The sequence below is a fragment of the Luteibaculum oceani genome (assembly GCF_007995015.1).
Taxonomy (GTDB): domain Bacteria; phylum Bacteroidota; class Bacteroidia; order Flavobacteriales_D; family Luteibaculaceae; genus Luteibaculum; species Luteibaculum oceani.
On the sequence record NZ_VORB01000005.1, the window covers coordinates 1 to 57,671 of the forward strand.

A 57,671-nucleotide genomic window follows, 5' to 3' on the forward strand; every position below is an offset into this window, starting at 1 on the left:
TTTAAGGAAAATAGAGGTAAAATCTATGCATTTACAAGGTTGGCTCGTTGGCACGAAGAAGTGGCTCAGTCAGGATTTAAGTCCTTCAACACCATATCTAGAACCATCCAAAATCACTACCAGACCATCATCAATTACTTCGATAACCGAAGCACCAATGCCGCTGCCGAATCCTTTAATGCCAAAATCAAGGCCTTTAGAGCTCAATTTAGAGGGGTTAGAAAAATCGAATTCTTCCTTTTTAGATTAACCCAGATTTATGCTTAAAAATCTTCAAGTCCACAGATTTATGACTTGATCCGAAATTAGCACCTCCCTCGTTTAAATATGAATTATTAACGCACAAAAAAAGGGACTCAGTTATCTGAATCCCTCTTATAATTTTGTGTGGGAAATACTGGATTCGAACCAGTGACCCCCTGCTTGTAAGGCAGGTGTATTTTTTCTTTAAACTCAAACATATATTTATAAAGGCACTGAAATACAGTTAAATAACGATAATTATTTTCTGATACTTCTGATTAAATGGTGCTGATTTGAATAAAAACCTTGACCTTTAGCTTGACCTAAATTAGAAAAATGGCTTCGGTAAAAATTCTATTGCGTAACAAATCGCTTAAATCAGGAAAGTACCCCATAATACTAAAATTATACGCCAGAAATGGTAAAACCTCTGTCATTACTACGGGGATAAACCTGAATAAATCTGAGTGGGATGCAAACAAGCTTTCAGTTAGAAGATCTGTAAACAACTACAAGGCAATTAACCAAGCACTGTTTGAAAGAAAACAAAAAATTGAAGAGCTTATAAATACGTTGGAAGCAGAAAATGCTAATTATACACTACAGGATATCAAAATTGGATACCAAGAAATTTTCCACCCGAATATTGAACCTCATGCAATTTCAATATTTGAATTTGCAAAACATAGGGAGGAATACTTTAGAGAACATTCCAGACATTCTTCCGCAAAATCATGTTATGAGACTGCAAGAAGCTTTAAGTCATACATCAAAAAGTCAATAACCTTTGACGATATTACCCCAGAAATTCTTGATGGCTATGAGTTATTTTTGAAAAAAGCTGGTGGTACCGAGGGAGGAATTAGTTTTAAAATGAGAGAGATTAGAGCATGGTATAACTCTGCAATTGAAAAAGGAAATGCAAAAAAAGAAAACTATCCGTTCAACACCTATAAGATTTCAAAGTTAAAATCGGACTATACTCCCACAACCTTATCACCAGAGGAATTTGAGAAATTTAAAAACATCAACCTTTCTAATCGACCAGATTTAGAATTAACTCAATTAATTTTTCTTTTTAGCTTTTACTCGGGCGGGGTTAACTTAAAGGATTTAGCATTTCTAACGAAAAAAAAGAACCTTAAAGATGGGAGAGTTCATTTTACCCGTAGAAAAACAAAAAAGAAACTTTCATTCCCTTTAAACGAAACACTATATGACCTTCTTAAACGGATGGATAAATTTACCGAAAAGGACTCACCTTACTTGCTACCCATATTAAACAATCAGGCAAAAACAGACATACAAATGGAGGGGCGTTATAAACGTCAGCTTAAGCGTCATAACAAAAACCTAAAAATCATTGGGGAGCTAATCGGGATTGAGAACAAAAAAATCACATCTTACGTGGCTAGACATGCGTTTAGCACAACTACCAGAGACAAGGGTGTTGGAATTGAGAAATTAGGACAAATTCTTGGGCACAGTGATATAAAAACAACCAAGGGATATTTTGGTCAGTTTTCTAACGAAGCTACCGATGAAGTATTAAATGACTTACAATGATTTCTGAGATTCTAAAGCATATACCCGATTCGATTGATCAAATAAAGACATATCGAAACCCCGCATTTCGATCTTCAATTCATACAGGTTCTAAAGGAGGCACTTTCTCCAAACTTGCTGGCAATAGGTTAAAGGAATTAAATCCCGCTTTTAAAACTCAATGGCCAAAATTCTACAACCAAAACGATTTCTTTTTAACGCTAAAAAAAGATTTGAATTGTCTGGATGACAATGGAATCCCAACTTTTTTAAAACTTCTTATTAGGCATTTGGAAAACAATAATGTTCCTAATCCTATCACGAAGAAGCATATTGATGAAACCGAAAGTCGACTTAAAATTCTGGTTAGTCTTCTTGAATCATATAAGCCAAATGATTCAAAAGAATTAATATGGAAGAAAAAGAATTTAAAAATTGCGAAGAGTTGGTACACCCAATTTCATCAGTGTGATGAAACAAACGATTGGTTAAAGCTGTACAAAAGCAAATCACATAAAAAGCATAGTTCAATTTTCATTTGCGATGAAGTAGAAGAGACAGTTTACACATCTCTCTCGGAAAATGGCATTTATAAAGGTGAAAAGGAGGATTTCATTAAGCTTTTCTCTCTCGATTATTGTAAATGTGAAATTGAATTTATACTACACTTTAAAACCATAGCAGACCTATTCTCACTATTTGAGAAACTTAATTCCAATAGAGCCTTAAGACGCAAATTCCAGCCTTCCGATTTGAAAAATCTGGTTAAAAATTTAATAGTTGATAGAGTTACGGTCATAACTCCAAAATCAAAAATAAATAAGCCCTGGACATCAACAGAATACTCTAAAAAATGGAATGAGTACTATATAGAAGAGAAACAAGGGAATTTTAGACTGGATTTACCAACATTTGAGAATTAGTTTCTAACAAGTCAGATCACGGATCTGACCATGAAATAATTTTTGTAAAAATCGTTGGGTACAATTACACGCAGAATAAAAATTTCAACCAAGGATAATTTTAATCTATTCAATTTTCAAGTTTTTTAGATTTGTTAAATCAACTATGACAACCAAAGAATCAGCAAACTTTATTTGGTCTATAGCAGACCTTCTAAGAGGAGATTATAAACAATCGGACTACGGTAAGGTAATACTGCCGTTAACAGTTCTAAGACGCTTAGATTGCGTTTTAACCGACACCAAAGAGAAGGTGTTAAAGAAGCTGGATGCGGTTAAATCCATGAACATCCAAAACCTAGACCCAATACTTAACAAAGAAGCTGGCTACAACTTCCATAACAAGAGTAAATACGATTTTGACAAGCTCATTGCCGACCCCAACAACTTGGCTTCCAACCTTAGAAACTACATCAATGGTTTTTCGGAAGATGCACGAGAGGTAATAGAGCAATTTGAGTTTGATAACCAAATAAGCAAACTTGAGGACAATAACCTCTTGTTCATGGTATTTAAACGCTTTCAAGAAGTCGATTTGCATCCCGATAAAGTATCTAGTATGGAAATGGGTTACATGTTCGAGGAACTCATTCGAAAGTTTGCGGAATTATCGAACGAAACTGCTGGAGAACATTTTACCCCAAGGGAAGTCATCAAACTCATGGTAAATCTCCTCTTTATGTACGACAACGACATGTTACGTAAGAAGGGTGTGGTGAAAACCATTTTTGATTGCTGTGCCGGAACAGGTGGCATGTTATCAGTGGCAGATGAATACCTAAACGAACTAAACCCCGATGCACGATTAGAATTATTTGGACAAGAAACCAATAACGAGTCTTACGCCATCTGTAAATCAGATTTAATGATTAAGGGGCAAAACCCTGCAAACATTAAAAAAGCGAACAGCTTAAAGCGTAAGGAAAGCGAGAAGCAAAAGCCTGACCAATTCATAGGACATGAATTTGATTACCTGATAACAAACCCGCCATTTGGCGTGAAATGGAAGAAGGTAGAAAAGGAAGTAAAAGACGAACATAATGAGCTTGGCTTTGCCGGACGCTATGGAGCGGGTTTACCGTCAGTATCCGATGGTTCTTTCTTGTTTCTAATGAACCTAATAAAGAAAATGAAACCTAAGGAAAAAGGTGGTTCTCGTTTAGCAATAGTGTTAAATGGTTCTCCTCTATTTTCTGGTTCACCAAGCTCAAAGAAAAATGAAAGTAGCATACGCCAATGGATAATTGAAAATGACCTACTGGAAGCTATTGTTGCCTTACCTAATCAGTTATTTTACAATACAGGCATTAGCACATACATATGGATTCTATCCAACCATAAACCAAAAGAGAGGCAAGGAAAAGTACAGCTGATTAACGCTGTAGATTTCTACAAAAAAATGAGCAAGTCATTGGGTGACAAGCGCAATGAGTTATCTGATGAACACATTGCCGATATCACCAGAATTTATGGCGAATTCCTTGAAGGTGAATACTCTAAGATTTTTGATAATGAAGACTTCGGATATCATAAGGTGACTGTAGAACGACCGCTTGTTGAAAACGGAAAAGTGATAACGGATAAAAAAGGAAATCCCAAAGCCGATAGCAGCTTACGTGATACCGAGAACATACCACTGAAAGAGGATATTGACGCCTATATAAAACGAGAAGTGTTACCACATGTGCCAGATGCTTGGGTGGATAAAAGTAAGACGCTTACAGGCTACGAAATCAACTTTACCAAGTATTTCTACCAGTATAAGCCTTTGAGGTCGTTAGAAGAGATTAGAGCGGATATTTTGAAGCTGGAAGAGCAGACTGAAGGGTTGATTAAAGAAGTGATATCCTAATGAAGGGCTACGATAGTTATAAGGAATCTGGAATTGATGGTATTGGTTCTATTCCGAAAGGATGGCACAGGACTAAGTTGAAAAATTTAGTGTGTCAAAGAATAACGGATGGCCCTCATGAAACACCAGAGTGGACAGACAACGGAGTTCCTTTTATTTCTGCTGAAGCAATAAGGATTAATGTTATCGACCTTGCATACAAACGAGGCTACATTAGTGAGGAGCAACATGCGATATACTCAAAGAAATCAAAAGTTCAGAAGGGAGATATTCTCTTTTGTAAGTCTGGTTCAACAACAGGTAAGTCAGCGTACGTTGACATAGAGGAAGAGTTTGGAATTTGGTCACCATTAGCCATAATAAGGGCATCAAAGGAAAAAGCTGATGGTCGGTTTCTATTCAGTTTTATTCAGTCCTCTGTTTTTAAATATCAAGTAGAAACCAATTGGACATTTGGTACTCAACCTAATATTGGGATGGGTGCTTTAGAAAATTTATGGATTGCTTTTCCAGAGTCCATGCAAGAACAAACCCAAATAGCCAAATACCTAGACTATAAAACCCAGCAGATAGACGATTTAATCGCTAAAAAAGAGCAGCTTATTAAGCTCCTAGAAGAGGAACGCACCGCACTTATCAACGAGCTAGTTACAGGTAAAAAAGTTTGGGATGGCAAAGGCTTTAGCAAACCCACCAAAACCAAAGATTCGGGCATAGATTGGCTTGGGGAAATACCTGAGGATTGGGAGGTTAAGAAGTTGAAACGGGTGTTTAAATTCTCGACCGGCTTGTCAATAACAAGAGAAAATCTTTCAAATTCAGGTGTTCCTTGCATAAACTATGGTGAAATTCACTCCAAGTATGGTTTTGAAGTTAATCCGGAGAAAGACTATTTAAAATGTGTTAATGAGGGGTATTTAGAATCCTCAACTAAATCGTTACTAAAGAAAGGCGACTTTGTTTTTGCCGATACTTCAGAGGATATAGAGGGATGTGGAAACTTTTCACATGTAACCGGAGAAGCTCAAATTTTTGCAGGCTATCACACTGTTATTGCGCAACCGTTAGTGCAAATTAATGCCCGCTTTTTCGCATATATTTTCACTTCCCAACCATTTAGAAATCAGGTCAGAAGCTCAGTTAAAGGGATTAAGGTTTTTAGTGTGACTCAAAGTATTCTTAAAAACACAACGGTTTGGATGCCTACATTGGAAAATCAAAGAAGAATATCTGAAACCATAAAGCTGAAAGAGGGCAGGATAAAAAGTGCCGTTGATAAAATGGTGAGTGAAATAGATTTACTCAAGGAATACAAAAAATCCTTGATTTCAGAGGTGGTAACAGGTAAGGTGGATGTGAGGAACGAGGTGATACCTGAAGAAAATTAAAAATAATTATTGATGGAGTTTACCGAGCCACAGGAAAAGGTTTTAGCTGAGTTAAAGCAAATTGTCAAGGGTTATCCTATCGAAGGTCGATTGCCAGCTGATGTGGTAACAGATATTTCGCAACACAAAAAGGCCGGTAAAACGGAAAAGATTAAAGCTTTAGTATGTGCCGTTCCTGAGTTCACCATTTTTGACGGTGGTTTGCAACACGAATTTGAGGCATACAATCATGTTAGGATCGATGATTTTATCAGTACACTCATTCATATTGCATTAAGAAACTCCCCCGAAAGAGCGATTCAAGGTGCTGTGGATTATGCCGTCAATAGAAAATTTAAGGCATTTATAGGGGCGGTAGTGCCAAAATTAGATATCGATTCCTCTTTTACTTTTTCGAATGGAATTACTTTGATGAGTTCCGAGGAGATTCCGAATCAGTTTGTCAAAAAAAGAATTCATTGGGACGACTTCATAGGTATGCATAGGCCAGAAACAATCCTTTGCTACATTTTTGAACATCCTGTACCGAGTACCAATGACATTGATGAAGTTGAGAAACTATTTCTTAACGAGGAGATTGAACAAATTCATTTAACTGCGGTGTTAATTTCTTTAGTTGTGGCTAAAGATTCGGGGTGCCACATTCATGAAATTATCAAGTTTACTGAAGAGACAGTTCCGTTAGTTAACAGCGGTGTTATGTGTCACCCTAGGCCGGTGAAGAGCAATGGGATAATTCCTAACTATTTTGGAGCGTTGGCTTTCAATGATGTTGATTCACTTATTAAAGCATTTAATGGTTTACCAAAACCACTTCAAGAAAGATTAAGGGTTGCTCTAAATTTTTTGAATTACTACAAAAGCAATGACTCCATTGTGGAAAGAGCAATCTTTCTAAGATGTAGCATGGAGTCGGCATTTCAGGTAGGTAATAAAAGTGGAATTAGGGAGAAATTATCTTGGAGGTCTGCTCATTTGTTCTGCAAGAATGAAGCAGAAAAAATCGAGATGTATAAAAAGGTAAGAGCTATATATAGTGCAACTTCTGATTCGGTACATGAAGGGAAATTTGATGGAGATTTAAAAGACTTAGCGTTTGCTGCTGATATTGTTAAAAAGGCAATAGTTATTCAAATCAATGGTGGACAAGTAAATTGGGATAATACTCCGATTAAAGAAGAAAATTAATAATGATACACTCCGAAGCAACATTCGAATCAGCAATAGAAGAAAGTCTACTATCCAACGGTGGTTACGTAAAAGGTTATTCAGACGATTACAATCCATCTTTAGGATTATTCCCCAGCTACGTTACCAACTTTTTAAGAATAACGCAGCCTAAAGAATGGGAGAAGTCAGTAAAATTTCACGGTGCTAATGTGGAACAAAAAGTAGTAGAGCGTCTAGTCAAAGAATTAGATGCTAAAGGGGCGTTGAATGTGCTACGTTACGGATTTAAAGACCTTGGAGCTAAATATAAAATGGCCTTTTTTAAGCCAGAGACGGGCTTAAACCCAGAGAACGAGCAACTATACCATCAGAATCATTTAAGTGTTACTAGGCAGCTGTATTACCAGATAGAAGGAATGAATTCTTTGGATTTGGTAATTGCATTGAACGGAATACCTGTTAGTACGCTTGAATTGAAGAATGAGTTCACCGGCCAAAGCGTTGAAAATGCCAAAAAGCAATACGCATACGATCGTAAACCCACAGAACCCATATTTCAGTTTAAAAAACGAGCTTTAGTCCACTTTGCAGTAGATACAACGGAGGTGGCAATGACGACCAAGTTAGAAGGGAAAAACACCTTCTACCTGCCATTTAACCTCGGTAGAGGAACTGGTGCAGGGAATCCAGATAATCCCAACGGATACAAAACAGCTTACCTGTGGGAGCAGGTTTTAGTTAAGGATAGCTTAATGGATTTAATCTCAAAATTCTTGCATTTAAAAGTGGAGGAATTTGAGCTAAACGGTGTAACTAAACGGAAAGAGACTCTAATTTTTCCTAGATATCATCAGTTAGATGTGGTGCGGAAACTTACATCCGATGCAAGAACCAATGGTGCAGGTAAAAACTATCTTATCCAACATTCAGCGGGTTCTGGTAAAAGTAATTCAATCGCATGGTTGTCGTATCGTTTATCCAGCTTACACAATAACAAAGACCAACGCATTTTTGATTCAGTAATCGTTGTAACTGACCGAAAGGTATTAGATTCTCAATTGCAAAACACCATCTACCAATTTGAGCATAAAGACGGTGTTGTTCAGAAGATAGATAAGAACTCCCAACAGCTTGCAGATGCTATAACCGCAGGGACAAATATTATCATTACCACCCTTCAAAAATTCCCAGTGATTCTGGATAAAATAGGTGCTTTACCTTCTCGGAATTATGCTGTAATCATTGATGAAGCACATAGCTCCCAAGGTGGTGAAGCGACAAAAAAAATGAAGGAAGTCTTAACCACTTCATCATTAGAGGAGGCCGAGGAAATTGAAAATATTGAAACTGAAGATACAGAAGATCAGATAAGAAAATCCATGGAAGCAAGAGGAAAACAAGCCAACCTTAGCTTCTTTGCATTTACCGCCACTCCTAAACCCAAAACCGTAGAAGTTTTTGGAACATTAAACAGTGAAGGTTTACCGATGCCCTTCCATGTTTATTCAATGCGTCAAGCCATTGAAGAAGGGTTCATTCTGGATGTTTTAAAGAACTACACTACCTACAAAACCTACTTTGGATTATCGGAAAAAATAAAAAAGGATAGAGAAGTAAATAAGAAGCAAGCATCAAGAGCCATAGCTAGATTTTTAACGCTACATCCAACTAATTTAGCCCAGAAGACAGAGGTGATTATCGAACACTTTAGAGAAGTAGTTAGCAAGAAAATTGGTGGACAAGCAAAAGCAATGGTGGTAACGGCATCCAGATTACATGCGGTGCGCTATAAGCTGGAATTCGATAGCTACATAAAAGAGAAGGGATATAAAGACATCAAGACCCTGGTGGCGTTTTCAGGTAAAGTTATTTGTGACGGTTATGCTGATGGTGCAACGGAAGTAGATTTGAACAAAGGAATTAAGGAACGAGAGTTACCAAAAAAGTTTGCTTCACCGGAATACCAAGTTCTCTTAGTTGCAGATAAATACCAAACTGGATTTGACCAACCGCTTCTGCATACCATGTATGTGGACAAGAAGTTATCGGGAGTTAAATGTGTTCAAACTCTATCCAGACTGAATAGAACTACAAAAGGGAAAGAAGACACCTTTGTCTTAGATTTTGCAAACGAAGCGGAGGATATCCTAAACTCGTTCCAGCCATACTACGAGGTTACCACCATCAACCAAACCTCAGACCCCAACAAGCTTTACGACTTATTAAATAGGATTGAAGATTCAAGAGTTTTACGATTGGAAGAGATAGATTCGTTTGCCAAGGTGTTCTTTAAATCGAAAGATAAGCTAACAACTCAAGACCAGAGTAAGCTTTATTCATTTGTAGACCCTGCTGTGGATAGATTCAAAGCACTTCCATCTGAGACGGAATTTGACGATGTAATTCCCGAATTAACGCAAGAAAGCCTCAAGAAAACCTTCGTAGAGTTTATCCGGTCGTATTCCTTCTTAACCCAAATTATGCCCTTTAGCGATGAAGATTTGGAGAAGTATTATACATACTGCCGATTCCTGATAAAGAAACTACCCAGGAAGAAACAAGAAGACCGTTTTCAGTTAGGGGATGATGTATCGCTTGAGTATTACAGAATTCAGAAAGTTGGAACGCAAAATATAGCTCTAGACCCACAAGGGGAATTTCAGATGGAAAATAAGGGTGAATCTGGACTTGGAAAAGTGGATGAAGAATACGGACAACTATCTGAAATAATTAAAAGCCTAAACACCCGATTTGGAACAGAATTTACCGATGCTGATAGATTGTTTTTTGACCAAATAGAAGCAGAATTAAAAGACGATAACGCACTTGCAGAACAAGCAAAATCGAACTCCATTGAAAATTTCAAATATGGATTTAATGATAAGTTCCTTGAAAAGTTAATTGGGCGTATGGAGCAAAATCAAGACATTTTTAGTAAAATAATGGACGACCAAAATTTTGGCAACTTAGTAAAGGATTACTTTATGCAGCGGGTGTATCGTGAATTAACGGCTAAGAAGTAAATTTCACATTCATTAAAACAACACGATTAACATGGAAATGATATTTATTGCGGCTATTCCAGCTGTTATTTCCGGGGTAGTAAGTTACATACTAGCCTCAAATCAAATAAAAAAATCAAGGGCGGACTTAATGGTGATTCAATCAGCAAAGCATTACTTATCTCATAAAACAAACGTTGAAAGAAGCTTCGAGTCTTTGAAAAAAGCTTTAGGGGGATGGGATAATGATGAGGATGAACTACGAAGGATTTTAGTTAGTGCTGGAGCGATTAGAACCTACAGAAGTGATAATTCAGAATGGTGGTCGCTCTTAACAAGAGGTTCGGAAAAATCTAAAAACCAAAAAATCTAAAATCTAGATCCATCCAATAATAAATACATGAAGCACATCAGGAGAGTAGGGTGGGCATATAACCCTTCTTAAGCCTACATTTCCCATGTAAATTTCAGCAATCAATCGCGCCACCTGCGCGGTATATATAAAAACATATTGCGGTTGTAAACCTGAAACTTAATGTTACATGAAGAAGTATTATTAAGAATTCATAGTACTACCGTCTGAAAATATAACCGATTTTATTCTTGCAGATAATTTCACTCCATTTTTTCTAGCGTAGTGAAAGGCATAGTTATTTGCTTTAAAACCATCTGTTAAAGTTGAGTAATTCATAGTGAATGAATCAAAATACTTAGAGCTAATCGTATACCCCTCAGGAGTTATTTTTATTGGAACTGTGGGATTGTAAACGCAATTATCAAAGACACAAAGAACATCATTAAACTCATCCATTACGACCAAATCATACTTGATTTTAGAAATAGGTCTATCCTCTAATTTAGATGTCCTAAATATGTCTACAATAGTAAATGTTAAGCCAAATTCTTTATAGCTGCCATAATTTTCACTTCGGGTTTCTTTCCATTCAACGAATTCTGGTGTGAATTTTATTATATCAGCGGGTTTTAAATTTTTTCGCAAGTTCTCCTTTATCTTGTTTAATTGAGCACTATAATTTACTGCTCGATACTCTACAAGAGTTTCAAAACCTGAATATCCAGATAATTCATAATCTTCATTAATGATCGGTTTGCACTTTAAAAAGAGGTCTGATTCTTTCAAATTCCATTTATAAATTCTTTGATAATTAACACTAGTATCCTTTTTGCTTTCGTAAACCTGTGGTTTACCATCAAAAAAATGCTCTACCTCCCATGTTTTACTATGGCAGATTGAATCAGGTTGCCCGTGTACGGAAATAAAAAATTGTTTTATTTCTTCTAATCTACCTTGGCTAACTATACCCTTTCCATATGATTGCATGTATTTGTCCTTAAAGAAAGAAACAGAATCAGCACCAATGTATAGTGTGAACTTCAATATAGAGTCCGATTCGAAGCAGTCTTCATTTAACTTTAAATATGCGGCTGCAGGTCTATTCTCTGGGGAGAAATTATACTGATAAACGAACTCTTCTTCATCTATTAGCTCCAAAGCCCCTAAACTATCCAATTTTTGCAATACAATTTCACGGTGGTTTCCCATCAAATTATCACTTGCTAAAAAATCAACTTTTGTTTTCCCACATGATAAAAGAATGACAGAAAAAAGAATGAATATCCTCATGCTACTTTTTGTTTTGTTTACTGTCAATTTCCTTTATGATAAAATATCCAACAATACAGATGGTAATTCCAATACCCAAGCCCTTACCGAATCCTGAACTAGGCCCTTCAACCCATCCTGGGCCATCTGCTATAGCTTCCATTTTAACGAAAAGGCAAATAAAAAAAATTAGAATGGAGGTTTTCAATCGTGAAAAGTTAGTTTTCATAAGAACGGTAATTTTCAATTCAGGCAAAGCAATATTACTTGTGGTGCTATTTCGTTAATTTCCTAAAACAAATAAAACACCTTTCAAGTTTAATAATAGCTTCATCAGGGTTTAAATTTATTGTTTTTTTAATAATATCATTAATATCTGATATTGTATCCCCCCCCCCACTTAATGGGTTGAAGTTATCTGAAAAGTCCTTAACATACCTGCTATCATCTCTTGAGTTTAAATCTCGATCATAAAAATAAAAGGAGTTAAGGTCTCTTAAAATCCTGTATGGGGAATCAAAGAAAAATGCTTCAAAGCTTACATCGTAAATTAGAACCCCTGTTTGGTTGGGAAGTGCGGTTGAATTTTCTGGTTTTAAGTATAAAGGAAAGGGGCTATTTACTTTTCTTCCCAAAACACACTCTAAATAATTTGATGTTCCGTTCTGTTTAATTCCGAGGACTTTTTTAAACAAGTCAAGAGTCTCTTTTATGCAGTCACTTCGAGGTATTTCTTCTATGATATAGTTATTAAAGTACTTTCTCATAATTATTTTTTAGGGTGTGGGGAACATAGGGTCAGGGAAACACTACCCCTATGGATTCAAGATTTTGCCCCTTACCCCGTAGGAAGCAAAAATGTAAAAAATCTTTCCGTTCAAAGCATCAAGCGGAATTTTTTTCCGCTGTTTTTCTTACTGATATCCAGTGTTTTACCATGATTTTTGTTGAAAATTCTAATCAAATGGTAAAAAGAGAAACACTTGAAGAAAAATTAGACCTGATTTTAAAATACCTAAATCAGAGCAAAACCAATTCCAAAAAACTGCTTTCCATTAAAGAAGCTGCTTCACTAACTGGTTATACCTCGGGAACAATCTATCAGTATGTATCTAAAGATGCAAGTTTCCCAGCTTACACACCAGAAAATGGAGGCAAAATTTTTATCCCTCAAGACGAGTTGGAGTCATGGTGTATCAAACGAAAAAAGTTCGACTTAGAATCCGCTGAAATAGTTTTAAACAAAAAAAATAAGAGGTAATGGCACGTATTAGAAATAAAATTCAGGAAAAATTAGTCGATGAGTCAGGTTATATCACTGTAAAATGGAAAAGAGATTTAAAAATCGAAAAACATAATCCAGAAAAGTGCTCAAATTGTTCAAGGCCCATTGTACACAAGAACATATATCGGATGCCCGACAACTCAGAAATCATTTTGTGTTACCAATGTAACGAAAAAAGGGTGCACAATCCCAACAGTAACAACCCAAGGTACAATCGACTTCTAAATGTTAAGAACCATGATTGATTTTATAAAGGCAAGATGTACAGATAAAGAATGGATAGAAAATATTTTAGTAGAAAATCCTGAACACTTTAATACTAATCAAAAGCTAAAATGCTCTGATGGAGAAATAACATATCCCTTGATGGGAAACTTGGAAAACCTTCGAATAAAGGTAACTGAGAGGGATGCGTATTTATCAGGCTCATTGCATAAATACTTTAACCTGAAAAAAATTGGCAAGGCAGCTAACTGCGATCAATTTAGTTTTTGTGATTTAATCGAATCCATTAAACTCTTACAAATTGACTTGCAAAATTATGACCTGAGGAAAACTGTGATTACACAATTAGAAAGTGGTTTCAATATTGAAGTAGATAATTGCCAAGAATTGATTCGAAATAAAATTCTAATGGAAAAATTTAGGCTTTTTACGGCAAATGGCGATAACACGAGAATTGATCAGAGAAATTTTAGGAGAGACGATTATGTAATGAAAATCTACCATAAAGGTAAAGAACACGAAAATGAGGAACTTTGTAGTTATGAATTGTTGCGCTTTGAAGTAAAAATCACTCGAAGTAGGGTGTTAAAGAATATGGGGATTTGCTCCTTATTAGACCTGAAGAGATTAGATTGCTTTAATTCGATTTACAAAAGTCTTATCAGTCGTTTTAAGAATCTAACAATTATTGATGAACTTAATCCCAAAGAACTTCGGGATCACTCTTCCAAGGAAATTATTTTATTTAAGGATGGAATTAATCCTTTTTACTGGAACAATTTACGTGGCACCGATTCATCTAGAAAAAAGAAAGCATTCAACCGCTTATTAGAGAACTTAAATCTTCTAAACACTAAACGAGATATTATGCATAAAATTTCTCAACAATACGGATTCATGATCCATGGAACCTCACTAAAGCCATCACCGTCCCAATGCTGAGAATTCCGCTAATGTATAGAATGGAATTTCTCCTTTTGCCTAATAACCTTAACTAATAATTTAGAAAGGCGTGAATAATACCTAATCTGCAATGAATTTGTTCTAAGACACTGTGTATACCCTTGAAAAAAAGAATCTCCTCTACCTACGCTGTGGCCGACATGTTGTCCAAGTATCGTTTGGTGATATCTTGATAAATCTTTTTTAAACTATCAGTTTTGTTGAAGGTAAAGTCTATGATCCTTTCGTTTTCCGCCACATCAAGGTACTGAAGAGCAATGTAAATTTTCTCATTTACATGCTTAAGGTCTAAACGGATTGGATAACCTAATTGATCGCGATATCGAGCCCTGATATACTCACGCTTAACCTGCACACTATTCAACACACTACTAAATGGCAATTCCAAGTCTCTTAGAAGACCACCATACTTAGATTTCATTTGTTCATCGGAAATAAAACTGCCATTACCTTTTGATTCTTCGTTACGATTTACCACCTGTGCGACACCGACCAACAGAAGAATGAACCCTCCAATTATTAATAATCCCAACATAATTTAACTCCTTTTAATCAATCCCCAAAAACGGTAATTCACCTAAAATGGTGGTTTAATTGGGCTTCTAGTAGCGGTTAATTTAACCATTTTGGTAAAATCTGTTTTGGTAAATTTAGTCTGAGACATAGTACGTACCTCTTCTATTGTGCCTTTCCTTAAGAAGTTGTCCTCATTTATTTTGACCATAGCTTTTTTAGATTTCTTCTCGTTGCGCACCTTTTTTAGAATTAAAAAAGCTAAACATTCGGTCAATATAGAAAATAAATGTGGGGCTAATTCAATTAGAAAAAAGAGAGAATCTGTTTTACACTAGGAATGAGAGAATTTGTTTAGAAAACAAAATTTACCTTGACCAGTACCTTGACCTTACGGGAATAAAAAAAGGGACTCAGTTACCTGAATCCCTCTTCTAATCTTGTGTGGGAAATACTGGATTCGAACCAGTGACCCCCTGCTTGTAAGGCAGGTGCTCTGAACCAACTGAGCTAATTTCCCATTATGTCAATGCTTTTGAGTAATTATCTCCCCGAAAGCGGTTGCAAATATATACCAATTTTGAATTACACCAAACAACTAATTAAATTTTTCGAAAATTTTTTCTGGAAGGGCTTCGGCCACCACAAAAAAGCTCCCAAAAACCAATGTGGGCTTGCCTTGCGCGCTAGCCATTTGAACCGCTTCTTCAACCGATTTTGATAAAAAATAATTGAATCCTCTGCTCTTAAAGGTCTTTTCTAGTTCTTCTAATGGGAGTGCTCGAGGCACTTTGGCCTCACACAAATAATAGGTGGATTCTTCGGGGAGTAAATCCATGATTTTACCCAAATCCTTATCTCTTACCACCCCAAAAACAAAATTCCAGCCTTTATGATCTACTATACTCTTGGCTTTTTCTAATACATGGGCAACTCCAGCGGTATTATGGGCTACATCAAAATACAGGTTTTTCTTTTCTGAATCTCGATACCATCTCCCGTAAAAACCCGTATTCTCCACGGTTCTATTTATTCCTTCACGGATATGATCCTTGCCAATTTGAAAGTCCATATGGCTTAGAATTTCAGCGGACTTTATTACGAGATCTACATTATCCTTTCTAAAAGGTAAATCTTGAGCCAACCCCTTAATAAATACATCCTTTACAAAATGGTATTTAGCTTTATTGGCATTGGCATGGTCAATAAAAACTTCCTCAACAGAGGGATTGTGAATCCCCGAAACCAGTGGAACCCCATTTTTTATAATTCCTGCTTTTTCTTTTGCAATTTCCTCCACCGTACTTCCCAGAAACTCCGTATGATCCAGTGAAATAGATGTAATTACACTCAACAACGGAGTGATTACATTGGTACTATCAAGTCTTCCCCCTAGCCCAGTTTCAATAATGGCTATATCCACCTCTTCCTCAGCAAAATGCTGAAAAGCCATGGCTGTACTGTATTCAAAAAAACTGGGTTCTGGTAATTCTGACTCCTTTAGACTACTCACAAAAGAAATAACCGCCTCTTGAGGGATACATTTGCCATTGATTTTTATGCGCTCTCGAAAGTCTTTAAAGTGTGGAGAGGTATATAATCCAACTTTATAGCCAGCCTCTATAAGCACTGAGCATAACATATTGGCAACCGAACCCTTTCCGTTGGTTCCAGCAATATGTACCGATTTAAATTTTCTTTCGGGGTTATCTAAAATATCGCAGATGCGACTGATTCTCTCCAGCCCAGGCTTAATTGCAGCAAGTCCTTTATTCTGGAGCATTGGCAATCGGCTAAAAAGATAATCAAGTGTTTCCTGATAGGTCATTTAAGGATGAACTTAAAGGTCATTTTACCTTTCTGTTCCACAGCCGCATTGCTTTTTGGGCTGTATTTAGACTGCTTTGCCGCCTTGGTAGCCAAATCGAACAAATATTGGCTGGTAGTATTGGACTCTGCCAAATTAGGAGCCGTACGCGTTACGTTACCATATCGGTCTACCCAAATATTTAGGACAACAATTCCTTCTTCTTTGGTGTCTTCTATGGCAGTACCCTTAACAAGCGATCTACCCGATAGCTCCCAGCTTCCCATCCCGCCGCCAAGAATACCTTTTCCTTGAGGCTTCCCTTCTTCGGAACCCATATCGCCTTTACCACCGGTATTTCCCTGAGACCCACCTTGTGAAGCTTCAGAATCTTTGGTTTTGTTTCCGGGATATAACGCTCTTTTATTAACCTGTGGCTTAGGTTCTTCTTCTACCTTTTCGGGTTCTTTTGCCGGCTCTTCTTTTTTAACAGGAGCTTTCTCTGCCTTTTCTGTAGCCACTTCAGAAGCATCTTGTTCCACCACTTTTGGTTGACTACTTGGAGAACTAGTAGGGGTGGGTGTTGGAGTTGCTTTTGACGGAGCAGGCTCAGGATTGGTCGTAGGTTGGGGACTTGGGTTATTTCCACTTCCCGTTACGCTATTCCCCAAATCTGCCATGGCAATTTCTACCCCAATTTCTTCAGGAAGAGGATCGGGTTGGGTGAGACCAAAAATCATAAAAAGGATAAGCACCACTAGGTGAAACACGATTGTGATGGCTAAAGCTTTTTTATTTTTTGGAAATCTCATCGCTATTAAGGCTGTGTCGCCAGTACTATTTTACAGTTATTTCTTTTGGCAACGTCTAAAACGCTCACCATGTTACCCGTTGGAACGGCCTTATCGACATGTAACACAACACTTTGTTGCTCTTCTCCTGGCACAAGGCTATTCACCAACTCGGCCTCAAAGTTGTCTTTAGACACCCTTTTTCCACCTATAAAATATTCCAAATCTTTGGTAATGGTTACCGAAATCTTTGGCTTTTGCTTGGTTTTATTCTTACTCGATGGTAGGTCTACAGGCAATGCATAGGGACTTACCAAGGTTGAAAGAATAATAAAGAATATCAACAACAGGAATACCAAGTCGGTCATAGACGACATGCTAAATCCTGTATTTATTTTATTTCTGGATCCTAAATTCATAGGACTTATTTACTGGGTTCGTCTAATAAATCAAGGAACTCGATGGCACTAATTTCCAGCTTATTTACCACCTTATTTACAAAGGCAACAAGCGAGTTATAAGCAATGTAAGCTACGATACCAATTACCAAACCAGCAACCGTTGTAACCATCGCCTGCATAATCCCTCCGGAGAGCTCTGCGATTTCAACACCTTTGTCGGAAATCTTCATTTCGTGGAAGGTAACGATCATACCGATTACGGTTCCAAGGAAACCAATCATTGGAGCTGCACCGGCAATAGTAGCAAGACTAGAAAGGTTTTTCTCTAGGTTATAAACCTCAAGTTTTGCAACGTTTTCTATGGTTGCTGCAATGTCTTTGGTAGGTTTTCCAATTCTAGAAATTCCTTTGGCAGTAATTCTTGCCATTGGCGTATCGGCTGCTTCACAAAGGTGTAGAGCGGCATCAATTTTCCCATCGTGGATGTTATCCTTGATTTTCGCCATAAAATCAGGCTTTTCTACTGAGGCCTTCTTAATAGCGAAATAGCGCTCTACAAAAATGTAAACCGACATCAAGCTCATAATTCCAAGCGGAATCATAATATACCATCCACCCTGAACGATTAGTTCCCAAATGGAAATGGTTTCTTCTTTTGTAATTGGATTACCATCTGCATCCAACATCAATCCAGCAGTATCTTGCGGAAGCTGCTGAATTTGTAGTAATAATGTATATACCAGGTTCATAAACTTGATTGATAAAACGTATTGATTGGTGGCTTATTATCTAAAGTAGAAGGTAAACGGCAGCTCCTGCTAAATATCCTGCAAGCGCTAAACCGCTAATTTTTTTAAGGTACCAGCCAAAGCTGATATTCTCCATCCCCATTGCTACTACACCCGCTGCAGATCCAATAATCAACATAGATCCACCTGTACCAGCTGCGTAGGCAATAAAGTGCCAAATTCCGGCATCTGTAGGCATATCGAACATTCCCATAGAGGCGGCAACAAGAGGTACATTATCTATGACCGCCGATCCAGCTCCGAGTAGGATAACAAACAAATTATCTGGAATTACTTCCCTAACCTGTCCTCCAAAAGTAAATATCATCCCCAACGACTCTAAGGCAGCAACAGTCATTAAAATACCTAGGAAGAATAAAATACTAGGCATTTCTATTCTACTCAGTGCACGCATAGTTGGACTATGTGCACCATGACCACCGCCAGCTAAATCATCCTGAAAATCGGTTAATGAGAACTTTCGGTTGGAAATAATCTCGGCAACTAAAGAAACTACGGTTAACGAAAGCATCATACCAATGTATGGCGGTAAATGAGTTACCGTTTTAAAGATGGGAACAAACACTATCATTCCCAGTCCCAAATACAGTATTCTAGATCCCACTTTAGTTTTCTTACCAATTTCACCTTCCGAGGAAAACTCACCTTTGAAAGGGGTTAAGAAAGAAGCAATAAAAGTAGGTACTAGCATACACACTAATGATGGAAGTAATAGTTCGGTAACCAGTTTACCCGTACTCACTTTCTCTCCTATCCATAGCATGGTGGTGGTAACGTCTCCAATTGGTGACCAAGCACCACCAGCATTGGCTGCAACGACAATTAAACCTGCAAACCAAAGCCTGTCTTTATTGCTGTGTAGAATTTTTCTTAACAGTGTTATTAAAACAATGGTAGCAGTAAGGTTATCGATGATAGCAGAAAGAATAAATGCTAGGAAAGCGATAATCCATAAAAGTGTCCTTTTCTTGTTGGTTTTAATGAAATCTTTAATCGCAACGAACCCATCGAAGTGATCGATTATTTCCACGATGGTCATTGCCCCCATAAGGAAAATCAGGATCTCACAAGTTTTACCAAAGTGATGCAGCAAAGTCTCCTCCATCACATGTAATTTCTCCTTGTGCTCCATTCCTACAAACCCGTCCAGCATGGAGTAATTGGCCGAATCGAACCATTGAGTAAAATCGTCTAGGCCTAAAGCAACACCTGCCCAAGCTAGCGCCATCATCCCCAATGCGGGAATTAGCTTATCAATTTTAATGGTATGCTCAAGGGTAATAAGAAGGTATCCAATGATGAATACCAACAAGATAAAGGTCTCCATTGAGAGTGTTTTTAAGTAAAATCCTCGCTAAATAAGTTGTTTTAACGCAATCTCGAAAGCAGTTTTACTGATTTGTGTTTTGGATTGGTTTTTATTGTAGGCGCGCTCAATTGCCATACGGATTGTATTGGATGTATCCTCGAAAATACCCTGATCCGATAGCTCGTGTTCAGCCTCCATTAAATAAGCAAACACCCTAGCCATTCCACAGTTCGCGATAAAATCGGGAATCACTGAGATTCTGTCATCACACATTTCAGCAATGGGCCCGAAGAAAATTTCTTTATCTGCAAAAGGAACGTTTGCTCCACTGGAAACAACTTCTAGTCCCTTATTGATTAATCTTTCAATTTGGTCTTTGGTAATTAATCTCGATGCAGCACATGGAAGGAAAATATCCGCATCTAAATCCCACACTTTGTTATTTACTTCTTCGAAAGAGATGGTTTTTGGATGAGCACCCAACTTGTTCCCTTCTTTTCCTAGGTATAGGTCGGTAACTTCTTGTAGAGAAAGACCCTCTTGTTGGATAATCCCTCCATCGCGATCAATAATCCCTACCACTTTGGCTCCCATTTTCGCCATGTAATAAGCAGCGGCAGAACCAACATTTCCCCAACCTTGAACGATTACTTTTTTACCGGTTACCTCACCACCATAAATATTGTAATAGTGCTTAACCGCTTCTGCAACACCGTATCCGGTAATAAGGTCGGCTACCACATATTTCTTAGAAGTATCCGGAGAGAAATTAGCATCCTCTACCACTTTTAATACTCCAAATCTTAGCTGCCCGATACGAAGAATCTTTTGCGCCTCATTGGGTTGATAGTGTCCATTAAAAACCCCTTCTTGAGGATGCCAAACCCCACAACTCTCGGTAATAGGAATTACTTCGTGAATTTCATCAACGTTTAGGTCACCACCAGTTCCATAGTAGTTTTTCAATAAAGGAGAAACCGCTTTGTACCAACGCTGTAAAACACCTTTTTTCCTTGGATCGGCAGGATCGAAGTTAATTCCCGATTTAGCCCCTCCGATAGGAGGACCTGCAACGGTAAACTTCACCTCCATCGTTTTAGCTAAAGATTCAACTTCGCGCTTATCAAGACCCTTTCTCATTCGAGTTCCACCTCCGGCTGCTCCCCCGCGCAATGAGTTAATTACCACCCATCCTTCCGCTTCAGTTTCAGCATCTTTCCATTCAAATACAATCTCCGGTTGTTTATTCTCAAATTTTTCGAGTAGGTCCTTCATTTCAAAATAATTTTCGCCAAATATATAAATACACCCAATGCAAGAAACCAACGATTTAAACTACTCGCTTTTGTTTCTAAGGTTTAGGTTTTCTACGCTCTCTTTTCCGATTATTTTAAACTTCATGTACACCGAAGTTTTCAGGATTCGAAAAATATCCTCTAATAATTTTATGGTAGATGAATTGTCCCTCCCGAACAATCTTTGGTAGCTCCAGAATAGCTCGCTAAAATATTTGGTAATCCAAACCACCGAAACAAACCTAAAAAGGCAAAAATGATCGCTTCCTTATTCTCAACCACCTCTTTGGAAGGAATGTGAAAAGCTATACCCAACTCATTGTCTTGCAGATCTTTTATTAAAGCTGTATTAAATGCCCCTCCACCCGTTACCAATACCTTTTTAGCATCGGAGTGTGTAAGTGCTTCGAAAATTTTGTCCTCTACATGCTTTTGGAAGGTTTTCATTTTGTTCGGCACCGAACAATCATACTTTTCTAAAAGAGGAATTACCTGATCTTTAATAAAATGGTTGCCCATGCTCTTAGGAATGGCCTCCTGATAAAACTCCAACCGATTGAGCTGGGTTAGCAGGTCGGGTTCAACTTTTCCAGAAATAGCAATTACTCCATCCCTATCAAATGCTTGCCCCATTTTCTGAGCTAGGTAATTAAAAACCTGGTTACAAGGAGAAATATCCCAGGCCTTAAGTTGATTTGCAGCATGGAGTGAAATATTTGCAATTCCACCAAGGTTCAGACACGCATCGTATTCAGGAAATAGGTGCAAATCTCCAAATGGAACCAAGGGTGCACCCTGCCCTTTGTATGCAATATTTAACTGTCTAAAACTGGTAATAGCAGGAATTCCTGACTTTGCTGCAATATGTGCTCCATCGCCTAACTGGGTTGAATACCCACTTTGGGGATAATGAAATACCGTGTGGCCATGAACAGCTGCAAAAAGAGGTAATTCATTCAAATCCTGCACAACCATCTTGACATTGTGCCCTATCCAATCTCCAAAAGCGGCATCTAATTGGAAGAAATCCTTTGCGCTTAAATCGGTTGACTTAACTAGAGCCTCCCGAACATTACCGGGGAACTCCTTGGGGTGGGAAGCTAGAACTTCGTATTCCCATTTGTTATCAATTTTGGCAAACTTGCAAAGCGCTATATCCAGTCCATCCATAGATGAACCCGACATTACACCAATTGCGTGGTACCATTTTCCTTCCGCTAACTCCATATCAAAATTTCGCGGTTGCATATTACAAATAGAAAAGTTGGTAAAAACAATTAAATCGATGAGAATATGAAAATGGGACTAATCGATAAAATCGGTAGACCAAATGTTTTTTTTTCACTCTAAATCCATTTTAGCACTTCAACAATAATTGAGCAGAACTATAATCTACCACTATAATAGGTTATATGAAAACTTAAGGCCATGGATAATGGATTATGAAACTTAAAAATCCATCCAGTTTTATTAATTAAGTACTATCAAATAAACATTAGTGCATTTCTTCTCATTTCAACTATTTTTTACAGTTACTTATAGAGATAAATTAAATTTAAAGATTACTTAAGTTTTAAATAAAGATAATTCCGTTTCCAATAAACCCCTAACTCTTTCATCAACAAGCATTTCTAACTGGAAGTCAAATTAACCACCAGCCAAGCCTTTCTGCTCAGGATAGCTATCTAATTAAAGAAGTTAAATGCCTGTTCTTCCATCTAATTTCTCTGCTTTCGTGTTGTTTTTTGTTTCAAATTAGTCCATTGATAAATTAGGCTATTTCCAAAAAATAGTCCATTAGCAGAAACAGGAAAAATATATGATACAACTTGCTATTTTGAACATGGAGAACACAACTGTAGATTGCACCTTTGCTGTTCATGACGCAATTGTTTCTTCATTTGAGGGCGTTGGCTTAGAAATTGACAGAAAAACGGCAAACGACTGTATTCCAGTTCCCAACCTTGTTGGAATAAGAAAGGTTTTAAAGGAAAAATTTGATTCTGAAGACGAAGCCCAAGCCAATCAAATCAATACATACCTCAACAAATTCATAAATCATTACTACAAAAAATCCACCCAATTACGTCCAATGCCCGGGGCTGAAGGCTTGTTTCTTACCCTTAGAGAAAAGGGTATTAAAATCTACTTAACCTCAGGGTTTGAGCGCAAAACAGTGGACATACTAATGAAACGCTTTAAGTGGATAAAGAATAACCTGATAGATGGGACCATTGCCGCGGATGAAATCCAACAAGGACGTCCTTTCCCAGATATGATTCAAAAAGCCATGCATAGCGAAAACATTATGGACGCAAGAGTGGTTCTAAAGGTCGGTGACCACCCACTGGATGTGCTTGAGGGGAAAAATGCTGGTTGTGGTTTAAACTTAGTTTTCTACTCTGGATCTCTTTCTCCAAACGAACTTAAGGAAGGAAATCCCGACGGTATAATCCACACCCTGAGCGAGATTCCGCAATACATCGATAAACTCGAGCAAATTCAGTAAAAAGGCTATTTTTGGAACCCAATAAATCAGCGCATGGATTTTCAATTAACTGAAGAACAAATTGCAGTAAGAGATGCTGCCAGAGATTTTGCTCAAAACGTATTAAAACCAGGGGTAATCGAAAGAGATACCCATATGAAGTTTCCTCACGAAGAAATCAAACAACTAGGAGAACTTGGTTTTCTTGGAATGATGGTAGACCCAAAATATGGCGGTTCGGGAATGGATACCGTTTCCTACGTACTTGCCATGGAAGAGATTTCTAAAGTTGACGCATCGACTTCAGTTGTGATGTCGGTAAACAACTCATTAGTTTGTTGGGGTCTTGAAAAGTTTGGTACCGAGGAACAAAAACAAAAATATTTAAAGCCACTTGCAAGTGGTGAAATCATTGGAGCATTCTGTTTGTCTGAACCAGAAGCTGGTTCTGATGCTACCTCTCAAAGAACGACTGCCATCGATAAAGGTGATCATTACCTTTTAAATGGTACTAAAAACTGGATTACCAACGGTGGAAATGCATCTGTTTACCTGGTAATGGCGCAAACCGATGCCGAAAAAGGTCACAGAGGTATCAACTGTCTTATCGTTGAAAAAGGAATGGACGGTTTTGTAGTTGGAGCGAAAGAAGATAAGCTTGGAATTCGCGCATCTGATACTCACACTCTTCTTTTTAATGATGTTAAAGTTCCTAAGGAGAACAGAATTGGAGAAGATGGATTTGGATTCAAATTTGCTATGAAAACACTTTCGGGTGGTAGAATTGGTATTGCTGCTCAAGCACTTGGTATTGCTTCAGGAGCCTACGAATTATCTCTAGCATACTCGAAAGAGCGTAAGGCTTTTGGAAAAGAAATTTCTAAGCACCAGGCTATCGCATTCAAACTGGCCGACATGGCTACTGAAATAGAAGCAGCTCGTTTACTTTGTCTTAAAGCAGCTACGCAAAAAGATAACGGCGAAAACTTCGATCAATCTTCTGCTATGGCTAAGGTTTTTGCATCTGAAACAGCTATGAAAACTACGGTTGAAGCAGTTCAGATACATGGTGGATACGGATACGTAAAAGAATACCACGTAGAGCGCCTGATGAGAGATGCTAAGATTACGCAGATTTACGAAGGAACTTCTGAAGTACAACGTATTGTAATTTCAAGAAACGTTTTAAAAGACTAAGCTCTTTTTACACGAAATACAAAAGCGACACGCTGTGGTGTCGCTTTTTTTATGCCTCAAAAAACCCTTTGATTCCCATTAATATACTCTGCACCGCATAAGCCGCAAGTATCAATCCCATTACCTTGCTTATTACCGTAATTCCGTATTCTCCAACCTTTTTCTGCACATAAGTTGCACCCAATAGAATAAACATGGTAAGGATAACCACCGTCGCCACTAATAATGTGGTTATAGCCTGTTCTTTTATAGTATATAGATTGTTGTCAGTTAATAGCACAACAGCCATAATAGCCCCCGGCGAAGCAATGGAAGGCATAGCAACAGGAAAAACCGTTACGTGCTTATAGTCTTTAATCAAATCCTTTTCCGATTCTGGTTTCCCTTGTCCGAAGATCATGGTTAAAGCAAAGAGAAATAGAATTACTCCGCCCGAAATTTCAAACGCGTAGAGCGAAATATCCATACCCTCCAATATCATTTGCCCCACAACAATAAAAAAGAGGAAAATAAGGATAGCGATAAAGGAAGCTCGAATGGCTACGGCCTTTTTATGTGCCTCGTCTAACCTTTTGGTAGCTTCCAAAAAAACGGGAACCGACCCCAATGGATCAATTACCGCAACTAAAAATAGAAGTTTCGTGATTAAATCTGCGAACATCCTAATTTACACGTTTTCCAGTTGTTGTAAACGATAAGCCCTGTTGCCCAGACGTGGAAATCATAACCGCTTCGAAAAGTGGTTCGGCTGCTTCTATTTCCATACTCCATGAGAACAAAAAGTTAGCTCCCGTTCCTCCCTCTCTATCTTTTTCGTCAATTACTATATCTACGGTTTCCAACGGAGAAATATAAATAGGATCTTTAAAGTAATTGCGAATTAGCTTCCCTTTACCATCGAAGTACTTTGCGCTTTCAATGTAGAGCGTATCCACAGTACTTGTGTTACGCATGCTTACCGTAACCGTTAAATCGTGCTTTCTATGCTCGGTTAACGAATAAATCTGCGAATAGATGGATAAATAGGTCGCTCCGTGTTCGGTAGAGTCTGGAATAACAATGGCCCTGTTAGCCCAATTAACAGGATCTATGGAACTAGATTTTTTATTCTCGGAACATGCAAAAAGCAGCATTCCCAAAACCAGGGCTATTTGGGTAATCTTCATCATCGAGGAATTTACTAGCCAATATCGTACAATCTAATCGAATAAATTCCTATCAAATGCAAAAGGCACGCCCATGCGTGCCTTTTGCAATATGGTACACTAAGATATTGGTTAATCAACTTTTAAGACTACCTGTTTGCCATTTACAAGGGTTAGGCTTAAGAGTACTGGCCCCTGATTATCCCATTCAAAAACAAAAGTACTGCCAAGCTTTTTTATTAGTCGACCATCTATGGTATAAAGACTAGCTTCAAAAGGGCGTTGATTCTTAACCTTGCTTCTACCAGCCTCTTTATATATCACAAACCCATATTCCTGAAACTCAGAAATACTGGTAGCATTTTTGAAAAAGGATTCGGACATAGGCCCTAAACAACCTCTACTACTGCGCAATTGCACCGTATAGGTTACCTCGTTTACAAAAGGAATAATTCTCTCATCAAAAGTAAGTAACTGCCCTTCGGCATACCAATCGTAATGATCAGCCACATGGAAAGATATTAATGAGTCTTCGCCAGATACCACCTGACTGATACTACTCTGAGGAGGAATAACTCCAAAATCTACCCTAAGCGTGTCAGAAATGGTCTTACAATTACCATTGAAGGATTCCAACCAGTATTTCCCAGAATCAGAAACCAGTATACTTGGTGTGGATGCTCCAGTATTCCAAAGTAAATCGTAAATACTATCCGTACTAACCAACTCGGTTACATCCCCTTCACATAGAGAGTCTAGCGGTAATAAACTGCTTATTTGAGCTTGCTCTGGGAAGGGCTTAAAATTAAACTGTACCGAATCGGAAACCTTTACACATCCACGGTCTGAAATAAAGTCCACATATATAAGCGTGGTATCTTTTACCCATTTGCTTAAGCTGGAATCATCGCCATCATACCATACAAAACCATCTATTCCAATTCCATGAGACACCTCAATAGAATCCCCCTCACAAAGCAGGGCCGGACTTCTGTCAATCGCCAATAAAATAGTATTTGGAACTTCGTCGAAGGTAAAACTCGTATCCGTAGAAATCACACAGCCATCATCGTAGGTTACAGTTAAATTCGTGGTTTCATTTACAAATATGGAATCTCCAGATGCTCCATTACTCCAGCTTAGGAAGTCGGTATAATTATTAACCCTAATAAGATAATCTTCACCCGGACATGGCCCTAAGGAGTCTGGGTTTTCAAAAATTATTTCAGGAATCTCTAGCTGAGGTAAAAAAACCACAGTATCCAGCCAAGCGGTATCAGCGCAACCGTTTGCAAACAACTCTACCCCGTAAATTACCGTATCCACATCGTTAAAAATGTACTGGTCGCCAAGTTGATTAAGAGGACTAACATCCTCCATTCCATTCTGACTTTGCTTTAAAAAGTTAAGACTATCCGCTTCAAAATCGAGGGTGAGAATTAAATCTTCACCGAAGCAAATTTCTCTGGAGTTAACAGAAGCATTTACCACTTTTCCCTTTTCGAAAACCTGTACCACCAAGGAGTCTGAATTAGAACAGCCATATTGATTTGATACCTGAAGTGAATACTTAAAAAATTCTGGGAGTTCTGAATTGAAAACTGGATTATCAACTGCTGGATCACTTAAAAGACTTAAATCACCTGACCAGTTATAACTTAAAGTTCCCCCACCGGTTATAGTAGGATTTAAGACCAAGGGTCTTCCCTCACAAACATCTACAGAATCTGGACTAAAAGAAACGGTTGGATCCGCAGCATCTGCAGTAAAAAAAGTAAGAGTATCGCATCCGAAGGACTTTCTTCCTTGGTCATCTATTGGCTTTACTATCCATTTGTAGGCTTCAGAAGCCCTTAGACCAGTTACGAAAAGGTTTGTATCTGAAACTTGCTTTGAATCTATAGTATCTCCCGATGAGTCTAGAACCAATAGTTGATATGAACTCGCTCCAGAGACAGCCCCCCATGATAACTGGGTTGAAGTACAAATATTTTGTGTGGAATCTTGGGGAATAAATGAACTGGCACAACCAATGTTATCTGGTGGAATTACAATAAAAGAATAGTCTTCTATTTCCCCATTACCTATATCAGCACATGGATCTGTTATAGGTTCAAGAAAATCTTGTTTAATTCTGAAACCACCAATAATATGCACTCCCTCAACAGCATCCTGAGGTACTGTAATAATTGCAGTCATTTCATTGACCACAGTGCTCTCTCCTCTAAAAGTGATTATTTCATCATTATCCCAGGTACCACTATTATCCCAATCTAGCCATCCCGATATTTCATCAAATACATTCCCGTCCACAGTTAAAGTTGCTGTAACCACCTCTCCCGGAGCAAAAATCACCGTAAAATCAGAGTAATCGCTGTAACCGTCTGGGTCGAAATCGGGAGCCGTTTCATCGTTATCTTCTCTATCGCAATATCCATCATCTTGAATTACATTCTTACAAGTAAAGGTCTCTATCCATTGAAAATTACAAGGACTATCACCTCTTGCGGAGCAATAGTCATTAGCTCCCCCATCAGTAGTTCCACTATTGGTCACAATAAAAGAGTAATCTTCTATTTCCCCATTACCTATATCAGCACAGGGGTCAGTTATAGGTTCTAAGAAATCTTGTTTAATTCTAAACCCTCCTAGTATCACCGAATCCTGTACCGCATCGGATGGGACGGTAATTACGGCGGTCATCTCATTAACCACCGTACTCTCTCCCCTAAAGGTTATTATTTCGTCTGTATCAAAGGTTCCGCTATTGTCCCAATCTATCCAGCCAGAAATTTCATCGAATACGTTACCATCCACTGTTAAAACTGCGGTAGTAACCTGTCCTGGGGTGAAAATCACTACAAAATCAGAATAGTCACTATATCCATCTGGATTAAACCCTGGAGCGGTTTCATCATTATCTTCCCTATCGCAATAACCATCGTTCTGGAGAACATTATTACACGAAAAAGTCTCTATCCACTGAAAATTACATGGACTTCCTCCTTTTGGTTGGCAATAATTGTTTTGCGCTATTAGGAATGCAGGCAAAAAGCCCAATAGTAGAATTAAAGTTAAGGTTCTCATAATGTCGAATTAGAACAAGATTACTGTCTTGTTACGTTGATTTCAAACCACTTATCTATTGAAATACGAATTTTAAGTGCTAAGAGGTTTAGCTTTTACGATTAAGCGAAGAAATCCCTCTACTACCGAAATAGAATAATGACCACACATCCCAATCTATAACCGATGATGGTTATGACAACAAAAAGGGTAACAATTTTAGATTGTTACCCTTTAAATCTTTATTGAAAACCTATGCTAAGCTACTTTTAACTTGGCCATATCCGAATTCTCGAATTGCCCTTTAGCATAGTCTAATGTCACTTTAAATTCTCCAGTAAAATCTTCAGACGGAAGTCGGTACATTGCTTCGTTCATGATGATTTCGCAGATAGACCTTAATCCACGTGCTCCCAGCTCAAATTCTATTGCCTTTTCTACAATGTAGTCTAGCACACTCTTCTCGAAACTGATTTTAATTTTATCCATCTCGAAAATCTTTTCGTACTGACGGATAAGTGCATTTTTAGGCTCGGTTAAAATTCTAAGCAAGCTACCCTCATCAAGTGGGTTTAGATGCGAAAGCACTGGGAATCTTCCGATTAATTCAGGAATCAAACCAAAAGTACGGAGATCAGTTGGGGAGATATATTGGAGGATATTGTTTTCGTCGAAGTTTTCTCTATCATCATGACTAGCATAACCAATTGGGTTTTTATTAACCCTCTTCATGATAATCTTATCGATATCTGCAAATGCCCCACCGGCTACAAATAGGATGTTTTTGGTATTTACCGAAATCATCTTCTGCTCGGGATGTTTCCTTCCTCCTTGTGGTGGTACATTTACCGTTGCACCTTCTAGGAGTTTTAATAAAGCTTGCTGAACACCTTCACCGGAAACATCTCTGGTAATGGAAGCATTATCTCCTTTACGAGCAATTTTATCAATCTCGTCAATAAATACAATACCTTTTTCCGCTTTAGCCACATCGTAATCGGCAGCTTGAAGCAATCTACTTAAGATGCTTTCCACATCTTCTCCAACATAACCAGCTTCCGTTAAAACAGTAGCATCGGCAATACAAAAAGGAACATCCAATAATTTAGCAATGGTTTTCGCAAGCAAGGTTTTACCCGTACCTGTTTGCCCCACCAAAAGAATATTAGATTTTTCTATCTCGATATCGTTGGCATCTGACTTTTGGAGTAATCTTTTATAGTGATTGTATACCGCAACCGAAAGAACTTGTTTGGCTTTTTCTTGGCCGATAATGTGCTGATCTAAAAAGCTTTTGATGTCCTTTGGTTTACGAAGTTTTATTTGGTCGGAAATTTCCTTGCGGTTAGCCTCTACAAATTCTTCGTTAACAATTTGAGCTGCCTGCGTGATACAATTATCACATATATGCCCGTTGATACCGGCAATCAATAGCTTAGTTTGTGACTTTGGAGTGCCACAAAATGAGCATTTTAATTCTTGATCGTTGTTTGCCATAATTTATATTCTGGGCGCAAGAGCTTTTTTGGTTAGTGTATAAATTTACGGCTTATTTTTTGTTCCTGACCAAAACCTCGTCAATCATACCGTATTTCTTGGCTTCTTCACTTGACATCCAGAAATCGCGATCGGAGTCTTTTGAAATTTGCTCAAACGTTTTACCTGTATGATTAGCAAGTATATTATATAACTCATCTCTAACCTTTACGGTTTCTTTAAGCGCAATTTCCATATCAGAAACCTGACCTTGCGTTCCGCTCATCGGTTGGTGAATCATAATTCTTGAATGCTTAAGGGCAGTTCTCTTCCCTTTCTCACCTGCACATAGAAGTACAGCTCCCATAGAAGCCGCCATTCCCGTACATATGGTAGCCACATCTGGGGTGATATACTGCATGGTGTCGTAGATGCCTAAACCGGCATAAACAGAACCACCTGGTGAATTCAAGTAAATTTGGATGTCTTTTTTAGCATCGACAGATTCTAAAAACAGCAATTGCGCTTGGATAACGTTTGCCATTTGATCGTTTACACCCGTTCCGAGGAAAATGATTCTATCCATCATTAATCTCGAAAAAACATCCATCTGCGCCACATTTAGTTGTCGCTCCTCTATAATATAGGGAGTCATAGATGCATCGATGTACTGATCTAAAGCGTTTCCGTTTATTCCTTTATGCTTAGTTGCGTATTTTCTAAATTCTTTTCCGTCCATGATTAAAATAACTATTTGAGTCTGTTATTGTTGTCGAAATATAGGCGAATTACCCTTTCGCAATTTCGATAAACTCGTCAAATGTTACTTCCTTTTCTTCGACCTTCGTATTGTCCTTAACAAAGTTTACGATCTTCTCTTCAAACATTTCATCGTATAAACGACGTGCTTCCTTTTGGTCGTTAAGCACATTACTCGCAGCTTTGGTTAACTCCTCGTCGCTTTGAGTAATGCCATACATAGCAAAATGCTTAGCAAGCGTTTGTTTGGTATGCTCAACTAGCTCTTCGTGCTCTACTTTTAAATCGTTACCCTCAATGATCTTATTCTCTACCAATTGCCATTTAAGGTTATCGGCATAGTGAGGATAATCTTTCTCAAGCTGCTCGTCGCTAATTGGTTTCTCGTTAGAAACTTTAATCCAACGCTTTAAGAAATCATCTGGAAGCGTTAGCTTAAGCTTGTCAAGCATCTTCTCAGACATTTGCTTTTTGAACAAACGCTTAGATTCTTGCTCTAATTCTGCAGCGATTCTCTTTTCGATTTCAGCTCTAAATTCCTCTTCAGTCTTAACGTTTTCCCCAAAAATCTTAGAGAACAATTCCTCATTCAACTCAGCAGGCATCATTCTTCTGATTTCCTTAACCTTAAGTTGGAATTTCTTTGAAAGCGCAGGAATTTGGTTTTCTTCAATTCCCAACATGCGCATCAAATCGTTGTCGTCTTCAGCTAGGTTTTTTGGATCCACTTCAACGGTATCATCAGCTTTAAGACCGATCAACTTTTTCTTTTCACCTTCGTTTTTAAGGTGCTCTAGGCTTATTGTAGTACTTGCTAGAATTCCACCTTCTAGAATGCTTCCATCCTCAGAAAGCTCAACAAGGTCTACCACCAACATATCTTTATCTTCAGATTGCTCTGGCTCGCTAAGTTTACCGTAGCGTCGTGCGTAATCTTCAACTTGTTGGTTGATTAATTTTTCATCTGGCTTAATCGTATACCAGGTGTACTTCTCTCTTTTCGACAGTTTTACATCGAATTCTGGAGCAAGACCTAATTCAAAAACGAATTTAAAGTCGGCTGGATTTTCCCAATCTCCTTCTTCGGCCCCTTCTTTTGGAAGCGGTTGTCCAAGAACAGGAAGATTATTCTCTTTAATGTAACCGCTAATTTGTTGGTTGATTACATTGTTAACCTCCTCGGCTAAAAGAGACTTTCCATACTTCTTTTTGATTAAGCTTGCAGGCACCTTTCCAGGACGAAAACCAGGAAATTGGGCTTGCTTTCTATAACGCTGAACCGCGTTTTCGAAGTTACTGTTGTAATCTTCTGGCTTTAGCTCAATGGTTAACTCTCCATTTAACTCGTCAATTTTATTCAAATCAACCTTCATACTCTGTTCTTGCTTTGGACTTATATAAAACTAAAAAGGCCTCGATTCTCGAGGCCCTTTTTAAAACTTTCTTTGGTGCGGATGGAGGGACTCGAACCCACACACCTCACGGCACTAGATCCTAAGTCTAGCGTGTCTACCAATTTCACCACATCCGCGTATTCCGAAAAATTTCGGACTGCAAAGATAGATATTTTCTAAAAACGAAAAAGAGAAATATCATTTTTATTTCACTTTTTTCTCGCTTAGAAATACTATCCTCCACCAACAACCCGATTCATTGGTAATTTAATGCTCTTAACGCCCCAATTTTTTTTCGAAATTTCTGGATTTTCATTCCTATTCGCTTCCTCAACTTTCTAAAGTGCCCCAACACATACAATCTGGCCAGGATAATTACGATGCACCCCGCGATACTCGCTTTAAAAGGATCTACTTCTAATCCGAATTGCAGCAGCACCTTAATTAATCCACCTCCCAATAATAAAGTAGCATACCATTCTGATCTGAAAATCCTAGGTATTTCGTTACATGTGATGTCTCTTAGAATACCTCCACAAGTTCCCGAAAGCATCCCTAGAAAAATTGCTGCGACTGGTCCCGCTTCAAAATGCAAACTCTTTTCCAATCCAGCCATTGCAAAAAAAGCAACCCCCAGAGTGTCTACCACATTAATCAATCGGTTTAGCTTGCTTAAGGATTTCGTTAAAACAAAGGCCGTAACAACCCCTAGTACTATGCTAATTAGGTAACCATCTTGTTGAATCCACGCTATGGGGTACGCATTAAGTAGCCAATCGCGCACAGTTCCACCACCCACCGCAGTAAGCAACGCGACAAAGCCTATACCAAAGGCGTCTAGTTTACCATAACGTCTAGCAATAAGCGCACCACTGATACTAAAAAAGTAGGCACCAAATAAATCTGCGAAATAGATAAACTCCTTCGTCATGGCCCAACTGGTTTTAGTTTGTGCTTAAATGGTTTTCCTTTCTGCAATGCCACAAAAACAAAAAATGCATCGCAAATGGTCCTTCGCTGACCGTTAACCTCCTCTTTAATAGCTTTTATACCAACCTTTACCGAAGTATTTCCCCATTCTAGCACGTCGGTGTGCAACTCTACGATATCTCCCAAGTAGGCAGGCGTTAAAAAGTTCACTTCCCCAACGTGGGCCGTAACTAAACCATCACATCCAGATCCATACAAAGCACGACGAGCACAATTACTAGCGGCCAGATCCATTTCGGATAAAAGTTTTCCTCCGAAAAGCGTCCCGGCATAATTCAAAAACTCTGGAAACACGGTGAAGGTGTAAACTTGTGCATCTTGTTTCTTTGCTGCTTGCATTTTACTTTCTGTTTTGGTTAAATAAAAAGGGCCTTTCTGATCAGAAAGGCCCCTAATAAAAAAAGCCTTTCCATTGGACTTGGAAAGGCTTTCTATGTTTGGTTAAAATCTATCTAAAATTTCAGCATAGTAGTCCATTTCCAAGTTTACCGTTAGGTTTAAACTTGCGACACATAGACATACAATAATTTCTGCTGTTGTTTTTCATTGCTTTAATGAGAGCACAAATCTAAAACCAAAATTCTCTATTTTCCTACCCTTTTGGAAAATTTAATTTTCAGATCACTTCTTTTTCCATATCCACTTCTCCTACTGGGTTAGCAAAAAACATTTTTTGCTTCCATTCACTTTGTATTTTAGCCACTTTAAAATAAATAGAATGAAAACCATTATACCATCAGATATACCCGTACCTCAACTACATGGATTACTTCTTGGAAGCGTTGGCCCAAGGCCCATAGCTTTCGCAAGTACTGTTGATGAAAACGGAAACCCAAACCTAGCTCCATTCTCATTTTTTAATGTTTTTAGTGCTAATCCTCCCATGCTAATATTTTCACCGGCACGAAGAGGAAGAGACAATACCACAAAACACACCTATGAGAACATAAAAAAAACCATGGAGTGCTGTATAAATGTGGTTAATTATGACATAGTACAACAAACTTCGCTTGCCAGTACTGAGTATCCAGAAGGAGTAAGCGAATTTGTAAAAGCTGGATTAACCCCTGTCGATAGCGAGAAAATTAAATCTAAAAGGGTAAAAGAGTCCCCTGTTCAGTTCGAGTGCAAGGTTAAAGAGGTAATAGAACTTGGAAACCAAGGAGGAGCGGGAAATTTAATTTTAGCTGAGGTTGTTTTAATGCATGTTAATGAGGACGTTCTCGATGAAAACGGCAAAATAGACCAACATAAAATTGGCTTGGTTGGAAGAATGGGAGCGAACTGGTACTCAAAAGGCTTTGGAGATGCTCTTTTCGAAGTACCCAAACCTTTAACCACACTTGGTATTGGGGTTGATGCTATTCCAGAAGAGATCAGGTTATCCAAACACCTTACTGGAAACGATCTTGGTATGCTGGGAAATGTAGAGCAACTTCCAGATGAGACGGATGTTAACGACTATAAATTGGTTGAGTTAAGTGATCTTTTTGTGGAGCTTGAGGACGAACCTGAAAAATTAGAAATAGCACTTCACAAATTAGCACATAAACAATTGGAAGAAGGTAAAGTAGAGGAAGCTTGGAAAACCTTATTGGCTTTTAATAATTAATCCATGAAAACCCCCAAATCCAAAATCCCTTCCCCCCTAGCCATCGCTTGGGTACTTTTCTTATTTGTATTTCTTTCAGCCCTGTTTTTATACAAACCTTCGGAAACAGACTGGCATAATCATTTAGAAAATACTTTTAACTGGGCCTACGAGGGAATGTGGTCTTCAAGTGCGCTGGCCTTCTTGGTACAAATGAGCTTGATGTTGGTTCTGGGGCACATTATCGCACTTTCCGAGCCTTGTAAAGGTCAAATCAAAAAATTAACGCAGCTTGGTAAAAACAACCAACAAGCAGTTGTAATCACCGCTGCCGCGGCGATGATAGCAGGCTTTATTAATTGGGGCTTCGGATTGGTTATGGGTGCCATTATTGCAAAATCCTTCATAGACGAATTAGCTAGAAAGGGGATTAGCCGAAATCCTGGATTAATAGCCGCCTCTGGATACACCGGGTTATTGGTTTGGCATGGTGGACTTTCGGGATCTAGCTTGTTAAAAGTAGCGGAAGCTGGTCACCTGAATTCTCTAGCACCCCATCTGTACGACACAGATGCTCTTATTGACATTTCATCCACCATCTTTAGCAGTGTAAACCTTTTGAATTTCGGCCTTATTTTTTCCGCTGTTTTACTAACAGGGTATTTTCTCGGGAAAAGAAATCCAGGGTGCGGAGCCAAAGAAAGCCTCAAAGACGAAAAAGTCATTGAGCAAAAAGCTTCAAAAGGATTAGACGGCAGTACTTATTTCGCCTGGATTTTGGGAGTCTTATTAATTTTAGCAGCGGAAATGATTGCCCAGCAGTACTCGGGTTTAAAATTTCTCAATCCCAACTTTATCAATTTCTGCTTGCTAGCCATGGCTTTTATTGCACACGGCAGTTTAAGTAGATTTTCCAAAGCCCTTAACGAAGCCATATCAGGTACAAGCGGAATACTCATTCAATTCCCCATTTACTTTGCCATAATGGGGCTTATGAATAGTAGCGGCATGGCACTTTCTATTGCCAACTTTTTCACCTCAATTTCTACTGAAAACAGCCTCCCATTCTTTACTTTTTTAAGTGCTGGATTGGTAAACCTGTTTGTACCAAGCGGCGGAGGACAATGGATGATACAAGGTCCCATTATCCTTGAAAGCTGCCAACAATTCGGAATTGCAGTAGAAAAGGGGATTCTAGCATTGGCCTATGGCGATCAACTAACAAACATGCTACAACCCTTTTGGGCCCTACCTCTTTTAGCTATTACCAGAGTGAAGGTTGGAAAATTACTCCCGTATACAATTAAGTATTTTTTGGTTGGATTTGTGGTTTACGGAACGGTAGTCTTATTATTTTAGGCCTTAACATCGGTAGTATCCCGAAGTGTATTCCCAACCCAAATAAAAGACAGCACCAAAAGCATAATGGCTACCCCTGGAACTATAGGTATAAAGGCCGCATCGGTAGTTAGATAAGAAAAGTGATCTTTTATCATCCCCCCCCAAGATGCCATAGGCACCTGAGCCCCGATACCCAAGAAACTCAATCCTGCCTCCAATAATATTGCTGTAGAAAAATTTCCTGCTGCAATTACAATCAAAGGTCCCACAGCATTGGGCAACATTTCTCGAAAGATGATTTTTAAAGGTGGGGTATTAAATAATCGGGCGGCCATTACGTAATCTAATTGCTTTATTTCCATAAAGCGCCCTCTCGTAACACGGGCGACCTCTACCCACATGGTTAAACCAACCGCAATAAATACTTGTACAAAACCCTTTCCTAATGCTAGGGTAATAGCCATAACCATAAGTAACGTGGGGATGGACCAAACCACGTTTACCACCCACATAATAGCGGCATCAAGCCAGCCGCCAAAATATCCTGCCAAGCCCCCGAGGAAAACACCTATTAAGAGAGAAATTACTACGGAAATCAATCCTACTGAAAGAGAAACCAGTGTACCAGACATTAGGCGAGATAGTACATCTCTTCCAAGTTTATCAGTACCCAGCCAAAAAGTCCTCTGAACAAGCTCTACCGGCTGCTCAATTTCCCTTTCCTCTACTTTTATTAAGGGTCCGTTGGTGGTGCATCGACGGTAAAAAACCGTTCCTTTTTGCACCCAAAAAGTATCTACTGGAATTTCAGAAACGCCTATATCTCCACCAAAAAATAATCTTTGAAAAAAAGACGCCTTCTCCCCTTTTTCAAAACTTAAAAAATCAACCTTAGAACCAGGTGGTATTTTTGCAATTTCTGGATGTTGATTATTCGAATGAGTAGTGGCATCCGGACGGATGTTAGCTCCCAGAACAGAGACAATTATTGCGATTAAAAGTATGCTAGCTCCAAATATTCCCGCAGGGTCCTTTTTGAGTTTGGCTATGAATCTGGAAATCAGCAATTACTTAAATTTTAAATCGTTTAAAGGTTGCCCCTATTACTACTGGCAAATAAAGGACGGGCATTGCAAAAGAACAAAAAACATCAAGTAGAAAATGGGAGCTTCTGACCCTACTTTCGGTAACTGCAATAAATAGGAGACAAAAAAGGAAACCACTCGGGCAAAACCATAAAAACTGACTTAGCGCCAAAAAAGGAATAATCATTCTTATGCCAACCACAACTTTGGCCATTCTAAAATGGCTTTGTTTAAACTCGAAGTTCTTAGATGCCCAGCGAATTCGCTGCTTTAAAAATTCACTATAATTTTTAACACCGCGTGTATAACACCAGGATTGGTCTTTTAGCGTGACTATGCTTCTTCCGTCTTTTTGAAAGGCATCCAGTAAAAAAATGTCATCACCCGTTTTAAATTGATAGTTATTCTGGTATGGTTTGACCTCTAAAAATGCACTAGTACTCACCAACAAATGAGCTCCATTGCACATTACCGCCTTATCTCTAGATTTTACATTGAGGGTAATTCGTTGCAGTAATCTCCATTCGAAATTTAAAAAGGGTCTTAACCAGAGGGCGGTATTTTTAGTTTTCAATCCTAAGGATGGAATGATAAGATCTGCGGTTGGCACCCGCTCTAAACATTCATAAAGCCGTTGAGTTGGATAAAACCTAACATCACAATCTAATAACCAAAACCAGGGTGTCCCGCAGTGATCTACAGCTGCCTCAATAGCTTTCTTCTTATCAGGTTCTGGAATGCTAATAAATTGCCCGCTGATATATTTATTTTGCCCTATTAGACGACGAATAATTTCTTCGGAATTATCGGTACAACCATTAAAAACAAAAATGGCCTTAACGTCGGTATCAACAAAGGCGCTTAGAGAATTGATAAAGTCTTCCAATTCCTTTTCCTGATTGTGAACGGCAACGATTATTGTTGGCACAGGAATTCCAGTGTAGACCGCTGGCGCATTACTATCTTTTTCAGATATATTTATAAGCCAGAGTATGTAGAACACCGTACCTAGAAAAACCAATGTTAGAGGGATCAAATTGCTATTTCTTTACAGTTGACTTGTTCAATAAATATATCAAAAATCCCATAATCGCCGGTAAAAGAAGATTCACCAGCCACACTATTAACGACGCGAGGATTAGTCCTTCATTTTCAAAACCTAACATGGCATAAACGCCCACAGCAACGCCTTCTCGCACTCCTACATTTCCTGCAAATCCAATTGGAATAATGGTAGAGACCAGAAAAACTAAAGGGATGATTTGTAAATGATCTACCAAGGACAATTCTGGACAAAAATAGTGTGCTGCAAACGCAAATTGAAAGGTGAAAATGGCATATCGCAATAAGGAGTCTCTTCCGAGAAGAATTACAAGGCTAGCATTGATGGGTTGATTGAAAATTTCCCATTTTCTTTTTGCCATCCATATCAAAACCAAAGCTCCGATAATCATCCCAAAAGCAAGCCCATTCCATTTCCAGTTTCCCAAAGAGATATCCTTCCAATAAATAACTAAAGAGACCGCCCCGAACAACAAGGTCATAAACATCTGAGAAATATTATTTAGCGCCAATGGCAAGATTAGACTCACACTTTGCTTTCTTCCTGCAGCCCACAATACCGAGGCTGCAAGTCCCATTTTATTCGGTAGGCCAAAACGTAATGCCAAGCCTCTGCTTATTCCCAATTGCACTGCCTTAGAATCCAAATCAACCTTTGCAAATTTCAGACAGTTGAGCACCTTATTAATTTCCAATCCAAGATTAAAAGGCAATAGCAAAAGCAACACCCCCAATAAGGACCAGGAAAATTTATCCAATGCGTAATATTCATGCTCTAATCTTGACCAGCCGATAAAATAGAATAAGCAGCAAATTGTTAATGGAAATGCTATCCATTGAAAAATTCTAAGCAAAGGCTTAGTAGATTTGTAGTGAGTTATATGGCGCAATCCAATTCTGAACAAATAATTCTAGGTATAGACCCCGGAACCACAATTATGGGTTACGGTGTAATTAGCGTAAGAGGCTCAAAGATACAATTAGTGAATTACGGTGTTATCAACCTGACGAAATACAAGAGTCATGAGTTGAAGTTAAAAACCATCTTTGAGCGAGTAACGGGCCTAATTAACAGTTACACCCCAGATCATCTAGCTATTGAAGCTCCCTTTTTCGGTAAGAATGTTCAGTCTATGCTTAAACTGGGGAGAGCCCAAGGAGTAGCAATGGCAGCAGGATTGGTAAGGGAAATTCCTATTAGTGAGTACGCACCCAAACAGATTAAACTTGCGATTACAGGATCGGGAACCGCATCTAAGGAACAAGTTGCTGGGATGTTGAAGCACATTTTTGGACTAAAAGAATTACCTCAACACCTGGATGCCACCGACGGGTTGGCCGCTGCACTTTGCCATCACCATGCACTGCAAAACAAAATTCCAGCTGGAAACAAGAAAAATAATTGGGGTGCATTTTTAAAGAACAACCCCAACCGGTTGGGTTAAGCTTTTCCTGTTAGCTTGTAAGCCGTGTAACCTATCCATTCATGAAAAAGGGTTTCCCATTTGTGAAAAGCATCGACAGAGGGAAATAAAATGTATTCAAAATCGGGTTTGGGGGGCCCCGCTTTATGGTCTACTGGAAAAGGGAAAACCGAAATATTCTCTTTGTTAAAACAGGCCAAAGACCTGGGCATGTGAAAAGCAGAAGTAACCAACAACCACTTTTTACCTTCCCAATTATTTTCTTGAATAATTCTTTTAGTATTTACCGCATTCTGGTAGGTATTCCTTGATTCAGGCTCGTATATAAACTGACCCGTATCCAATTTAGCCTGACCTAGAAAGGCCTCCATAAAAATAGCTTCCTTCTCTTTTGGCTTATAGATATTCCCAGAGCCTCCCGTTATAATTACCGGCTTTAAACCTCTATCTCTTGAAATTAAAATGCTTTGCATTATCCTATCAGAAGACGATCGGAATATTGGCCTTTCTGCATCGGGGAAATACGATGAAAATCCCCCTAGCAAAATCAGCCCTTCAACATCTGCAGGAATCTCGTGGTATTTTATTGGATCGGGCTCATAGGAACGAAAAATAAAATCCACCAAAAACTGGTTCGAAAACAAGTAGGAAATGATTACAAAACCCAGCCAGAACTTTCTGGAATTTCTCTTTTTCCAAGCGCCAAATAACCCTCCAAAAAACACCCATAATATAGGCTTAACGAGAAAATGCAGGATCTTACTTATTACAAAAAACATCAGTTAACTCTTCTCCTTATTTTATGAACTCCACTATTAAGTAGAACCGCCGCCACAATGATAAAAATACCCACGATATTAAGTAACAATAAGCGCTCATCGAAAACAAAATAACCTATCAAAATGGCGTAAATGGCACCAATATATTTTACCGGAGTTACTTTGCTGGTTTCATCGCTATGCAAGGCCTTGGTCATATAGATTTGCGCCACCTGGGTTCCGGCACCAATAATTAGCAAAAAAAGCCAATCCCACCCATGTGGCTGTACCCAGTCGAAAAGGCACCAAACAGCCATAATAGGAGTTGCTATAAGAGGGAAATACAATACTACCTGAACGGGTTTATCGGTGTCTTTACATTTTCGTACTGCGTTATAGGCCAAGCCGGCAAAGATGGAGGACAAAACTCCCAAGCCCAGATAAAACCAACTTAGATTTTTATCGAATCCTTTTATAATAACAACACCCAAAATGGCCATAGCGAAATACACCCACTGGGCAGGCTTTACTTTCTCTTTGAGTAGAAAAATGGCAAGTATTGCGGTAAATAAGGGACTTAAATACTGAATCGAGACAGCATTGGCTAAGGAAATATTCTGCAGCGTTATAAAGAAAAGGGTAAGTGCGGTAACCCCTGCGAATCCACGAATTACCAACCACTTTCTGTTATTTCCCCAAATGGACAAACCCATTTTTTTAATGGTAATAATGCAAAGCGTAAGGGAAATTATAGATCGAAAAAATATTAGTTCGTGAGCCGGTATGTGATTCAGAAATTTCACGAAAGTATTTACCAAGGCAAACATCGTGGTAGAAATCAACATAAAAACCAGACCCTTTTGCGGGCTCGTTAATTGCATTGGGCAAAAGTACTTGGTTTATACCATTGAGACTAATTCCTTTTTACAATAGCGGCGGGGTAGACTGAAGCCCCCTCCAAACGGCGGCATCCCTTTCATAAACGTCATTCAAAAAGTATACCTCGGTGTCCGATTTTCCTTCTACCGTGAGATAAGTAAGATGCACTTTGGGTTTTCTATCTAATCGGATGGTCCTTGTAATTCTTTCCGAAACCATTTCCTGCAAGCGAGGGAGCGAATAATTCTCAGAATCCAGAAGAATCTCCGCTAATTTCAAGGGGTATTGCACCCGAATACACCCTGAACTAAGAGCCCTATCTTCTTGCGTAAAGAGCGATCTAGATGGGGTATCGTGGAGATAAATGCTGTACTTATTCGGGAACATAAACTTAACATCGCCAAGGGCATTATCAGGTCCAGCAGGCTGGCGATATATTAATCTTTTTGCTTCTGGAGAAGTCCAGTCTACAAATTCTGGTAGCACCCGCTCTCCCCGAGAATTATACAGCTCAATTCCTTTCTTACTAAGATAATTGGGGTCTTTTTTAATTCCAGGTATCACATCCTTACTCAAAATGGTTGGGGGTACAGTCCATGTGGGGTTTATCACCAAATATTGCATGGTAGAACTAAATACAGGGGTTTGCCTAGCTGGCTTTCCGGCAATAACCCTGTGGGTGGAAATTTTATTACCCCCATCTATTAAATCTAAGCGGTAGGCAGCAATATTTACGTGGATGTAGTAGTCCCCCAGATTACGCTCCAACCACCTCCATCTTTCAAGGTTAATTTTTATCATCTTAACCCTTTCTGCAGGGGTAAGGTTAAGGGCTCTCATCGTTTTAGGACCTATAACTCCATCGGGGTTTAGCCCGTGCAACTCCTGTATTTTACGCACCCCATTTACCAATGTGGAATCATAAAAACTATGATTTGCTCCTAAAGTAAATTCGGCAATTGGCAAACCGGAAATGATGGCAACACGCCTACGGATTTTTATAATTTGATTGTGGCTGGCTCCAGGTTTAAAACTTTCTGGAATGGATATAATTTCCCAGGCCTGATCTTGAAGTTGACTCCAATAGTATAACTCCATTTTAAGGAATCTATACTCAGCCTTTTTTGGTGTAGCGGCCCTCAAAATTTCCTCAAATGGGGCTCCACTACGATAATAATCCAGTAAGGCCTTTGGATTACCATCGGCCAATGAAATATCCCAAATGGGGTGTAGTGTTTCGGGGTTTAGTTTTCCATGAAGCAAGTGAGAAGTAAAAAGTAAAAATGCATCGGTGAGGGCAATTTCTATTCTTGCCAATCTTTCTTCTTCATACGGCCAAGGATTTATGGCCTTGGTGAGTGAGTTTAGATGATAGTCAGTTGGAATTAACCCATCTAAGTGCGAAAGCGCAACATAAGATAGAAATTCTTCGGCACGGCGTTGATTCCAAATGGGATATGGTGCATTAGAATACACCTCTCTAACGGCTTCGGCACAATAAACTGGCTCTCCATAAACCGAGAAAGAACCAGATTTAGAGGCGCCAATAATGGCCTTTATTCGCTCGGGAACATTTTGGTCAGATCCTAACGCGGTGCCAGCCCAAAATATAAGAGCAATTAAAAAAGAAAGTTTACTAGGTGTTTGGCTGTAAAATTTTAGATTCATTCAGATAGCTTTCATCTGGATAATATATAAAAAAGCAAGTACGCTCCTTTATTGTATTGATGATTGCCTTATGATTTGCGACAGGTACCGCAGGACAGCCATGGCTGCGACCTAATCTTCCATGTTGGTTTACAAAATCCTTGCTTACATACTTTGCACCATGTAACACAATGGCTCTATCTCTTGCATTGTTGTTCCACCCCTCTTCAAGTCCATCTAAACGTAGAGACAAACCATGCTTACCATGATACGTTTTAGCCGTTCTATAAAATCCGATGCTACTTTGATAACTCTCTGGAGTATTTGAAAATGACTTGGCATATAAATTACCAGAGTTTCTTCCGTGGGCCACAAGAGATTGGAAAAGCACCTTTTTAGTCTTTAAATCGATAATCCACATTCTTTCTTCAGACGAAGGAAGAGAAAAGTCCACAATAGTAATCAAGCTCTTTTGCTCACTAATTTCCCCGCTAAACTGTAAGTTTCTAAACCCTTGAATCGCTAATTCGAAAACCTCAATTTTAGGTCTAGAGTTAGTCCACTCAATTGCGTTGTATGCGCGGTGTGCTAATTCGGTTGGATTGGAGGCGATGATGGTTGGGGAAACTAAAAGACTTCCGATAAAGAAAGCCAAAACAGTTGCTAGCTTCATTAAGGTAATTGTGGTTAATTGTTTGTTGATGGTGCTTAATTTTATTCCTTTTTTATTCCTTTTCAGGCCCTACAAAAATACGTTGAAAAACAAATACAAATAGCTGATTATCAATTATTTTCGATAAGCGGTTAACATAATCGGATTAAACACGAAAAAACACTAAGTTTATTGCGTTGCCTTAGCTGACTACAGTCATGTTTTATTCCTGATTCTTCTCATATCTCCTTGTTTTTCTGGCGAGTAGCGAGACTATATCGCCGCTCATCAAACAAAGCAATTAAATCCCTTGCAAGCCTTATATTTGCGAGTCGAAAAATCAGACTATGGAAACTGTAGCTCCTTATAAACCAAAAAATAAAATCAGAATTGTAACTGCTGCCTCCCTTTTTGATGGGCATGATGCTGCCATAAATATTATGCGCAGAATTATCCAGAGTACTGGAGCAGAAGTTATTCACCTTGGACACGATAGAAGTGTTGAAGAAGTGGTTAACTGCGCAATTCAAGAAGATGCACAAGCTATTGCCATGACTTCCTACCAAGGGGGGCATACCGAATATTTTAAATACATGTTCGACCTGCTTAAAGAAAAGGGCGCAGGACATATTAAAATCTTTGGAGGTGGTGGTGGAACCATACTACCCGAGGAAATTAAAGAGCTTCACGAGTATGGAATTACCCGTATTTACCATCCGGATGATGGTAGAGAAATGGGGTTACAGGGTATGATTAACGATATGTTGGAGCAATGCGATATTCCAACAGGTCAAAGTTTAAATGGAGAAATTTCCCGTTTATCTGGAAAAGACCCTTTGGATATCGCCCGACTGATCTCTGCTGCAGAAAACAACCCAGAAGGGGCAGCAAAAGACCTAGACACAGTTCATAAGGAAGCTGAAAATACCGCAACTCCAATATTGGGCATAACCGGAACCGGAGGAGCTGGTAAATCTTCTATGGTTGATGAGCTAGTTAGACGCTTTTTGGTTGATTTTCCAGATAAAACAATTGGGGTTGTATCTGTAGACCCTTCGAAAAGAAAAACTGGTGGTGCCCTATTGGGAGATAGAATTAGAATGAACTCCATTCGAAATTCTCGTGTTTACATGCGTTCATTGGCAACACGTCAAAGTAATCTTGCCCTTTCTAAGCATGTAAAAGAGGCAATCTCCATTCTAAAGGCTGCGAAATACGACCTAATTATATTGGAAACCTCTGGAATTGGCCAGAGTGACACCGAAATCCTAGATCACTCCGACGTTTCTCTTTATGTTATGACTCCAGAATATGGAGCGGCAACGCAGTTGGAGAAAATTGACATGTTGGACTTTGCGGATATTATTGCGCTTAACAAGTTCGACAAACGAGGAGCTCTAGATGCCTTGAGAGATGTGAAAAAGCAATACCAGCGCAACCATCAACTTTGGGATAAAAACCCAGATGATATGCCGGTGTTTGGAACCATTGCTTCTCAATTTAACGATCCAGGTACCAACAGCTTGTACAAGGCTATCATGGATGTTTTGGTTGAAAAAACAGGAGCCAACCTCAAATCCAGCTATGAAATAACCGATGAAATGTCTGAGAAGGTATTTATCATTCCTCCTCAGCGTACAAGATATCTAACCGAAATAACCGAAACGGTTCGTTCTTACAATCAATGGGTGGTTAAGCAAGCTGAAGTGGCTGATAAGTTATATGCCCTAAATGCTAGCGTTATCAATTTTGGTGGTCCTAATCAGCTGGAAGAATCTCCTGAGAACTACACCGGAGATAACAGCGACATCGTTAAAACATTGATTGCAGAGTTCGATCGCATTAAGTTAGATCTAGATCCACACAACTTTAAAATCCTTCAGGATTGGGATAGTAAGAAGGCGAGATACAAGGCAGACGAATACATCTTTAAGGTTAGAGATAAAGAAATTAGAATTAAAACCCATACGGAATCCCTTTCTCATAGTCAGATTCCAAAAGTTTCTCTTCCTAAATACAAAGCATGGGGAGATGTTTTACAATGGGTTCTTCAAGAAAATGTACCGGGTGAATTCCCATACACGGCTGGAATTTATCCTTTTAAAAGGGAAAACGAGGATCCTACAAGAATGTTTGCTGGGGAAGGTGGACCGGAAAGAACCAACAGAAGATTCCACTACGTATCGAAAGGAATGCCAGCAGCTCGTTTATCTACGGCATTTGATTCGGTTACCCTTTATGGAAACGACCCGGATTACCGACCAGATATCTACGGAAAGGTTGGAAACTCGGGAGTATCTATTTGCTGTCTTGATGATGCCAAGAAACTGTACTCTGGATTCGATTTATGCGCTCCAACAACTTCGGTATCGATGACCATCAACGGGCCAGCTCCTATGCTTCTTGGGTTTTTCATGAATGCCGCCATAGACCAACAATGTGAAAAATACATTAAGGAAAATGGTTTGGAGCAAGAAGTGCAGACTAAGCTGAAAAAGATCTTTGCAGAAAAAGGTGAAGAACAACCAAGGTACAATGGCGACCTTCCTGAAGGAAATGACGGATTGGGTCTTATGTTACTAGGAACCACTGGAGACCAAGTGCTTCCTACAGATGTTTACCAAAAAATTAAAACCGAAACACTTTCTCAAGTAAGAGGTACTGTTCAGGCAGACATTCTAAAAGAAGATCAGGCTCAAAACACCTGTATTTTCTCTACAGAATTTGCCCTTCGTTTAATGGGAGATGTTCAGCAATATTTCATTGAAAAAAATGTAAGAAACTTTTACTCTGTTTCTATTTCTGGATATCACATTGCCGAAGCTGGTGCCAACCCGATTACTCAGCTTGCCTTTACCCTGGCTAACGGGTTTACCTACGTTGAGTATTACTTAAGTAGAGGTATGGATATCAATAAGTTTGGTCCCAACCTTTCTTTCTTCTTCTCTAATGGAATAGACCCGGAGTATGCGGTAATTGGACGTGTTGCCCGTAGAATTTGGTCTAAGGCTTTAAAGCAAAAATACGGTGCTAACGCACGTGCTCAAATGCTTAAGTACCACATCCAAACGAGTGGAAGGTCGCTGCATGCTCAGGAGATTGACTTTAACGATATTAGAACCACGCTTCAGGCGCTTTACGCGATTTACGATAACTGTAACTCACTACATACCAATGCTTATGATGAAGCCATTACTACACCTACCGAAGAATCGGTTCGTAGAGCTATGGCTATTCAGTTAATCATTAATAAAGAGCTTGGATTAGCGAAAAACCAGAATCCAATTCAAGGTGCCTTTATTATCGAAGAATTAACCGACTTGGTTGAAGAAGCGGTAATGGCTGAATTCGACAGAATTACCGAACGTGGAGGTGTATTGGGTGCAATGGAAACCATGTACCAACGAAACAAGATTCAAGAGGAGTCGCTATACTACGAAACACTTAAGCACACTGGAGAATTCCCGATTATTGGGGTGAACACTTTCCTAAGTTCTAAAGGTTCGCCTACGGTACTACCGAAGGAGGTAATTAGAGCAACTACAGAAGAAAAAGAATTCCAGATTAATACCTTACAAAGCCTTCACAAAAGGAATGAAGCTAAAGCGAAAGAGGCAATTAAAGAGCTTCAAGATGCGGCTATACAGAACGAGAATATGTTCGAACGACTAATGGATGTTACCAAAGTTTGTTCTTTAGGTCAAATTACTGATGCCCTATTCGATGTGGGTGGTCAGTACAGACGTAATATGTAATTATTTGCAATGAAAAGGAAAAAGGCTGACTCGTTGAGTCAGCCTTTTTTCGTTAGTCTTTTTGGAAGATAAATCGGGTTATATAAATCCCTTTTCCATCTTTATCTCCAGCATCGCTTTCCACACCACTGGTTACAAAAACTAATTTCCAACCCTGTTGTGCAAGGCTAGAAATGCGGTCTCCGATAAGAGCATCATTAGAAGCAATATTTTGGAAGTTTATACCCACTCCAGAGTAGAAGTTAAGCAGCTTGGTTTCTTTTAAATCATCAATTTTAAGATCCTTTCTACGCACTTTTCCTTGTTTGCTATCCTGGCCTTCGGTCCTTTCTGTAGTTGCAGCCTCTGAATCCACATCTTCCGCCGCTTCAATGATTCTGGATCTACCTAGCCCCATTGGAACAATAGATTCTACAACGGTAACCACCTTAAATTCTTGGGCCATAGCATCTACACCAAAGAAGCATACAGCAATGAGCCCCAGTAATAACTTTTTCATACGATTTGAGTTTGCATTTGTCCCACCAATTTAATGCCAAACTCAGTTGAAAATTAAAATAGCCCAAATTTTAGTTGGTAATACCAAATTACATCGGGACCAAAAGAGCGAAAGAATTTTTGTACTCCTGGGATATCCGATCCTTCAAAATCTAAAATCATTAGGGTTTCAGAATGCTTGTTAACGAGGTAATTAAGTAAAAAAGGCATTGCATAATGTTCTGGACCAATCTCGGTAGAAGCCCCATAAACATTATAAATGTATCTGTCGTCAATAAAGAAATACGAAATATTTAAAAGCTCATTTTCAGCATTTAACACCTCGTAAATTATCCCTGAATCATTCTCTAGCCCTTTTTCGAGCACGGTTCGAATTCGAGCAAAATCACTCGATTTCAAATTCGTTTTTTGGGCTAATTCTTTTTGGGTGAGATCCATTAAACCCACAAGGTTTTCGGTAGCCCTTACTTTTAAATTAAGCGGAATCGTCCTTTTTAGGTTTTGCTTAAGTCCCCGTCCAAAATCTCTGTAAATTTCTTGGTAGGGACGATTCAAATGCAACTCCATATTAATACGGTGGGGCATTCCTGCAATATCAACATCGAGAAATGGACCTTGCTGATAAAACCTTACATATTTCCTTTTAAGAAAGCTTAAAACCCTATGATATAGTACCCCATCTATTTTACCGAGGGGACCTAATTGCTGACTCAAAACTGGTTGATACACCTGTTTTAAACCAAAGAGTTTACGATTATATGGAAGGGGCCAAATCCATTTGTAATTCTCGCCTATTAAGGCATCCCAACGAGAATCGGTAACGGCATCGAGGTACCAAGTTTGCCAATAGATTTTACCACCGGGTAGTGATTTCACCTTTTCATTCCATCGATCCTCATCGATTTCTGTTCTGGATAGAAAGCAAAATTTAGATTGCAAGCCGAATAGAATTTTTACAAATAAAACCCTTCCTTTTTAGGAAAGTGGCAATTAAACATATTTTTGAAACATGCGTTGGCTAAGACTACTTTTTAGATTCTTCTTTTTCGTAACCGTTTCTTTAGTTATCTCCATCCTCCTGCTCCTCCTAAAAATACTGGGAGCACCATTTAAATGGCTATTTGGCATTTTCAATCTCTGGAAAAACCTAATGAAATGGGGACTGGGGATTAAAGTACTTACCGAGGGGAAAGTACCCAAAAGTCCCGGAGTAATTATGGCAAACCACAGATCGTATGTAGACATCCTTTTAATTTCTTCGAAAATTCCAGCTGTTTTTGTCGCCAAGGCATCGGTAAAAAACTGGCCCATTATTGGCTGGGGAGGAAATGGTCTTAGTACAGTTTGGGTAAACCGATCGAGTAAAGAGAGTAGAGCAGAAACCAGAGCGCAGCTTAAAAAGCGGTTAGCTGAGGGAAAATCAGTTATTATTTTTCCAGAAGGAACCACCATTCGCGGACCGGAAACACTTCCCTTTAAACCAGGTATGTTTCACACGGTAGCAAAGGCAAAATTGCCGATTTATGGGCTGGCAATTGAATATGAGAACCCGAAAATTGCCTGGGTGGATGACGATTTATTCCTGCCCCACTTTTTTGAGATTTTCAGCCAGAAATCCATCCCGGTTAAAATTAAGTTTTCAGATCCCATGGTTAACCAAGATGGGGAGCAATTGCGCGCTCAAACCCAAAATTGGATAAACGATACCATAATGGGCTTCAGATCAGAATGGGATCAATAGATTATGATTCTTTTACATCCTATCTGCCCAAGGCTCGTTAAATTCGTAGCTCAATAATAAAGCATGCAAAGAATCTTATTCCCCCTACTTTTAATAGCCTCACTTATAATTGGAGGCAGTGTACAAGCCCAAAAAAAATCCAAAAAAGAAGACCCTGCTAAATACGGCATGGACGATGATTATAAACTTCCAAAAGGATTAAAACTAGGAAGTGACCTACCAGAATTTACCACAAGCACATCTAGTGGAACGGAAATTAATTCTGAAGATTTAATAAAAGAAGGACCCGCCGTAATTCTGTTTTTTAGAGGTAATTGGTGCCCAGTTTGCAGTAAATATCTAAGTAACCTCAACGATTCCCTACAACAAATCACATCACTTGGTGCCAAAGTTTATGCTATTTCACCTCAAAACAAAGTGGCTAACGAAACTGCTGCCAATAAAGCCAAAGGCAACATCATTTTTCTAAATGATGAAAATGCGCAAATAATGAAAGCTTTTGATGTAGACTTCAAGGTCTCGGAGAAATACGACCAAAAAATTAAGATGTTTTTGAATACTGATATTGCAGAGTTTAACGGGATGGAAAATGCCTTGTTACCCGTTCCTGCCACCTTTGTTTTTGATCAGAGCGGAGAATTAGTATTTCGCCACTTCAATTTCAATTATAATCGCAGAGCACACACCAAGGAAATTATCAACGCAATTAAGAATATCAAAACCAACTAACATGAAATTAATCTCTTGGAACGTAAATGGAATAAGGGCTGCTGTAAAAAAAGGAGCCATTGCGGATTTAAAGGATATGGACGCAGATGTATATGCGTTTCAAGAAACCAAAGCCACTCCGGAGCAAGTGCAGGAGGCCTTGGCTGAGTTAGATGGATACGAAGTATTTGCAAATGGTGCAGATAAAAAGGGATATTCAGGTACTGCTGTGGCGATTAGAAAGTCGCTAAACAGTAAATTTTGGAAGGATTTGGACCACGAAGAACACGATGGTGAAGGTAGAGTGGTACACGCCGAGTTTGAGAACTTTATTCTGGTGAATACTTATGTTCCTAATTCAAAATCTGCCTTAGAGCGATTGGATTACCGTCAGGAGTGGGATGCCTACTTATTAAAGCATCTTAAGGAGTTGGAAACAAAGAAACCAGTAGTACTCTGTGGCGACCTTAATGTGGCGCATAAAGACATAGACTTGGCTCGCCCTAAGGAGAACTATGGTAAATCTGCTGGATTTACGCAGGAAGAAATAAACGGGATTGATAATTTCGTTAATGGAGGCTTTGTGGATAGTTTCCGCCACTTACATCCAGATAAAGTGCAATACACTTGGTGGAGCTTCCGCGGAGGTGCAAGACAAAGGAATGTAGGCTGGAGAATTGACTATTTCTTGGTTTCGGAAAAACTAAAACCTCAAATTTCCGATGCATTTATCATGGACCAGATCATGGGGTCGGACCACTGCCCAGTTGGTCTTATTCTTTCCTAAGCTCCAAAAAACTGAGCCACGATACTGTGTATCTTTTGCTCTAGTAGCGGCTTATTCTCAAAATAAGAAATACTTTCAATCTGCTCGGCACGCTGTCTGTCATCTGGGTTTAGAGATGTGGTTAGCATCACCACAATTTGCTCACCCTTTTGTTCCGGTGGTAACTGTTCGTAGTGCTCCAAAAATTCCCATCCGTTCATACCTGGCATATTGATGTCTAAAAATATAATCTGAGGCTGTGGATAAACACCATTAACAGGAGTACTTAAGTAATCCAAGGCCTCCTGGCCTCCCATCGCGATGTCAACCTGTTCACATATCTGTGCTTTGGTAAGGATGGTTTTATGCAGGAAATTGTCTGCACGGGAGTCATCCACTAGTAAGATTCGGTCCAATTTTGTCATTCCGGCGTAATCTAATGATCTAATGAAGGAATTTGTTTTTTCTTTAACGTTAATTTGCCCTGACATTGCTAAGAAACTCTTTTTAATTTAATTCCAACGGTTTGCACCCTGCAATTAATTAGTTGGGTAATATAAATTTGATAAATAAACGAGTTGGGAGATTAAAATTCCGATGAAATGGAGTATTAATCGGTAAAACAGATTATTAATAAAATTTGTTTAAAGGCTAAAAGAGCTAATATTTAAACTTTGCAGCTACATATATGTTTTTAAAAAAGAATATTTCAATTCCCTCCCTTGCTATTTTAATCCTACTTATTGGCACCATAATTGGCTGTGGAAAAGGAGAACCTATGGTTCAAAACATATCTATACCAGATGATATTAGCTTTAGAGGGATATCCATTAGTGAGGAGGGAGAAATTTGGCTTTCAGGCAGCAAGGGGACGATACTATACAAATCGCAAAAAGGGGCAGAATGGTCCAAAAGTATAATTCATCCCGAAGCAGAAATAAGATGCATAAAGGCGCTGGATAATTCAACCGCCATAGCTTGTTCTGCAACCGAACCCGCCGCTGTATTTAAAACAAGTGACAAGGGAAAAACGTGGAACAAGGTATTTGAGGATAGCACCGCATTTTTTGACGCTTTGGTTATGGATAGTGCGGGCTTGGGATACATACTTGCCGATCCCATGAACGGCAGATTTAAGATATACCAAAGCAAGGATTTTGGTAACTCCTGGACCGCCATTCCAGACAGTTTACTTCCTGAAGCGGGAGAAAATGAGTACGCCTTTGCTGCATCTAATCAAAGTGCAATTCAAATTAAAAACGGGTTGATTTTTGTAACTGGTGGTGCTTCGGGAGCTTTTATTCATGCGGGCATCCCCACCGAGGGTAAGTGGAAAAAAGAACATTTGGCGCTAAACGCTGGCGAAGCTTGTGGAGCCTTTTCCCTTGTAAGAAAGGGTGACGACCTTATGTTAGGAGGAGGATGTTATAACGATATTTCCAACTCGGAAAGAAATATGTTATTCAGCGATAATCTCGGCACCCAATGGTTTAGCCTACCAAAAGGTCCGGTAGGATACATTTCCTCCATGGCGTTTTTAGGAGACAAATACCTTTTCTCTGCCGGAGACTTGGGACTACAGTATGCCTTACCTCGCTACCGAAAGTTTGTCCTAATAAAAGACACGGAGGGCCTTAACGCTATTACCTGCAACAACCAATTTTGTATTGCAGCAGGGAAAAAAGGAAAAATATTGTGGGTTGAATAACCCTTGTAACTTTACTACGTCTTAATCGTAAATACCTACAATCCCAACCTATGAAATTAGTTTCAAGCTTAATATTTACAGTTTTTGTTTTGCTTAGCATTAGTTCCTGTAAAAAACTAAATGTTGACGGGGAATATCAACCTACCTCCTCTACCTATAAATCAGAACAATTTCTTTCTCAGCGAAAACAACCACTAGATACCATTAAGTTCGAAATCAAAGAATCTCAAGAAAGAGATACCATTATTGTATTCCCCGACGGAAACCAGATTCGATTTAACTTAAAAGAGAGCATTAAGGATCTTTGGGGTAACCGAATTACCGGAAATATAGAGTTCCATTATAAGGCGGCATTAACTCACGATGAAATCATTTTCGAGGATAAACAAACCGTAGCCAATTACGAGCCGCTTGTATCTGCTGGTGCTTATTACTTTAAAGTGAAAAAAGACGGTCAAACCCTTAAGCTTGAAAACTATGAGATTTCCTTAAAGGTAGAATCTCCCCAGGACCTGGATACAGAAATGGAAGTATTTCTCCCAAGCGAAACGCCTAATGGACAATTTACATGGCAAAATGAAACAGTTCCTCCCGAGTCAATGCGTTTCTTGTTTGCAAATGACACGGTAACCAATCCTGATAGCACCATCTCATCTAGAAATTATTGGGCCTATTCTCCTACCCTAAACGATACCCTGGGGTGGATGAACTGTGATAAATTTTACAACTTAAACGCCCCTCGTACCGTATACACCTTGCGTTTTCAGCAAGAAGACATCCAGCTATTAGATGACATGGCAGTTTATGTGGTATTTAAAAATTTTAGAGGGGTAATGCGAGCCTATAGAAATGGAGATCAATTTGAGTTGAGATCTATTCCCATCGGAGAACCCATTTACGTGGCCGTAGTGGCATTTCAAGGCATAGACCTATACTTTGCCTCATATTCTACAACAACGCGCGCAAATCATATAGATAATGTGGAAATGCAAGAGGCTGATGAGGAATCGGTAATTCAAGCTTTAAAAAATCTTCAATAGCAAATATTCATAATCAAAAAACCCCGTTCCGGAAATTCCGAAACGGGGTTTTTTATTTGAATTAATCTTATCTGGCTATCTCTAATATTTCGAATGGGATAACGCCACCTGGTGTTTTAATTTCAACTTTAGCTCCAACAGCTTTCCCTAATAACCCTTTTCCGATCGGCGAGTCGATAGAAATCTTTCCCTCTTTTAGGTTTGCCTCACTTTCGGCAACCAAGGTATAAGTGATTTTCATATCATTTTTAAGGTTCTTAATGGTAACCTTTGATAGGATGAACACCTTGGAATTATCAACTTGGCTTTCATCAATTACCCTTGCATTGGCAATTAGATCCTTAAGCTTAGAGATTTTTAATTCTAGCAATCCTTGAGCTTCTTTAGCCGCATCGTATTCTGCGTTCTCAGATAAATCTCCTTTATCTCTTGCTTCAGCAATTTGTGCTGAAATCTTCGGACGCTCGATAGCCTCTAATTGGTGAAGCTCATCTTGCAACTTCTTTAATCCGGCTTCTGTATAATATGTTACTTGTGACATGTGTTAACTAACTTATATAAATGCAAAAGAACCCCTAAAAGGGGCTCTTTTGAACTGCAAATATAAAAATTAAAAGGTCTTACAGAGATAAGTTCAATCCAATAGAATTTATTCCATCAAACGGATTGGATGGCTGGTAACCATAATCGATTGAAAGGAAGCTTCCATTGCTATTCATAGGAATTTTTATAGATGCTCCTACTGCCAAACCAGTATGTGCTCTTAAGTTGCTCTTGTTTTCTTGAGACTTACGCTCAAGGCTATAACCAGCTCTTAAGTTAAATCTGTCGTTAAAGTTATACTCAAGACCTGTAAGGATTTCGTCTCTAATAAAAGAGTTAGAAAGGAAAGATCCATTGAAAGTTAACTCGTGGTTTTCTGCTAACAAGAAATCGTAAGCAAAACCAAGGTTAATAGATGCTGGTAATTCAGCTCCTGCTGTTCTTTCAAAGAAAGATCTTTGGTTTTCCGAACCGTCTTCTGCTTGTACAGCTAAACCGTCCCCTTCGTATGCGTATGATGGTCCAACATTTTTAAGAGAGATACCAATTCTAACATTGTCTCTATCTCCAGTTACGTAACGTATACCAGCGTCAAAAGCCATCCCAGAACCACGGGTGTTCGCAATAGATTCCTGGTGGAATCTAAATGTAATACCCCCGTAGATACTGTTAGAGAATGCTTTGGCATAAGAAATACCAATGTTAGTCATGGTTGGAGAGAAAGTTCCAATACCACCATCAGGTTGATCGGTAGTTGTTCTAGTGATATCACCAAAATCCATAGACACCACGTTAAAACCAATAACAGAAGACTCTCCAAGCTTTTGGCCAAAACCTAAAGCTGCATTTCTAATTCCAGCACCACCCATATAGTTGGTAGTAGAAAAAAGAATATCCGTGTTATTGATAAAGGCCAAACCAGCAACGTTGGTAAAAATTGCCTCAGAACCAAAAGAACTCGCTACGTTACTTCCCATTAAACCAATAGAACGCGACCATGGGTTTACTAGAAGTTGTGGAGCTCCAGCCTCCCCGGCTCTATCCGGATTCCCGGAAAAAGCCGTAAGAGCTGAAAATAAAATCGCTGAAAATATGCTTAGTTTTTTCATAGCTTCTTTCTAAATATTATTTCTACAGATCTTGTAAATCTACTTTACGCATTACACCAAACCACTTGATAATTCGCTCGCCAACACCTGGCATGTCAATGTGGATAATGTACGTTCCACTCGAAATTGGAATGTTTGCGCTGTTCTTAAGATCCCACTCCACTATGGTACTCTGTGTATCATCTTTTTCAAGCTGACGAATCAATGTACCGTTTACAGTGAAGATTTTAATTGTAGCTCTTGTTGGAAGGTTGGTAAACTTAATTCTGTTATCCAAACGACCACTTTCGTAATCTTTAGCGTATCCGTAGTAAGGGTTAGGTACCGCTAGGATATCCTCTAAGTTATCCTGAACCACTTTTGTTTGTCCCTTCAATGGCTCAAGCCCTTCAGAACTGAAATAGTATAATGGACTCCAGTCTTCATTCACACTATTAGTTGTACTATCTGCGAATTCTAATCCGTTGTTCGGATATGGCTGGAATTTACGTGCAACTCTAAGCTCTACTCTGGTTTCTGTTGGGATGTACCCTTGAGAGTAGCTCTTCATATCTGCTACATTGTTTACGTATGGAATACCTGCCCAAGCTACCGCTCTAAAGATGTTATCCACCTTACTAGTTGTTACACAATACTCACCAAAATCATACGCTGGCATTTGAGTTTGTGTACTACGGATATGAGGTTCTTTAGTAGTGTTCTTAAGAATGTAAACATAGTGTCTACCACCCGCAATAATGTTGTCCACTATTGATGGATCTCCAGAGTATAACCTGTCTGATGGGTTAAATAACATATCGTCTCCGTTGTCTGCCGCAAATCTTGAATCCTCCGCAAAAGCGATGTTCAAACGTTCTCCAGTCTCAGGATCAACTGCGTAACCAGGGAACCATGACATACCAACTGGGCTAGTTAAATCACCTTCAGCAGCATTGTATCCAGGATCTCCAGCAACTCTACCACTCTTATCTACGGATGGCCTGTTCTTTATGGTAAACTGATCTGAGATTGGGCTCGGTGAAGCTTCGAATACCACACACCTTGTCCATAGATCTTTGTTTGGAGTAAACACAAGATCCACTGAAGGCGTAATGTGTAGCGATAATTCGAACTTACCACCGGTATTCTGAGAGTTATTGTTGATAGCCGATTGAGGCATTAAGTAGATTGAAGGCTCAGCTGCTGGTGCAGTTGACGCTAATACACGTCCCGGCCCCCACATTCTACTTAGAGTAGTTTCGTATTCACCATTGATGTCAATTCCTTGCTCTCCATCTGATGATTGTACAGAAGCATCTGCATAAACAGTTCCCGTTACGTTACCTGCACGGATCCAGTTGGCTGGGTCTGTACCTTCACCATCGCGAAGACCGTTTAACCATTCTACTCCTGGGTTGTCTTGAACAACATCTCCACCTACCGGAGGAGTATACCAATCCCTGTTAAATTGTCCTCCCTTAAGTTTACGATACTGCACCTGCTTAATATTAACCGAAATACCCATGTTTATTTCGGTACCATTTGGTCCTACATTGGCAAAAATCAATTGCTGACCACCAATGTCCATAGTTTGGTCACTAGTTACCGTAGCTCTTTCACCTGTAACAGTATTTTCAATAGCCAATTCCCAATGAGGGTTATTATAAATTTCCACTCTATCACCAA

Annotated in this window: 54 protein-coding genes and 3 tRNA genes (1 of these 57 running past the window's edge); 22 read left to right on the plus strand and 35 right to left on the minus strand. The window is 39.0% G+C overall.

Annotation, left to right across the window (positions count from 1 at the left end; genetic code table 11):
• Positions 1-267 (plus strand): transposase (locus tag FRX97_RS05990; RefSeq protein WP_147014288.1); only part of this gene is annotated, 267 nt, incomplete at its 5' end.
• A 121-nt stretch (positions 268-388) separates the two neighbouring features.
• Here the strand turns inward: FRX97_RS05990 and FRX97_RS05995 are convergent.
• A tRNA-Val gene (locus tag FRX97_RS05995) sits at positions 389-467 on the minus strand.
• 112 nt (positions 468-579) lie between these two features.
• On the opposite strand from FRX97_RS05995, the gene FRX97_RS06000 reads away from it, so the two are divergent.
• The 7 genes from FRX97_RS06000 to FRX97_RS06030 all read left to right on the plus strand — a co-directional run bounded on the left by FRX97_RS06000 (position 580) and on the right by FRX97_RS06030 (position 10,535).
• Positions 580-1,809, plus strand: a complete 1,230-nt coding sequence (locus FRX97_RS06000) for a site-specific integrase (protein ID WP_147014289.1) — start codon at positions 580-582, stop codon at positions 1,807-1,809.
• A complete protein-coding gene (locus FRX97_RS06005) occupies positions 1,806-2,711 on the plus strand; it encodes a hypothetical protein (protein ID WP_147014290.1) in 906 nt (301 codons plus the stop codon). Before FRX97_RS06000 ends, FRX97_RS06005 begins: the two co-directional genes overlap by 4 nt.
• 145 nt (positions 2,712-2,856) lie before the next feature.
• Positions 2,857-4,602, plus strand: coding sequence for a type I restriction-modification system subunit M (locus FRX97_RS06010; protein ID WP_147014291.1), 1,746 nt, complete (start codon positions 2,857-2,859; stop codon positions 4,600-4,602).
• Positions 4,602-5,990, plus strand: coding sequence for a restriction endonuclease subunit S (locus FRX97_RS06015; RefSeq protein ID WP_147014292.1), 1,389 nt, complete (start codon positions 4,602-4,604; stop codon positions 5,988-5,990). Before FRX97_RS06010 ends, FRX97_RS06015 begins: the two co-directional genes overlap by 1 nt.
• A 12-nt stretch (positions 5,991-6,002) precedes the next feature.
• Entirely contained in the window at positions 6,003-7,178 is a 1,176-nt protein-coding gene (locus tag FRX97_RS06020; protein WP_147014293.1) for a HEPN domain-containing protein, read from the plus strand.
• 2 nt (positions 7,179-7,180) lie between these two features.
• Positions 7,181-10,183: a type I restriction endonuclease subunit R gene (locus FRX97_RS06025; protein WP_147014294.1), complete on the plus strand. Its 3,003-nt coding sequence runs from the start codon at positions 7,181-7,183 to the stop codon at positions 10,181-10,183.
• Between the two features lie 31 nt (positions 10,184-10,214).
• Positions 10,215-10,535, plus strand: a complete 321-nt coding sequence (locus FRX97_RS06030; RefSeq protein ID WP_147014295.1) for a hypothetical protein — start codon at positions 10,215-10,217, stop codon at positions 10,533-10,535.
• 183 nt (positions 10,536-10,718) lie between these two features.
• Here the strand turns inward: FRX97_RS06030 and FRX97_RS06035 are convergent, their stop codons facing one another.
• The 3 genes from FRX97_RS06035 to FRX97_RS06045 are packed head-to-tail and all read right to left on the minus strand — an operon-like array spanning position 10,719 to position 12,553.
• Positions 10,719-11,807, minus strand: a complete 1,089-nt coding sequence (locus FRX97_RS06035; protein WP_147014296.1) for a hypothetical protein — start codon at positions 11,805-11,807, stop codon at positions 10,719-10,721.
• A 1-nt stretch (position 11,808) separates the two neighbouring features.
• On the minus strand, positions 11,809-12,015 hold the full coding sequence (locus FRX97_RS06040; RefSeq protein WP_147014297.1) for a hypothetical protein: 207 nt from the start codon (positions 12,013-12,015) through the stop codon (positions 11,809-11,811).
• 46 nt (positions 12,016-12,061) lie between these two features.
• Positions 12,062-12,553: a hypothetical protein gene (locus FRX97_RS06045; RefSeq protein WP_147014298.1), complete on the minus strand. Its 492-nt coding sequence runs from the start codon at positions 12,551-12,553 to the stop codon at positions 12,062-12,064.
• 197 nt (positions 12,554-12,750) lie between these two features.
• Between FRX97_RS06045 and FRX97_RS06050 the strand changes: the two genes are divergently transcribed.
• From FRX97_RS06050 to FRX97_RS06060, 3 genes are read left to right on the plus strand one after another with little or no spacing between them, the layout of a single operon-like run.
• Complete coding sequence (locus tag FRX97_RS06050; RefSeq protein WP_170227046.1) at positions 12,751-13,047, plus strand: helix-turn-helix transcriptional regulator; 297 nt, start codon at positions 12,751-12,753, stop codon at positions 13,045-13,047.
• Positions 13,047-13,316, plus strand: coding sequence for a hypothetical protein (locus FRX97_RS06055; RefSeq protein ID WP_147014300.1), 270 nt, complete (start codon positions 13,047-13,049; stop codon positions 13,314-13,316). The genes FRX97_RS06050 and FRX97_RS06055 overlap by 1 nt, the downstream gene beginning before the upstream one ends.
• Positions 13,309-14,238: a hypothetical protein gene (locus FRX97_RS06060; RefSeq protein ID WP_147014301.1), complete on the plus strand. Its 930-nt coding sequence runs from the start codon at positions 13,309-13,311 to the stop codon at positions 14,236-14,238. The genes FRX97_RS06055 and FRX97_RS06060 overlap by 8 nt, the downstream gene beginning before the upstream one ends.
• A gap of 145 nt (positions 14,239-14,383) precedes the next feature.
• Here FRX97_RS06060 and FRX97_RS06065 read toward each other — a convergent pair whose 3' ends face one another.
• The 9 genes from FRX97_RS06065 to FRX97_RS06105 form a co-directional block, all read right to left on the minus strand.
• Positions 14,384-14,794, minus strand: coding sequence for a hypothetical protein (locus FRX97_RS06065; protein ID WP_170227047.1), 411 nt, complete (start codon positions 14,792-14,794; stop codon positions 14,384-14,386).
• Between the two features lie 423 nt (positions 14,795-15,217).
• Positions 15,218-15,292 (minus strand) — tRNA-Val (locus FRX97_RS06070).
• Between the two features lie 78 nt (positions 15,293-15,370).
• Positions 15,371-16,600 carry a bifunctional folylpolyglutamate synthase/dihydrofolate synthase gene (locus FRX97_RS06075; RefSeq protein ID WP_147014303.1) on the minus strand — a complete coding sequence of 410 codons (1,230 nt, stop codon included), beginning with the start codon at positions 16,598-16,600 and terminating at the stop codon, positions 15,371-15,373.
• The gene (locus FRX97_RS06080) at positions 16,597-17,391 is read right to left on the minus strand and encodes an energy transducer TonB (RefSeq protein ID WP_147014304.1); all 795 of its coding nucleotides are present in this window, start codon (positions 17,389-17,391) and stop codon (positions 16,597-16,599) included. The genes FRX97_RS06075 and FRX97_RS06080 overlap by 4 nt, the downstream gene beginning before the upstream one ends.
• A 5-nt stretch (positions 17,392-17,396) precedes the next feature.
• Positions 17,397-17,789, minus strand: coding sequence for an ExbD/TolR family protein (locus FRX97_RS06085; RefSeq protein ID WP_147014305.1), 393 nt, complete (start codon positions 17,787-17,789; stop codon positions 17,397-17,399).
• Positions 17,790-17,794: 5 nt separating this feature from the next.
• On the minus strand, positions 17,795-18,520 hold the full coding sequence (locus FRX97_RS06090) for a MotA/TolQ/ExbB proton channel family protein (RefSeq protein ID WP_317129536.1): 726 nt from the start codon (positions 18,518-18,520) through the stop codon (positions 17,795-17,797).
• A gap of 40 nt (positions 18,521-18,560) precedes the next feature.
• The gene (gene nhaD / locus FRX97_RS06095; RefSeq protein WP_147014306.1) at positions 18,561-19,907 is read right to left on the minus strand and encodes a sodium:proton antiporter NhaD; all 1,347 of its coding nucleotides are present in this window, start codon (positions 19,905-19,907) and stop codon (positions 18,561-18,563) included.
• A gap of 27 nt (positions 19,908-19,934) precedes the next feature.
• Complete coding sequence (locus FRX97_RS06100) at positions 19,935-21,164, minus strand: Glu/Leu/Phe/Val dehydrogenase dimerization domain-containing protein (RefSeq protein ID WP_147014307.1); 1,230 nt, start codon at positions 21,162-21,164, stop codon at positions 19,935-19,937.
• A 170-nt stretch (positions 21,165-21,334) separates the two neighbouring features.
• A complete protein-coding gene (locus tag FRX97_RS06105) occupies positions 21,335-22,411 on the minus strand; it encodes an anhydro-N-acetylmuramic acid kinase (RefSeq protein ID WP_170227048.1) in 1,077 nt (358 codons plus the stop codon).
• 592 nt (positions 22,412-23,003) lie between these two features.
• Here FRX97_RS06105 and FRX97_RS06110 point away from each other — a divergent pair.
• Together FRX97_RS06110 and FRX97_RS06115 are read left to right on the plus strand one after the other, a co-directional pair.
• The gene (locus FRX97_RS06110) at positions 23,004-23,693 is read left to right on the plus strand and encodes an HAD hydrolase-like protein (protein ID WP_147014309.1); all 690 of its coding nucleotides are present in this window, start codon (positions 23,004-23,006) and stop codon (positions 23,691-23,693) included.
• Positions 23,694-23,726: 33 nt separating this feature from the next.
• Positions 23,727-24,869 carry an acyl-CoA dehydrogenase gene (locus FRX97_RS06115; protein WP_147014310.1) on the plus strand — a complete coding sequence of 381 codons (1,143 nt, stop codon included), beginning with the start codon at positions 23,727-23,729 and terminating at the stop codon, positions 24,867-24,869.
• A gap of 49 nt (positions 24,870-24,918) precedes the next feature.
• On the opposite strand, the gene FRX97_RS06120 is transcribed toward FRX97_RS06115, so the two are convergent.
• From FRX97_RS06120 to FRX97_RS06160, 9 genes are all read right to left on the minus strand, one after another.
• Positions 24,919-25,530: a MarC family protein gene (locus FRX97_RS06120; protein WP_147014311.1), complete on the minus strand. Its 612-nt coding sequence runs from the start codon at positions 25,528-25,530 to the stop codon at positions 24,919-24,921.
• 1 nt (position 25,531) lies between these two features.
• Positions 25,532-26,038 carry a DUF3124 domain-containing protein gene (locus tag FRX97_RS06125; protein ID WP_317129537.1) on the minus strand — a complete coding sequence of 169 codons (507 nt, stop codon included), beginning with the start codon at positions 26,036-26,038 and terminating at the stop codon, positions 25,532-25,534.
• Positions 26,039-26,146: 108 nt separating this feature from the next.
• Positions 26,147-29,101 carry a GEVED domain-containing protein gene (locus FRX97_RS06130; RefSeq protein ID WP_147014312.1) on the minus strand — a complete coding sequence of 985 codons (2,955 nt, stop codon included), beginning with the start codon at positions 29,099-29,101 and terminating at the stop codon, positions 26,147-26,149.
• Between the two features lie 237 nt (positions 29,102-29,338).
• The gene (gene clpX / locus FRX97_RS06135; protein WP_147014313.1) at positions 29,339-30,577 is read right to left on the minus strand and encodes an ATP-dependent Clp protease ATP-binding subunit ClpX; all 1,239 of its coding nucleotides are present in this window, start codon (positions 30,575-30,577) and stop codon (positions 29,339-29,341) included.
• A 52-nt stretch (positions 30,578-30,629) separates the two neighbouring features.
• Positions 30,630-31,295, minus strand: a complete 666-nt coding sequence (clpP, locus tag FRX97_RS06140) for an ATP-dependent Clp endopeptidase proteolytic subunit ClpP (protein ID WP_191284421.1) — start codon at positions 31,293-31,295, stop codon at positions 30,630-30,632.
• 49 nt (positions 31,296-31,344) lie between these two features.
• Complete coding sequence (gene tig, locus FRX97_RS06145) at positions 31,345-32,688, minus strand: trigger factor (protein ID WP_147014315.1); 1,344 nt, start codon at positions 32,686-32,688, stop codon at positions 31,345-31,347.
• A gap of 73 nt (positions 32,689-32,761) precedes the next feature.
• Positions 32,762-32,846, minus strand: a tRNA-Leu gene (locus FRX97_RS06150).
• A gap of 119 nt (positions 32,847-32,965) precedes the next feature.
• A complete protein-coding gene (locus tag FRX97_RS06155) occupies positions 32,966-33,640 on the minus strand; it encodes a trimeric intracellular cation channel family protein (protein ID WP_147014316.1) in 675 nt (224 codons plus the stop codon).
• Positions 33,637-34,038, minus strand: coding sequence for an acyl-CoA thioesterase (locus FRX97_RS06160; RefSeq protein ID WP_147014317.1), 402 nt, complete (start codon positions 34,036-34,038; stop codon positions 33,637-33,639). The genes FRX97_RS06155 and FRX97_RS06160 overlap by 4 nt, the downstream gene beginning before the upstream one ends.
• Before the next feature lie 379 nt (positions 34,039-34,417).
• Here FRX97_RS06160 and FRX97_RS06165 point away from each other — a divergent pair, with 379 nt between their 5' ends.
• Both FRX97_RS06165 and FRX97_RS06170 read left to right on the plus strand, forming a co-directional pair.
• Positions 34,418-35,311, plus strand: a complete 894-nt coding sequence (locus FRX97_RS06165; protein ID WP_147014318.1) for a flavin reductase family protein — start codon at positions 34,418-34,420, stop codon at positions 35,309-35,311.
• Between the two features lie 3 nt (positions 35,312-35,314).
• Positions 35,315-36,649 carry a TIGR00366 family protein gene (locus FRX97_RS06170; protein ID WP_147014319.1) on the plus strand — a complete coding sequence of 445 codons (1,335 nt, stop codon included), beginning with the start codon at positions 35,315-35,317 and terminating at the stop codon, positions 36,647-36,649.
• Here FRX97_RS06170 and FRX97_RS12350 read toward each other — a convergent pair.
• From FRX97_RS12350 to FRX97_RS06185, 3 genes are read right to left on the minus strand one after another with little or no spacing between them, the layout of a single operon-like run.
• Positions 36,646-37,698: an ABC transporter permease gene (locus FRX97_RS12350; protein ID WP_223266575.1), complete on the minus strand. Its 1,053-nt coding sequence runs from the start codon at positions 37,696-37,698 to the stop codon at positions 36,646-36,648. The genes FRX97_RS06170 and FRX97_RS12350 overlap by 4 nt on opposite strands.
• 4 nt (positions 37,699-37,702) lie before the next feature.
• The gene (locus FRX97_RS06180; RefSeq protein ID WP_147014320.1) at positions 37,703-38,752 is read right to left on the minus strand and encodes a glycosyltransferase; all 1,050 of its coding nucleotides are present in this window, start codon (positions 38,750-38,752) and stop codon (positions 37,703-37,705) included.
• A 4-nt stretch (positions 38,753-38,756) separates the two neighbouring features.
• The gene (locus tag FRX97_RS06185; RefSeq protein WP_147014321.1) at positions 38,757-39,536 is read right to left on the minus strand and encodes a lysylphosphatidylglycerol synthase transmembrane domain-containing protein; all 780 of its coding nucleotides are present in this window, start codon (positions 39,534-39,536) and stop codon (positions 38,757-38,759) included.
• A gap of 123 nt (positions 39,537-39,659) precedes the next feature.
• Between FRX97_RS06185 and ruvC the strand changes: the two genes are divergently transcribed.
• On the plus strand, positions 39,660-40,223 hold the full coding sequence (gene ruvC, locus FRX97_RS06190) for a crossover junction endodeoxyribonuclease RuvC (protein WP_147014531.1): 564 nt from the start codon (positions 39,660-39,662) through the stop codon (positions 40,221-40,223).
• Here the strand turns inward: ruvC and FRX97_RS06195 are convergent.
• From FRX97_RS06195 to FRX97_RS06210, 4 genes are read right to left on the minus strand one after another with little or no spacing between them, the layout of a single operon-like run.
• Entirely contained in the window at positions 40,220-40,981 is a 762-nt protein-coding gene (locus FRX97_RS06195; protein WP_147014322.1) for a YdcF family protein, read from the minus strand. The two genes, ruvC and FRX97_RS06195, sit on opposite strands and share 4 nt — an antisense overlap.
• Positions 40,981-41,841: a DMT family transporter gene (locus FRX97_RS06200; protein ID WP_223266576.1), complete on the minus strand. Its 861-nt coding sequence runs from the start codon at positions 41,839-41,841 to the stop codon at positions 40,981-40,983. Before FRX97_RS06200 ends, FRX97_RS06195 begins: the two co-directional genes overlap by 1 nt.
• Before the next feature lie 43 nt (positions 41,842-41,884).
• Positions 41,885-43,507 carry a L,D-transpeptidase family protein gene (locus FRX97_RS06205; protein ID WP_147014324.1) on the minus strand — a complete coding sequence of 541 codons (1,623 nt, stop codon included), beginning with the start codon at positions 43,505-43,507 and terminating at the stop codon, positions 41,885-41,887.
• Entirely contained in the window at positions 43,476-44,159 is a 684-nt protein-coding gene (locus FRX97_RS06210) for a murein L,D-transpeptidase catalytic domain family protein (RefSeq protein ID WP_147014325.1), read from the minus strand. Before FRX97_RS06210 ends, FRX97_RS06205 begins: the two co-directional genes overlap by 32 nt.
• 326 nt (positions 44,160-44,485) lie before the next feature.
• Here FRX97_RS06210 and FRX97_RS06215 point away from each other — a divergent pair, with 326 nt between their 5' ends.
• The gene (locus tag FRX97_RS06215) at positions 44,486-47,893 is read left to right on the plus strand and encodes a methylmalonyl-CoA mutase family protein (RefSeq protein ID WP_147014326.1); all 3,408 of its coding nucleotides are present in this window, start codon (positions 44,486-44,488) and stop codon (positions 47,891-47,893) included.
• A gap of 52 nt (positions 47,894-47,945) precedes the next feature.
• On the opposite strand, the gene FRX97_RS06220 is transcribed toward FRX97_RS06215, so the two are convergent.
• Together FRX97_RS06220 and FRX97_RS06225 are read right to left on the minus strand one after the other, a co-directional pair.
• Positions 47,946-48,392, minus strand: coding sequence for a hypothetical protein (locus tag FRX97_RS06220; RefSeq protein WP_147014327.1), 447 nt, complete (start codon positions 48,390-48,392; stop codon positions 47,946-47,948).
• 53 nt (positions 48,393-48,445) lie between these two features.
• Complete coding sequence (locus FRX97_RS06225) at positions 48,446-49,330, minus strand: hypothetical protein (protein WP_147014328.1); 885 nt, start codon at positions 49,328-49,330, stop codon at positions 48,446-48,448.
• Between the two features lie 70 nt (positions 49,331-49,400).
• On the opposite strand from FRX97_RS06225, the gene FRX97_RS06230 reads away from it, so the two are divergent.
• The 3 genes from FRX97_RS06230 (at position 49,401) to FRX97_RS06240 (ending at position 51,627) form a co-directional block, all read left to right on the plus strand.
• Positions 49,401-50,132, plus strand: a complete 732-nt coding sequence (locus tag FRX97_RS06230; protein ID WP_147014329.1) for a lysophospholipid acyltransferase family protein — start codon at positions 49,401-49,403, stop codon at positions 50,130-50,132.
• A gap of 63 nt (positions 50,133-50,195) precedes the next feature.
• Entirely contained in the window at positions 50,196-50,861 is a 666-nt protein-coding gene (locus FRX97_RS06235) for a peroxiredoxin-like family protein (RefSeq protein WP_147014330.1), read from the plus strand.
• 1 nt (position 50,862) lies between these two features.
• Entirely contained in the window at positions 50,863-51,627 is a 765-nt protein-coding gene (locus FRX97_RS06240) for an exodeoxyribonuclease III (RefSeq protein WP_147014331.1), read from the plus strand.
• Here the strand turns inward: FRX97_RS06240 and FRX97_RS06245 are convergent.
• Positions 51,624-52,097: a response regulator gene (locus FRX97_RS06245; protein ID WP_223266577.1), complete on the minus strand. Its 474-nt coding sequence runs from the start codon at positions 52,095-52,097 to the stop codon at positions 51,624-51,626. The genes FRX97_RS06240 and FRX97_RS06245 overlap by 4 nt on opposite strands.
• A 197-nt stretch (positions 52,098-52,294) precedes the next feature.
• On the opposite strand from FRX97_RS06245, the gene FRX97_RS06250 reads away from it, so the two are divergent.
• Both FRX97_RS06250 and FRX97_RS06255 read left to right on the plus strand, forming a co-directional pair.
• On the plus strand, positions 52,295-53,314 hold the full coding sequence (locus FRX97_RS06250) for a WD40/YVTN/BNR-like repeat-containing protein (protein WP_147014332.1): 1,020 nt from the start codon (positions 52,295-52,297) through the stop codon (positions 53,312-53,314).
• Between the two features lie 50 nt (positions 53,315-53,364).
• Positions 53,365-54,354: a hypothetical protein gene (locus tag FRX97_RS06255; RefSeq protein ID WP_147014333.1), complete on the plus strand. Its 990-nt coding sequence runs from the start codon at positions 53,365-53,367 to the stop codon at positions 54,352-54,354.
• Positions 54,355-54,421: 67 nt separating this feature from the next.
• Here the strand turns inward: FRX97_RS06255 and greA are convergent, their stop codons facing one another.
• From greA to FRX97_RS06270, 3 genes are all read right to left on the minus strand, one after another.
• On the minus strand, positions 54,422-54,895 hold the full coding sequence (gene greA, locus FRX97_RS06260) for a transcription elongation factor GreA (RefSeq protein WP_147014334.1): 474 nt from the start codon (positions 54,893-54,895) through the stop codon (positions 54,422-54,424).
• 79 nt (positions 54,896-54,974) lie between these two features.
• A complete protein-coding gene (locus tag FRX97_RS06265; protein WP_147014335.1) occupies positions 54,975-56,006 on the minus strand; it encodes a PorV/PorQ family protein in 1,032 nt (343 codons plus the stop codon).
• A gap of 22 nt (positions 56,007-56,028) precedes the next feature.
• Positions 56,029-57,671, minus strand: the 3' portion of a protein-coding gene (locus FRX97_RS06270) for a T9SS type A sorting domain-containing protein (protein WP_147014336.1). It continues 2,653 nt past the right edge of the window; 1,643 of the gene's 4,296 nt are visible here — the last part of the coding sequence; the start codon falls outside the window, past its right edge — the gene reads right to left on this strand; its stop codon occupies positions 56,029-56,031.

Excerpts from the sequence above, each read along its gene's own strand:
- FRX97_RS06000 (WP_147014289.1), top strand. The coding sequence starts at position 580 with ATGGCTTCGGTAAAAATTCTATTGCGTAACAAATCGCTTAAATCAGGA.
- FRX97_RS06005 (WP_147014290.1), top strand. The coding sequence starts at position 1,806 with ATGATTTCTGAGATTCTAAAGCATATACCCGATTCGATTGATCAAATA.
- FRX97_RS06010 (WP_147014291.1), top strand. The coding sequence starts at position 2,857 with ATGACAACCAAAGAATCAGCAAACTTTATTTGGTCTATAGCAGACCTT.
- FRX97_RS06015 (WP_147014292.1), top strand. The coding sequence starts at position 4,602 with ATGAAGGGCTACGATAGTTATAAGGAATCTGGAATTGATGGTATTGGT.
- FRX97_RS06020 (WP_147014293.1), top strand. The coding sequence starts at position 6,003 with ATGGAGTTTACCGAGCCACAGGAAAAGGTTTTAGCTGAGTTAAAGCAA.
- FRX97_RS06025 (WP_147014294.1), top strand. The coding sequence starts at position 7,181 with ATGATACACTCCGAAGCAACATTCGAATCAGCAATAGAAGAAAGTCTA.
- FRX97_RS06030 (WP_147014295.1), top strand. The coding sequence starts at position 10,215 with ATGGAAATGATATTTATTGCGGCTATTCCAGCTGTTATTTCCGGGGTA.
- FRX97_RS06035 (WP_147014296.1), bottom strand. The coding sequence starts at position 11,807 with ATGAGGATATTCATTCTTTTTTCTGTCATTCTTTTATCATGTGGGAAA.
- FRX97_RS06040 (WP_147014297.1), bottom strand. The coding sequence starts at position 12,015 with ATGAAAACTAACTTTTCACGATTGAAAACCTCCATTCTAATTTTTTTT.
- FRX97_RS06045 (WP_147014298.1), bottom strand. The coding sequence starts at position 12,553 with ATGAGAAAGTACTTTAATAACTATATCATAGAAGAAATACCTCGAAGT.
- FRX97_RS06050 (WP_170227046.1), top strand. The coding sequence starts at position 12,751 with ATGGTAAAAAGAGAAACACTTGAAGAAAAATTAGACCTGATTTTAAAA.
- FRX97_RS06055 (WP_147014300.1), top strand. The coding sequence starts at position 13,047 with ATGGCACGTATTAGAAATAAAATTCAGGAAAAATTAGTCGATGAGTCA.
- FRX97_RS06060 (WP_147014301.1), top strand. The coding sequence starts at position 13,309 with ATGATTGATTTTATAAAGGCAAGATGTACAGATAAAGAATGGATAGAA.
- FRX97_RS06065 (WP_170227047.1), bottom strand. The coding sequence starts at position 14,794 with ATGTTGGGATTATTAATAATTGGAGGGTTCATTCTTCTGTTGGTCGGT.
- FRX97_RS06075 (WP_147014303.1), bottom strand. The coding sequence starts at position 16,600 with ATGACCTATCAGGAAACACTTGATTATCTTTTTAGCCGATTGCCAATG.
- FRX97_RS06080 (WP_147014304.1), bottom strand. The coding sequence starts at position 17,391 with ATGAGATTTCCAAAAAATAAAAAAGCTTTAGCCATCACAATCGTGTTT.
- FRX97_RS06085 (WP_147014305.1), bottom strand. The coding sequence starts at position 17,789 with ATGAATTTAGGATCCAGAAATAAAATAAATACAGGATTTAGCATGTCG.
- FRX97_RS06090 (WP_317129536.1), bottom strand. The coding sequence starts at position 18,520 with ATGAACCTGGTATATACATTATTACTACAAATTCAGCAGCTTCCGCAA.
- nhaD (WP_147014306.1), bottom strand. The coding sequence starts at position 19,907 with ATGGAGACCTTTATCTTGTTGGTATTCATCATTGGATACCTTCTTATT.
- FRX97_RS06100 (WP_147014307.1), bottom strand. The coding sequence starts at position 21,164 with ATGAAGGACCTACTCGAAAAATTTGAGAATAAACAACCGGAGATTGTA.
- FRX97_RS06105 (WP_170227048.1), bottom strand. The coding sequence starts at position 22,411 with ATGGAGTTAGCGGAAGGAAAATGGTACCACGCAATTGGTGTAATGTCG.
- FRX97_RS06110 (WP_147014309.1), top strand. The coding sequence starts at position 23,004 with ATGATACAACTTGCTATTTTGAACATGGAGAACACAACTGTAGATTGC.
- FRX97_RS06115 (WP_147014310.1), top strand. The coding sequence starts at position 23,727 with ATGGATTTTCAATTAACTGAAGAACAAATTGCAGTAAGAGATGCTGCC.
- FRX97_RS06120 (WP_147014311.1), bottom strand. The coding sequence starts at position 25,530 with ATGTTCGCAGATTTAATCACGAAACTTCTATTTTTAGTTGCGGTAATT.
- FRX97_RS06125 (WP_317129537.1), bottom strand. The coding sequence starts at position 26,038 with ATGATGAAGATTACCCAAATAGCCCTGGTTTTGGGAATGCTGCTTTTT.
- FRX97_RS06130 (WP_147014312.1), bottom strand. The coding sequence starts at position 29,101 with ATGAGAACCTTAACTTTAATTCTACTATTGGGCTTTTTGCCTGCATTC.
- clpX (WP_147014313.1), bottom strand. The coding sequence starts at position 30,577 with ATGGCAAACAACGATCAAGAATTAAAATGCTCATTTTGTGGCACTCCA.
- clpP (WP_191284421.1), bottom strand. The coding sequence starts at position 31,295 with ATGGACGGAAAAGAATTTAGAAAATACGCAACTAAGCATAAAGGAATA.
- tig (WP_147014315.1), bottom strand. The coding sequence starts at position 32,688 with ATGAAGGTTGATTTGAATAAAATTGACGAGTTAAATGGAGAGTTAACC.
- FRX97_RS06155 (WP_147014316.1), bottom strand. The coding sequence starts at position 33,640 with ATGACGAAGGAGTTTATCTATTTCGCAGATTTATTTGGTGCCTACTTT.
- FRX97_RS06160 (WP_147014317.1), bottom strand. The coding sequence starts at position 34,038 with ATGCAAGCAGCAAAGAAACAAGATGCACAAGTTTACACCTTCACCGTG.
- FRX97_RS06165 (WP_147014318.1), top strand. The coding sequence starts at position 34,418 with ATGAAAACCATTATACCATCAGATATACCCGTACCTCAACTACATGGA.
- FRX97_RS06170 (WP_147014319.1), top strand. The coding sequence starts at position 35,315 with ATGAAAACCCCCAAATCCAAAATCCCTTCCCCCCTAGCCATCGCTTGG.
- ruvC (WP_147014531.1), top strand. The coding sequence starts at position 39,660 with ATGGCGCAATCCAATTCTGAACAAATAATTCTAGGTATAGACCCCGGA.
- FRX97_RS06195 (WP_147014322.1), bottom strand. The coding sequence starts at position 40,981 with ATGTTTTTTGTAATAAGTAAGATCCTGCATTTTCTCGTTAAGCCTATA.
- FRX97_RS06200 (WP_223266576.1), bottom strand. The coding sequence starts at position 41,841 with ATGCAATTAACGAGCCCGCAAAAGGGTCTGGTTTTTATGTTGATTTCT.
- FRX97_RS06205 (WP_147014324.1), bottom strand. The coding sequence starts at position 43,507 with ATGAATCTAAAATTTTACAGCCAAACACCTAGTAAACTTTCTTTTTTA.
- FRX97_RS06210 (WP_147014325.1), bottom strand. The coding sequence starts at position 44,159 with ATGAAGCTAGCAACTGTTTTGGCTTTCTTTATCGGAAGTCTTTTAGTT.
- FRX97_RS06215 (WP_147014326.1), top strand. The coding sequence starts at position 44,486 with ATGGAAACTGTAGCTCCTTATAAACCAAAAAATAAAATCAGAATTGTA.
- FRX97_RS06220 (WP_147014327.1), bottom strand. The coding sequence starts at position 48,392 with ATGAAAAAGTTATTACTGGGGCTCATTGCTGTATGCTTCTTTGGTGTA.
- FRX97_RS06230 (WP_147014329.1), top strand. The coding sequence starts at position 49,401 with ATGCGTTGGCTAAGACTACTTTTTAGATTCTTCTTTTTCGTAACCGTT.
- FRX97_RS06235 (WP_147014330.1), top strand. The coding sequence starts at position 50,196 with ATGCAAAGAATCTTATTCCCCCTACTTTTAATAGCCTCACTTATAATT.
- FRX97_RS06240 (WP_147014331.1), top strand. The coding sequence starts at position 50,863 with ATGAAATTAATCTCTTGGAACGTAAATGGAATAAGGGCTGCTGTAAAA.
- FRX97_RS06245 (WP_223266577.1), bottom strand. The coding sequence starts at position 52,097 with ATGTCAGGGCAAATTAACGTTAAAGAAAAAACAAATTCCTTCATTAGA.
- FRX97_RS06250 (WP_147014332.1), top strand. The coding sequence starts at position 52,295 with ATGTTTTTAAAAAAGAATATTTCAATTCCCTCCCTTGCTATTTTAATC.
- FRX97_RS06255 (WP_147014333.1), top strand. The coding sequence starts at position 53,365 with ATGAAATTAGTTTCAAGCTTAATATTTACAGTTTTTGTTTTGCTTAGC.
- greA (WP_147014334.1), bottom strand. The coding sequence starts at position 54,895 with ATGTCACAAGTAACATATTATACAGAAGCCGGATTAAAGAAGTTGCAA.
- FRX97_RS06265 (WP_147014335.1), bottom strand. The coding sequence starts at position 56,006 with ATGAAAAAACTAAGCATATTTTCAGCGATTTTATTTTCAGCTCTTACG.